Source organism: Streptomyces roseus, assembly GCF_001044425.1.
Lineage (GTDB): Bacteria > Actinomycetota > Actinomycetes > Streptomycetales > Streptomycetaceae > Streptomyces > Streptomyces roseus.
In genome coordinates, this window is the sequence record NZ_LFML01000125.1 from 1 (window position 1) to 42,629 (window position 42,629).

Below are 42,629 nucleotides of genomic sequence, written 5' to 3' on the forward strand. Positions count from 1 at the left end.
ACGGCCGGTCCAGTGACCCGGGGCCGCCGGGTGGGCAGCGGGGCGGTGCGCCGTCCGGGCACGGTCCGCTCCAGGTGGGGAGGGGTCCGGTCGGCCGGTTCCTTGCGTACGAAGGCCCGGCGCAGGGCGTGGTAGGGGGCCTGCGGGTCGAAGAAGGTCTCCCGCATCCGGGCCAGCTCGGCCTCCCGGTAGGCCGCGAGCGGCCGGACGCTCTCGTCGGCGTCGCGGCAGGCCTTTTTGCCGGCGATCCGGGACAGGATGGCGGGCGAGTCCGCCACGCGGACGGCGAGCCGGGTCGTCTCGTCCGCGAACTCCTGCGGGGCGCAGTCGATCGTACGGTCGACCAGCCCGAGTCGGCGGGCGGATTCGGCGCTGATGGGCAGGGCGTCGGCGGTGAGGCGCTGCGCGACGCCGGTTCCGGTGCGGCGGGGCAGGGTGTAGGTCCAGTACTCGGATCCGTACAGGCCCATCAGCCGGTAGTGCGGGTTGAGGACGACGCCGCCGCGGCACCAGACCTCGTCGGCGGCGAGGGCGAGCATGGCCCCGCCGGCGGCCGCGTTGCCGCCGAGGGCGGCCACGACGAACCGGTCGGTGGTGGTCAGGACGGCCTCCACCAGGTCGTCCATGGCGTTGATGTTGGCCCAGGACTCCTCGGCCGGGTCGGCGGCCGCCTCGATGACGCCGAGGTGGATGCCGTTGGAGAAGAAGTCGCGGCCGCCGCCGAGGACGAGGACGGAGACGGGCCGGGCGCAGGCCTCCCGGTAGGCGGCGAGCAGGCGCCGGCACTGCGTGGTGCTCATCGCGCCGCCGGGGAAGGAGAACGTGAGGAAGCCGGCCGCGCCCTGTTCCCGGTAGGTGATGTCGGACCAGGTGCGCGGGGCGTCCGCGCCGGTGTCGGCGCGCGGCGGCGCGGGGAGCTCGGGGAGCGGCGGCAGCCGGTCGCCGAGGGCGAGGGTGGCGGGCAGTTTGACGGGGGCCGGCTCGCCGGGCAGGCGCCGGGCCCTGAGCTCGGGGATCCACACGGCTCCGTCGACGGTGGCCCGGCAGATCGCGCCCGCGCGGGTGGCGATCAGCTCCCCGGGCCGGCCGCGCAGCCGGTCCTCGGGGTGCCCGCCGTGCAGGAACCACTGGCCGCCGAGGAACTCGTCGAGTACGCCGGGCCGGGAGTCGGCGGCGCGCAGCGCCCGGACGACGCTCTGCGTGGAGTCCTTCGCCCAGTCGATGCGGCGCAGCTCCTGGCGCAGGTACGGCCGGGCGCGGCCGGAAGCCTGGCGTTCGGGGACGTACGTGCCGCGGGCGAAGCGCTCGACGGCGGTCAGGACGGCCGACAGGGCGGCGTCGGCGATCTCGCCGCGGTACGCGTCGCTCTTGCCGACGGGCGGCAGCGGGCAGTCCGCGGTGGCCCACACGTCGCCCGCGTCCATCTCCTCGCAGGCCTGGAGGACGGTGACGCCCCAGCGGGTCGCGTCCTCGGTGACGGCCCAGTCGAGCGAGGAGGGTCCGCGGTCACCGACGGGCCCTGGGTGGACGATCAGGCAGGTGTGGGCGGAGAAGACCTCCCGGGGAATGGGCGTCCTCAGCATCGGCGCGATCACCAGGTCCGGCCGGTGGCGGTCGACGGCTTCCACGAGGGATACCGCGGGCAGGGCGAGCTCCACCGCCACGCTGTGCCCCCGGTCCCTCAGCTCCGCGTGCACGCGCTGGGTGAGGCTGTTGAACGCGCTGGCGGCGAGAAGGATGTGCACGTGATCTCCCAAAGCGTCCGGACCCCGGCGAGCTGCGGCCGCGGCGGGTACGGCCGCTGGAGATCGTCGACCACGGGCGCCCCCAAGCCGGTGAGGCCTACGGGGGCGTCACCCGGAAGTGGCCACCCGGAGCCGCCACCTGGTGGAGGGACGGCGCCCGCTCCCCGCCGATCTTCAGCGGATATTGTTCATCCGCGCCGGCGAAGAGCCGCGGCGCCCGGATGCAGACGAGATGGAGCCCCGATGGACGTGCAGCACTTCGAGCGGATCACCGCATTCATCGAGGCGCGGCTGACCCCGCTGTTCGACGAGTCCACGGGCAGCGAGCACGGTTTCGCGATGGACGACACCTCCCGGGCGCTGCGCGCCCTGCGCAACGCCGTGCTGGAGGCCTCGGCGGTCAAGGGGCTCATCGAGAAGCAGGCGGCGGCGGAGCCGGCGCTGCGCCGGGTCATCGACCAGTCGGTGGAGCACCACTGGGACGTGCTGCGCGGCATCGCCCGCCAGTGGGAGGACCACGGCGACTTCCTGCGCGAGTTCAAGCGCCACGCTTGGGAGCTCGACGAGGTCTTGGCCGCTCCGGCTGCCGCGGAGGGCTGAGCTTCGCGATGAGCCCCGCGCCGGGCCCCGCCGGGCCCGCCCCAGTCGGCACTGAGCCCGCCCCCAGCCGGCACTGAGCCGGCGCCGGGCCCGTGACACCGGTCGCTCCGGTACCGGACCACCGTCCCGGAGCGACAATGGGGGTGGACCCACTGCCGAGCCGGCAGGAGACGAATATGAACGGCTCGGTCCCCATCGGACGTGTCGTCGGAGTGCCGCTGCGCATGCACTGGAGCGTGCCGCTGCTCGTGGTGCTGTTCGCGTACGGGCTCGGCCGCCAGACCCTGCCCGTGTGGACTCCGGGGCGCTCGAACGCCGTGTACACCCTCGCCAGTGTCGCGGGAGCCCTGCTGTTGATGGGCAGCCTGCTCCTGCACGAGACGGCCCACGCCGCCACGGCCCGCCGGAGCAAGATCTCCGTGGAGGACGTCACGCTGTGGGCGCTGGGCGGACTGACCAGGATGGGCCGGCCGCAGACGGCGCGGGCGGCCTTCGCGGTGGCGGTGAGCGGGCCGCTGACCAGCCTCGTCATCGGCGGCGCCGCCGTCGGGTCGGGGATCGGGGTGGACGCCTTGCTCGGCTGGGCGGTGCCGGCGGCGGTCCTGGTCTGGCTCGGCTGGGCGAACCTGTTCCTCGGCGTGTTCAACCTGCTGCCGGCCTCGCCGCTCGACGGCGGCCGGGTGCTCCAGGCCCTGCTGTGGTGGCGCACGGGCGACCGTGACCGGGCGGACCGGGCGGCTTCGCGCAGCGGGCAGGTCATGGGCGTGCTGCTGGCGGCGCTGGGCTGGGTCTCCTTCCTGCGCGGATCCTCGGGCGGGCTGTGGCTCGTCGCCATCGGCCTCTTCATCACGCTCGTCGCGGGCGCGGAGCGTCAGCGCGCCGTACTGCAGACGGGGCTGCGGGGCGTGCGCGTCGCGGATGCCATGTCCGGCCCGGTGGCGACCGGCGCGGACTGGCTGAGCGTGCGGCGGTTCATCGAGGAGGTGGCCGGGGTCTCGCGGCACTCCGTCCTGCCGCTGCTCGACTTCGACGGCCGCCCGAGCGGGGTGGTGCACGTACGCGGGCTGGCCCGGATCCCGCGGGCGCGACGCGACGAGGTGCGCGTGCGGGAGGTGGCGACCCCGCTGGAGCGGTGCGCGGTGGCGGCCCCCGACGAGCTGCTGGGCGGCGCCCTGGACGCGCTGCGGCCCGGGACCGGATTGCCGCTCCTGGTGGTGGACGCCGACCGGCTGGTGGGGATCGTCACCGCGAAGGACGTCACCCGGCTCATGGAGCGGCAGGCCCTGGGCGGGGGCCGGGAGCCCGGATGAGGCGGCCGCGGGTGCGCGGCGGGAGAATGGGGGTGCGATGTCGTACGTAGCCGTGAGCGCCCTGAGCCATGCCGGGCTGGTGCGCGACCACAACGAGGACAGCCTCGTCGTCGGGCCGTGGACCCTGTGCGCGGGCGTGACCCGCAATCCGCAGACCTTCGTGTTCCCGCTCGGTGCGCCCCTCGTCGTGGCGGTGGCCGACGGGATCGGCGGACAGCCGGCCGGCGAGGTGGCCAGTGCGCTGGTCGTACGGCAGCTGGCCGTGCTCGGGCCCTCCCTGGACGGCGAGGGGGCCGTCCGCGAGGCGCTGGCCCTGTGCAACCGCGCGGTGCATGCGGCCGGTGACGGTGATCCGGACCTGGCCACGATGGGCACGACCGTGGCGGGTGCCGTCGTACTGGAGGACTCGCTGATCTCGTTCAACGTCGGCGACAGCCGGGTGCTCGACGCCACGGCGCAGGAGCTCCGCCAGGTCAGCGTGGACGACAATCCGCCGCTGGAGCCGGGGCAGCGGACCACCTCCGTGCTGACCCAGGCGCTGGGCGGCGCACGCCGGCACATCGGGATCAGCCCGCACGTCTCGACGCAGCCGATGGCCGCCGGAGCCCGCTATCTGGTCTGCTCGGACGGGCTGACCGACCCGGTGCCGCCCGAGGAGCTCGGCGAGCTGCTGCGGGTGCACGACGACGGCAGGGCGGCGTTCGAGCTGTGGCGGGCCGCCATCGAGGCCGGGGGCCCCGACAACATCACGCTCGCCCTGATCCGGGTCGGTGCCTGAAGGGCCGCGCGGACAGCCGTGCGGACAGCCGTGCGGCTACCGGCCGCGGCGGGGCCTGCCGCCCTTGGTGTTCTTGCCGCCCTTGGCTCCGCCGGAGCCGCCGCGCGGGTTCTTGCCGCCCGACTTCCCGGCCGCCGTCCCCCGTCCGCCGCCCGCCGCGTCGGGGCGCTTGCGCTGCTTGGGCTGCGGCGGGGTGGGGGCGCCGCGGCCGCGCGTGCTGTTGACGGTCCGGCCGCGCACGATCCCGATGAACTCCTCGACCAGGTCGGTGGGTTCGCCGTCGAGTTCGAGGAACGACAGGGCGACCCGGGACTGCGGGGCGTCCGTCACCGTCCGGTACGTAAGGTCCTTGCGGTGGTGCAGGCGGGCCAGGGACTGCGGTACGAGGAGGACGCCGATCCCGGCCGCCACCAGCTCGATCGCGTCCGCGGTGGTGGCGGGGCGCTCGAACGCGGGCTTACCGGGCAGGGTCTGCCAGTCCAGGGTGTCGTCCAGCGGGTGCAGCACGATCTCGTCGGCGAGGTCCTCGGTGGTGACCTCTTCCGCGGCCGCCACCAGGTGGTCCTTCGGCACCACGACCACGGTGGTCTCGGTGTAGAGCGGGATCGCGGCCAGGCCCGTACGGTCGATCGGCAGGCGTACGAAGGCGGCGTCGGCGTCACCGCCGCGCAGCGCGCCCGGGGCTTCGGCGGACGGCACCTGGAGGAGGGCCAGCGCCACGTCGGGCAGGCGCTCGTTCCAGATCCGCACCCACTTGCCGGGGGTCACTCCGGGGACGTACGCGAGCCGGAACGAGGGAGCTGCCGTGGGAGATGCCGAGGGAGATGCCGAGGGAGATGCTTCCGAGCCTGTCACCCGCCCAGATTACCGGGCGTGGTCAGAAGTAGCGCACACGCTCGATACCCTTGACCCCATGACGTCGCACAAGACCACCCAGACCATGAAGCCCGCCACCGCGGCGAAGAAGCTGGGTGTGTACCTCGAAGCCACCCCCGCTGAGTTCCAGGAGGGTGTCGTGACCCGCAGCGAGCTGAACGCGCTGCAGGCCGAGCCGCCCCAGTGGCTGCAGGAACTGCGACGCAACGGCCCGCACCCCCGCCCCGTGGTCGCGTCCAAGCTGGGCGTCTCCATCGCAGGCCTCGCCCGCGGCGGGGTCACCGAGGCCCTCACCACGGAGCAGATCGACGCCCTGAAGCAGGAGAACCCGGAGTGGCTCCAGAAGGAGCGCACCACCCAGGCCGAGGTGCGCAAGGAAGCGGTCCGCATCAAGGAGAAGCAGGCCGAGCAGGCCGAGCGCCGGCAGTCCGGATCCTGACCGGCGTGCGCGGCGGGGCGCCGGGTCGGCGCCCCTGACGCCTGGAGTGCCCCGAAGCGCCCTGCCCGTCCGCATTTCTGCAAAGATCACCGGAATGCGGGCGGCGTGTCGCGGGCAGAGCTGCGTCGTGATCTCGCAACTCCTCGCCCCGTTCCGGCGCTCCCGCACCCTCGTCTTCTCCGCCGACTTCGACTCGACCTCCCGGTGGGTGGCCGGCCGGACCTCCGCCTTTCCCGACGGCGGCCCGGTCAATCCGGGCGACAACAAGCTCGACCACCTGGTCGAGGACCCCGCCTACAGCCGCAGCGGGACCTTCCGCGCGACCCTGCGGCCCGACGGCTACTGGGACAGCGGCCTGCTGACCACCGAGGGCAGCGAAGAGGGCTTCATGCTGCGCGCGGAAGACGTCCTGGAGGCCCGGGTCAGACTGCCCGAGGCGCTCGGCGCGTGGCCCGCGATCTGGACCTGGCGGGACGGCGGCCAGGAGGTCGACGTCTTCGAGTACCACCCCGACAACCCGGACCTGCTGGAGCTCTCCAACCACGTCCGGGGCGGCGGCTCGCACTACTTCCACGACCCCGCCATCCGTCCCGGCGCCGTGGTGGACCTCAAGGTCAGGTTCGGTGCGAACTCGGTGGTCTGGTGGGTCAACGGCACCCGCGCCTACGCCGATCACAGCGGGGTGGGCCGGCGCTGGCGGGCGTACCTCATCGTGAACCTCTCCGTGTGCGCGGGCCGTTACCACCCGGCGCCCGACCCGTCGGTCTCGGAGATGTCCTACGAGGTCCCGGAGCTGCGGGTGTACCGGAACTAGGGGGTGTCCTTCGGACCACGGCGGGCCCGGGGCAGCCCCCGGTGACCCGGGCGTCGGTGATCACCCCCGCCGGAGACGGTCTACGTACCCTCGTACGCCTTCAGCGCGCCGTCCGTCCGGAGCGCGCGGATGGCGGCCCGGACCCCGGCGGGCGGCCAGCGCCTCCACCGAGTCGAGCGGGACGGCGGCCGTCGTGCCGTGGCCCGCCACCCCCTTCGCGTACGAGGTGTGGGCGATCTACTTGCCGCCGAGTTCCCAGGCGGCGGCGAAGTCCCGGTTCGCGAGGTCCCGGTAGTCCCCCTCCACCACCTCCCTCGGGTCCTGATCCCGCCGCCCTCACAGGCCTCGGACCGCCTCTTCGATCAGCTGCGCCAGGGACGCCGGCGCCGTGAGTCCCGCGGGTCGGAGCGGCCGAGTCCGTCGATCAGCCGGGACACCAGTTCCCGGATCTCCTCGCGCGAGCGCCGGCGTCCGTCGCCGACCTCCGTGGACCCGTTGCCGTGCACGGCCGCGCGTGCGTTCCTGCCGCTCGCCACGGCTGAGGAGACGACGATGGGCCCGTTCCCCTCGGCGTACTCGCCGATCTCGCGCAGCCGCACGGCGACGCCCGGTCGAAGTGGTCCGGACGCAGGCTCCGCATCGGGGGCCCGTACGTGGTGGACAGCTCGAACGAGACACCGTCACCCAGGCGAGGAAGGAGCGGGCGGACGCGCGCTCCAGGTAGGCGGCCGCGCACACATACGCGGTCACGTCTCGTCTGCCACCCCAGCGCGCCGCCGCGGTGCGGCGCGCGGCACCCGGACCCTTCATGGCCCCCGATTTCAAGCCATTGCGCCATCGCTCGTGGACCTCGTGCCTTGCCAACCGTGGCCCCGGGCATTGCAATGCTGATGAAATTTCGATGATGTGGTTGAGGGGATTCAAGTGGCCGGGGAAACTCCGCAACGGCTCGGGATCGAGCTGCTCGGGCCGGTACGGGCCTGGCGGGGTGCGACCGCACTGCCCTTGGGACCCGTCCGCCGCCAAGCCGTGCTGGCCGCCATGGCGCTGCGGCCGGGCGGCACGGTCAGTCACGAGGACCTCCTCGACGCGGTGTGGGGCTCGGCGCCGCCGGGCTCCGGGCACCGGGTCCTGCCGAGCTACGTCTACGCGCTGCGCAAGGCCCTCGACCCGGACGGCACCGGGTACGAGGAATCGGTGATCCGCAGCAGCCAGGGCCGGTACGGCATGGCGGCGGACGGGATCCGCGTCGACGTGGCCGAGCTGGCCGAGCGGGCCCGCCAGGCGCGCCGGGTGAAGGAATCCGGTGACCTGGCGACAGCGATGGCGCGGCTCACCGACTGCCTCGCGCTCTTTCGCGGAGAGCCCCTGGCCGGGCTGCCGGGGCCGTTCGCACAGGCCGAGCGGCGGCGCCTGTCGCAGTTGCAGAGGACGCTGCGGGCGGAGCGGCTCGAATGCCTCCTGCTGCTGGGCCGGGGCGCCGAGGCCCTGGAAGGGCTGGCCGCCCTGTCCGCCGCCGAGCCGTACGACGAGTCGCTCCTCGCGCTGCACATGCGCGCCCTGTACGCCAACCAGCGCCAGGCCGAGGCGCTGAACGCCTATCAGGGCATGCGCGAGCGGCTGCGCGAGGAGCTCGGGGTCAGCCCCGGCGAGGCACTGGGCCGCGTGTACGAGGCGGTGCTGCGCCGCGATGACGAGCTCCTCCTCGGGTCGGCGGCGGGCCGCCCCACCACCGTGACCGCCGCCCCGGCGGCCCTCCCCCGGCCGCCCGGGCCCCGTACCCCGGTCAACGAACTACCGGGTGTCACCGGCGTCCTCATCGGGCGCGAACGCGAACGGGCCCTGCTGTCCGCCGCGTTCCCACCCGATACGGTGGGGGTCGTGGCCGTCGACGGCATCGCCGGGGTCGGCAAGAGCGCCCTCGTCGTCCGCGCGGCCCGGGAATCGCGCGACCGCCATCCGGACGGCTGCCTCTTCGTCGACCTGGGCGCGCACAGCCCGGGGCGGCAGAGGCTCTCGCCCCAGCGGGTACTGCGCCGTCTCCTGCGCACGATCGGCACCGCCGACAGCGAGGTGCCGGCCGACCTGGAGGAGCTCACCGCCGCCTGGCGTGCGGCGACCGGCTCGCTGCGGCTCCTCCTCGTACTGGACGACGCGCTGGCGAGCGCACAGATCCGGCCACTGATCCCGGCGGGGCCGGGCAGCACGGTGATCGTCGCCAGCCGGCAGCGGCTGGCCGGACTCGACGCCGACCGCCGCATCACGCTGGAGCCCCTGGGGCCGGACGACGCGCAGGCCCTGCTCGGACACCTCGTCGGGCCGGAGCGCACCGCCAGGGAGCGGCCGGCGACGCGCGAGCTGGCCCGGCTGTGCGGCGGGCTGCCGCTGGCCCTGCGCATCGCCGGGACCCGGTTGCAGACCCGCCCCGTCTGGACCTTCGCCCATCTGGTGGACCGGATGGCGGACGACGACCGGCGGCTGGGCGAGCTGCGTGCCGGGGACCGCAGCGTGGAGGCGGCCTTCCGCCTGTCGTACGAGCAGCTCACCGCTGCCCAGCAGCGGGGGTTCCGGGTGCTGGGTCTGACGCCGACCAGCGAGTTCGACGCCCGGACGCCGGCGGCCATGACGGGCCGGCCGGTCCGCGAGGCCGAGCAGCTCATGGAGGGCCTGGTCGACACGAGCCTGGTGCAGCAGCCGCATCCCGGCCGCTACCGGCTGCACGATCTGGTGCGGGTGCACGCCCGGCGGCTCGCGGAGGCCTCCCCGGCCGAGGCGGGGGCGGCCCGCACGGCCGTGCTCCGCCTCTACGTGGACGCCGGCCGCAGTTCCAGCGACTGGGGCTCCGGCGGCTTCCCCACGGGGCCGGCCGCGACGGGGGCGTTCGCGGACTGGTCCGAGGCGAGTGGCTGGCTGAACGCCGCCGACGCGGAACTGGCCGACGTCGTCGGCCATGCCGCGGGTCTCGGCGAAGCGGACCTGGCCTGCTGGATCGCCGAGGCGCTGACCGACCACTTCGTGCGCCGGGGCCGCTACCACGAGGGCCGCACGGCCCTGGAGACCGCCCTCCCCCAGGCGGAGCGCGCCGACGACCGGCGGATGGTGCCCGCGCTGCGGAACTGCATGGGTGCCCTCGGCATCTACCAGGGCGAACCGGCGGCGGCGCGTGCGACGTTCGCCGAGGCGCTGGTCCTCAGCCGACGGCTCGGGGACCGTCGCGAGGAGGCCCGCGCCCTGGCCGGGATCGGGACCGCCGAACTGAACGCGGGCCGGCCCGACCTGGCCCTCGCCCCCGTCACCGCGGCGGTGGGGCTCGCCCGGGGGCTGGAGGACGAGTGGCTGGTGGCGATGGCGCTCTGCGTGCTGGGCACGGCCTACCGTGCGCTGGGGCGGACCGGGGAGGCGCTGCGCTGTCTGGACGAGGCCGCCGTCCGCGCCGAGGCGAACGGGCGGCCCACGATGATCAGCAGGACCCTGAGCTGCGCCGCCGAGGTGCACCTCGGGCTCGGCCGGTTCGCCGAGGCCAAGGAGTTGCTGAGGCGGGCGGCGCACCTGGTCGAGCGGGCGGGCGACATCCCGCTGACCGCGATCACGCTGAGCATGCTGGGCACGGCGGAGCTCGGCGAGGGGAATCCGGAGGCGGCCCTGGCGCTCCACCAGGAGGCGCTGGCCCGGCTCCAGTCGCTGTCCCCGGTGAACGAACCCCAGCAGACCCGGATGGAGATGGAGATCCGCGGCAGGCTGGGCCGCGCCTACTCGGCGGTGGGCCGGATCCGGGAGGCGGGCCGGCAGTTCCGGACGGTCCTCGCCTTCCCGTGCGCGGGCGCCTACCCCGCGCAGCGCGCCTTCGCGCTCGCCGGCCTGAAGGAGTGCGAGACCTCGTAGGTACCCGCTGGGCTCAGCCGTGGCCGACCGCTGCGTCCAGGCGCTGTTCCAGACGGCGGAAGGCGCGTTCGCCCACCGCGCGCCAGAGCATCCGGGGCGGCAGCGGGAGGTGGCCCATGATCATGATCTGCTCCCCCGGGTCAGCGTCCTTGAGGATCATCCCTAAGACGGTGAACAGCCGGCTCTTGGGCACGGCGGCGCTCGCCGCGTCGCCGATCTCGTCCCATTCCGCCTGCGACATCACCCCCGCGACGAGGGGCAGGGCCTCGCGCTCCTCGTCGTCGAAGTGCTCCCCGGCCGCCTTGGAGACCTGGTCGAACGCCTCGGCCAGCTCCTCGCGGTGGGTCCTCCCCCCGTCCGCCGCCCATGCTCCGAGCAGGTCCCGCGCCCGTGCGAGCCCCGCCGACAGTTCGGCGTGCCGGCCCCGCATCCGCTGCCACAGCCCGCCCTGGGCGGGCAGGCGCCGTGCCAGCTTGGGCCACAGCAGCCGGTCCTCGCCCTCGTGGTGGTCGTGCAGGGTGTCCAGCAGCAGTTCCAGGCGGTCCGCGACCAGCCGGACCTGGGCGCGACTCCCGTGGCGCACCCCGCGCACCCGGCCGGCCGCCTCGCCGAACTCGCGGCGGAACATCCGGTGGACCACCACCATGTCGTGCGTGGTGAGCGGCTTTCCCTGGTTCTCCATCGAAGTCGACATCGACCGTGCCCCCCGTCCTGGTGGGTGTACCGGCCTCCAGCGTGGCGGGCGTCCGGCCGGGTCCACCAGGGGCGCACGACGGCGCTTCAGCGCCCCCCGGGGAGTCCGGTCGCCGTCAGGGTGCGCACGCGCTGGTCGCGCAGCCCGTAGCGGGCGGCGACCACCTCCGGCGTGCCCGCGGCGACGCGCCGGGCGATGTCGGGTCGGGCCGCGAGCCGGTCGCGGGTGCGCCGGGCGTGCGCGTCGACGGTGACGTCGATCCGGGCGCCCCGCTGGGCGTGGTCGGTGGCCGGGCGGATCTCGTCGGCCGGGTACCGGCTGTGCGTCGTGCGGGTGCTCCTGCGCGTACGTACGCCGGCGCCGGTTCCCGGCGGTCAGCCGGCGCGGGGCAGGAAGTCGGGCGCCAGGTGGTGTCAGCCGGCGGGGCCCTTGCCGTCCAGGGTGGTGCGGCCGAACTGCTCGTCCAGGACGGACAGCCGGCGCCAGTACTCGTCCTCGTCGATCTCGCCGGTGGCGAACCGGCGGCCCAGGATCGCGATCGGCGAGTTCGGTCCGTACGAGCCCCGGACCGCCCACGGGCCCCGCGGGCCGCGGCCGCCGCGCCACACCGTGCGGCGCAGGAGCGTGACGACGCCGAAGACGACGGCCGCCCAGACCAGCGGGACGAAGAGGATCCACGGGCCGGGCCCGTCGTACGCCAGGGTGTTCATCTCGGTCAGCTCCTCGGAAGGGGTGCGGTTTCCTTGTCGCTTCCGAGACTCGCCCCGGCAGGGTGGCCCCGTCGTCGTACGGCCGGCGGCACCGTGCGTACGGCCGTGGGAGTAGTCCCCGGGTACGGCTTCAGCCGAGCCAGCCCGGTCTGACGAGCCCCGACTCGTAGGCGAGCACCACCAGCTGGGCCCGGTCCCGGGCCGCGAGCTTGATCATGGCCCGGCTGACGTGCGTCTTCGCGGTCAGCGGGCTGACCACCAGCCTGCGGGCGATCTCCTCGTTGGACAGCCCGAGGCCGACCAGGGCCATCACCTCGCGCTCCCGCTCGGTCAGCCGCTCCAGGCCGGCCGCCGCCTCGGGGGCCTTGGAGCGGGCCGCGAACTCCGCGATCAGCCGGCGCGTCACCCCGGGGGACAGCAGGGCGTCGCCCGCGACCACCGCCCGTACCGCGCGCAGCAGTTCCTCCGGCTCGGTGTCCTTGACCAGGAACCCGGAGGCGCCGCAGCGCAGGGCCTCGAAGACGTACTCGTCGAGCTCGAACGTGGTCAGCATGACCACCTTCACCCCGGCCAGGGCGGGGTCCGCGGTGAGGGTGCGGGTGGCGGCCAGGCCGTCGAGCTCCGGCATCCGGATGTCCATCAGGGTCACGTCCGGGCGCAGTTCGCGGGCCAGGCGCACGGCCTCGGCCCCGTCGGCGGCCTCGCCGGCCACCTCGATGTCCGGCTGTGCGTCGAGCAGCGCGCGAAAGCCCGCCCGTACCAGGGCCTGGTCGTCGGCGAGCAGTACGCGGATCACGAGTCCTCCTCGGTTTCGAGCGGGATCCGGGCCAGCACCCGGAAGCCGCCGTCCGGCCGGGGGCAGGCCTCGATGGTGCCGCCCTGCGCGGCGGCCCGTTCGCGCATCCCGATCAGGCCGGTGCCGCTGCCTCCGGCGTCGCCGCCCGTGGCGGGTCCGTCGTCGTCCACCAGCAGTTCCAGCGCGCCGGGCGGGCGGCTGACGCGGATCCGGGCGGTCCGCGAGCCCGAGTGGCGCACCACGTTGGTGAGCGCCTCCTGGAGGATCCGGAACGCGGCGAGGTCCGTGGCCGGTGACAGCCCGTGGGCCTGCGCCCCGCCCGTGACGGAGACGGTCAGCCCGGCCGAGGCCGCCTGGTCGACCAGTTCGGAGAGCCGGGCGAGGCCGGGGGCGGGGGCGCGCGGGGCCTCACCGGGGGCGCGCAGGGTGTTCAGGACCTGCCGGACCTCGCCCAGCGCCTCCTTGCTGGCCGCCTTGATCGTGGTGAGCGCCGTACGGGCCTGTTCGGGGTCCGTGTCGAGCAGGGCCAGGCCGACGCCCGCCTGCACGTTGATGACGGAGATGCTGTGGGCCAGTACGTCGTGCAGCTCGCGGGCGATCCGCAGCCGCTCCTCGTCCACCCGGCGCCGCTCGGCGGCCTCGCGCTCGGCCCGGTCCCGGGCCCACTGCTCCCGGCGTACGCGGACCACCTCGCAGGCGGCGAGCACGGCGATCGCCCAGGCGGTGATCCCGCCTTCCGTCCCCCACGGCGCGGGCCCGTCGCCGGGCGGCGGCAGCCACCGGTACAGCCAGTGCGCGATGAGCAGGTGGCCGGCCCACAGGGCGCCCACCGCGCCCCAGGCTGCATGGCGGTGGCCCGCGACCACGGCCGCGAGGCAGGCCAGGGCGACGCTGACGAAGACGGGGCCGTAGGGATATCCGCCCGCGAGGTATCCGAGCGTGACCGCGCAGACCCCGTAGAGGACGGGTACCGGGTACCGGTGGCGCAGGAGCAGCAGGGCGGGGGCGGTGAGCAGCAGGATCCGGCCGAGCGGGTCGACCGCCTCGCGGCCGGGCTGGGCGTGCTGCGCCCAGCCGGTGGCCGCCTGCGTGAAGACGGCGACGAGGAGCGTGGAGCGCCACGGCAGCCGCCCGCCGTCGCCGCTGCGCTCCGCCCAGTACTGCCACCGCCGCTGCGCCATGCGGCCACGCTAGACGGCCGGGCCCGCCGCCGTCGTCCGCCGGGCGGGCCGATCGGGCGTACTCCCCGGGGAGTACGCGCCGCCATCCGCTACGGCCTCGCGCGCAGGGCGTCGACGGCGATGCGGGCGGCGGTGCCGATCACGGCGTCGGCCGCGGGGAGGGTGGCCGCCGGGTTGGCGGCGCGGGTGAAGACGGCGACGGCGTAGCGGCCGCCGTCGGGGTACTCGATGACCCCGACCTCGTTGCGCACGGTCGGCAGGCTGCCGGTCTTGCCGGCCACGTGCACGTCGTCGAAGGGGAATCCGGCGGCCATCCGGTGCGGCCACACCTGGAGTCCGAGCAGGCGGCGGATCGCGACGCCGTGTTCGGGTGTGCAGGCCTCGTCGCGCCAGACGGCGGTGAGCAGCCGGGTCATGTCGCGGGGCGTGCTGCGGTTGCTGCGGGCCGGGTCCAGGGCGCGGAGCCGGGCGAGGACCCGCGGATCGGCGAGGGCGGAGGCGCCCGCCGGTCCCGCGTCCTTCCGGATGGTGGCGAAAAGGGAGCGGAAGGAGGGGTGGACGGCGCGGGTGCGGGTCAGGCCGAGCCGCGCCGTGGCCCCGTTGACGGCGTCGAGGCCCAGGCGTGCGAGGAGCAGGTCGGCGGCTGCATTGTCGCTGACGGCCGTCATCAGGTAGGCGGCGTCGCGCAGGGACATCCGTACGGGATCGAGCATGGCGGCGAGACCGGTGGGCCCGGCGGACCGGTCGGCCGGGGGGCACTCGACCTGTTCGGTGAGGTCCAGCAGGCCGGCGGCGGCCTGCTGGTGGAGGGCGACGAGCAGGCAGAGCTTGTGCACGCTGGCGGTGACGACCGGGTGGTCCGCGCCGGCGTCGATCTCCGTACCGGAATCGATGTCCACGGCGTGCAGCCGGCCGCTGACGCCTGCTTCGGTGAAGGCCGCGGCGATGCGGCGGCGGGTGTCGTTCACAGCCAGTACTCCGCCGCCGGGCGCAGGTGGAGCGGCCGTGCGGGTGCGTCGGCGGTCATCGCCGCAGTGTTCCACAGGGCGCGGGAGGCCGCTTCGGCGAAGGCGCCGACGGCGGCGTCGCCGCGGCCCCGCGGCCAGGCGACGCTGTGGCGCCAGGCCAGCGGAGCGCCGGCGAGGGGCCTCCAGACGATGTCCGCGTGCGGGCCGGCGGCGTCGTCCGGCGCGGTGTCGCGCGGGGCGAAGGCCACGGCGTTCGCGGAGAGGACCAGGCCGCGCACGAAGCCGGTGCCGCTGCCCTGGCGGACGGTGGCGGGGGTGTAGCCGCCGCGGGCGCAGGTGTTCAGGACGTCGTCGTGCAGCGCGGGGGCCTCGGCGCGCGGGAAGAGGACCAGGCCGTAGCCGGTGAGGGCGGCGAGCGGTACCTCGTCGAGCGCGGCGGCCGGCGCCCCGCCGGGGAGCAGGACGCCGAGCTCCCGGAGCAGGACCGGCCCGAGTTCCAGCCCGGCGATGTCACAGGGGTGCCGGACGAGCCCGACGTCGAGTTCGCGGGAGGTGAACCGGGCCAGCTGCTCGGTGGTGGACAGTTCGTGGAGCTCCAGTTCCACGCCGGGGCGGTGCTGCCGGAAGGCGGCCAGGATCGCGGCGATCGCCTCGGCGGCGAGGTCGGGCGGCAGCGCGGCGCGCAGGAGTCCGCTCTCGCCCTCGCGGATGCGGCGGGCGGTGGCCGTGAGGGCGTCCGCGCGGGCGAGCAGCAGGCGGGCGTCCTCCAGCAGCATCGTGCCGGCCGCGGTGATGGTCACCTGACGGCTGGTCCGTTCGAAGAGGCGCACGCCGAGCTCGCGTTCCAGGCGCTGGATGCGCTGGGACAGGGGTGGCTGGGCCATGCCGAGCAGCTCGGCGGCGCGGCCGAAGTGTCTTTCTTCTGCAACAGCCAGGAAGCACCGCAGATGCCGGATCAGGTCCACGATCAGCAACGATATCGGAGATTGATCGGTCTGAGATTCATACCGATCTTGGACGGTGGGCGGGTGGCGGTGGTCTGCTGCGGGCATGTCCTCGAATCCTTTCTCCCCGTCCTCCCGCCGTGCGGCGGCCCGGCGCACGGCCGTCCGTCGCGCCCCGTTTGCCGCCGCCCTGACCCTCGGCCTCGCGCTGACCGCCTCCGGGCTCACCGGCTGCTCGACCCACTCGCATCCGCCCGCCGCGGCCGGGGCGAGCGCGACGCCGGGCGGCCCGGCCCGCGCTTCCGCGCCCTCCGTCCCCGGCGTCGACAGCCGGGAGCGGCTGAGCGTGGACGGCGGCACCCGGGAATACCTGATGCACCGCCCGGCCGCGGAGGGCGGCGGGCCCAGGCCGCTCCTGATCGCCTTCCACGGGCGCGGGGCCGACGCCGCCCAACTGCGCGAGCAGAGCGGCCTGGACCAGGCCGCCGGGGCGCGCGGCATGCTCCTCGTCTACCCGGAGGCCCTGGGCAAGGCCTGGGGCGCGGGCAGCGCGCCCTCCCCGCAGCGGCCCGATCCGGACGCCGACGTCCGCTTCACCGAGGCGCTGGTCGGCGAGCTCGTGCGCACCGGCCGGGCCGATCCGCACCGGGTCTACGTGGCCGGGTTCTCCAACGGCGGTTCCATGGCGCTGCGGATGGCGGCGCAGCGCCCGGAGCTGGTCGCGGGCGCGGTATCGGTCTCCGGTGAACTCCCCACCGGAACCGCCGCGGTGAAGCCCACCGGCCCGGTTCCCGTCCTCACCGTCTACGGGGCCGAGGACCCCGTACGGCCGCCCGCCGGTCTGCCGACTCCCGGGCCCGCCGCTCCCGGGGAGGAGCCCCTCACGCCCACGATGTCCGCCCGGGCGGGCATGGAGGCCTTCGCGGCCGCGGCCGGGGCCGGGGCTCCCGTCGAGGAGGGCAAGCCCGGCTACGACTCGTTCACCTGGCCGCCCGGCCCGGCGGGGGCGACGGTGCGGCTGCTCCTCATGCACGGGGCCGGCCACACCTGGCCCGGGTCGACGATGGCGCCGCCCGAGGGCTTCGGATCCGTCAGCACCGCACTGGACGCGAGCAGTACCCTGCTCGACTTCCTCACCGCGCAGAAGCGCTGACCGCGGCCGTCGCCGCGCGCCCTCGCCCATGGCGGCGCGCACCACACCTTCGTCCCCGAGTGTGGTGTGCGCGGCCATGGGCGCGGCCGTCCGCCCTCCCTAGGGTTCAGCCATGACGAGCCAACTTCCTTTCCTGCGGGAGCGCGTCGCGCTGGTGACCGGCGGCGGCAGCGGCATCGGGCGGGCCTGCGCGATCGCCCTGGCCGAGGCGGGCGCCGACGTGCACGTCGTCGACATCGCCGAGGAGCCGGCCGTGTCCGTCGCCGCCCGCGTCGGCGGACGGGCGCACGTCGTCGACCTCGCGGACCCGGCCTCGATCGAGCGGCTGCCGGCGGCCGTGGACATCCTCGTCAACAGCGCGGGGCTGCAACACGTCGCCCCCATCCCCGAGTTCCCGGCCGAGCGCTTCACGCTGATCCAGCAGGTGATGGTCACCGCCCCGTTCCTGCTGCTGCGGCACGTGCTCCCGCACATGTACGCCGGCGGCTGGGGGCGCGTGGTCAACATCTCCAGCGCCCACGGACTGCGGGCCAGCGCGTACAAGTCCGCGTACGTGGCCGCCAAACACGGGCTGGAGGGGCTGAGCAAGGTCGCCGCGGTCGAGGGGGCGCCGTACGGGGTGACCAGCAACTGCATCTGCCCCGGCTACGTCCGCACGCCCCTGGTCGAGGCGCAGATCGAACAGCAGGCGGCGGCGCACGGCATCGACCCCGCCGACGTGCTCTCGCGGGTGCTGCTCACCCGGTCCGCGGTGAAGCGGCTGATCGAGCCCGAGGAGGTCGCGGCGGCGGCGGTGTGGCTCTGCGGGCCCAATACCGGCTACCTCACGGGAACCTCACTTCCCCTCGATGGTGGCTGGACGGCCACCTGAATTTAACTACCGACCAGTAGACAGGGGGCTCGCTCGTACGGATTCTGGCTCCGTACATGTCAAATTCAGCCCTAGGAGCGCCCCCACATGCGCAGCACCCGCGCCCGCCTGCTCGGCACCGCCACCGCCACGGCCGCGGCCACCGTCGTCCTGACGCTGGCCCCCGTCGCCTCCGCCGAGGCCGCGCCCGCTCCCGTGCCGGCCCCGGCGGCCGCCCCGGCAGCGGCCACCGCCTCCGCGCCCGGCGGCAACGCGCTGCTGCGCGGCGTCGACTACGGCACGTGGAAGCGCGACGTGGCCGCCGTCATGGCCACGGCACGCCCGTACGTCGAGCAGCGCATCGCCCAGTCCCCGGCCGGCGAGAAGCCCGCGATCGTCCTCGACATCGACAACTCCTCTCTGGAGACGGACTTCCACTGGTTCTGGACGTTCCCGACCCCGGCGATCTCCGAGGTCCGCGACCTGACCCGGTACGCCGACGCGCACGGCGTCGCCGTCTTCTTCGTCACCGCCCGCCCCGGGATCATCCAGTCCCTCACCGAGCACAACCTGAAGGCGGTCGGCTACCCCGTCACGGGGCTGTACGTCCGGGACCTGCCCGACCTCTTCGACGAGGTCAGCGCGTACAAGACGGGCAAGCGCGCCGAGATCGAGGGCCGCGGCTACACGATCATCGCCAACATCGGCAACAACAACAGCGACCTGGTCGGCGGCCACGCCGAGCGCACCTTCAAGCTGCCGGACTACGACGGCAAGCTCTCCTAGGCAGTGCCCGCGCAGTGGCGCCGGCCGCCCGCGGCCTGGCGAGCGGACGGCGCCGGTGGGGTCCGCGGCCGCTCCCGCGGCAGGACTCCGCCCGCTCTCAGGCGGGGCGGACCCCGTCGCACGTGATCCGCAGGTGGCGCGGGCCGCGCAGGACCGCGTTCTGCCGGTAGGGCGGCGGGTCCTCGATCAGGCGCGGGTTCTCCAGGCGGCGCGCCAGCTCGGTCAGCGCGAGCTGCGCCTCCAGCCGGGCCAGCGGGGCGCCGAAGCAGCTGTGGATGCCGCTGCCGAGCCCCAGGTGCTGGATGTCCTTGCGGTACGGGTCGAAGCGGTCCGGGTTCTCGAAGCGGTTCGGGTCCCGGTTGCCGGAGGCGAGGACCAGCCACATCGAGGAGCCCTTGGGGATCGTGACGCCGCGGACCTCGATGTCCACGAGCGGGGTCCGCTGCGGCAGCAGCTGCACCGGCGGCTCGAACCGCAGCAGTTCCTCCACCATCGGCACGGCGAGCCCCGGCGTCTCGCGCAGCTGCCGCAGGACGTCCGGGTTGCGCAGCAGGGTGAGCATCCCGTTGGTGATGAGGTTGACGGTGGTCTCGTGGCCCGCGATGAGCAGCAGGGCGGCGGTGCTGAGCAGTTCCATCGTGCTCATCGTCTCGTCCTGGCCGTGTCCGACGGCCAGTTGGGAGAGCATGTCCTCGCCGGGGTTCTTGCGCCGCTCCTCGATCAGCCCGGCCAGGTACATGCCGAGTTCCATCCGGGCGTCGTGGGTGGTCTTGTCCCGTTCCTTCGGGTCGGCGCCCGGGTCGGGGTCCAGGCTCGCGGCCAGGGTGTCGGCCCAGACGTGGAAGCGGGGCTCGTCCTCGCGGGGCACACCGAGCAGCCGGCAGATCATGGTGACCGGGAACGGGTACGCGAACTGGTCGACCAGGTCGATGTTCCCGGGGTCGCCGAGGTTGTCGATCAGGTTGCCGACGATGCCGTGCAGGTCCTCGCGCATGTCGTCGATGCGGTGCGGGGAGTGCGGCGGCCCGAAGGGCCGGTTGGTCATCCGGCGCAGCCGGTCGTGCTCCGGCGGGTCCAGCTTGAGGAAGCTCGGCGGCAGGGCCGCCGCCCCCTCGTCCTCGCCCTCCGCCAGCGGATCCCCGGCCGAGGCGGCCAGGTTGCGGGCCTCGGAGCTGAGCCGCGGGTCGTGCAGCAGGCTCTGGATGTCGTAGTACGTGCTGATGACGTACGGGCCCTCCCCGTCGTGGAAGACCGGGGTCTTGCGCAGCTCCTCGTACAGCGGGTACGGGTTGGCGCGGTTCGCGTAGTCGAGGATGTCGCTCAGGATGCCTTGCTTCATGCCGGGTCCTCCGGGGGCGGGCGGGTCAGTGCCCGGCGGGGTGGAAGGTCATCCGCCGGTCGGCCGGCGAATATCCGCTGAGGGTGACGGTCGGGCCGTGCGTCGGCAGGGACGGGTCGGGGAAGTCCGCGGGGAGCGGCTTCTGTCCCTCCGGGCGCCGGTCGACCGTGGGGAACGGGGGCGGGAAGGGCGCGGTGGCCTCGATCTGCTGCTGGTAGAACTGCAGCCAGCGCGAGTTGTCGAAGGTGACGGCCCCGATGACCCGGCCCTGGTAGCCGTAGACGCCGGTGAAGCGGCGTTCGGCGCGCGAGCCCTGGGTGATCATGATCTCGGTGCCCATCGAGGGCACCCCGACCGATTTGATGCTCACCCCGAACTGCGAGGACCAGAAAGCCGGCACCCAGATGTGCGGGCGGCGCTCGGTGCTCTCGCTGAGCATGTTGTGGGCCGCGGTCTCCGCCTGCGAGACGGCGTTGCCCCAGTGCTCCAGGGACAGGAACTGGTAGCCGAACAGCGGGTGCGGGGAGCGGGCGACGTCGCCCGCCACGAAGATGTCGTCGGTGACGATGCCGCGGATGTCGAAGGCCCGGCAGCCCGCGTCACAGGCGATGCCGCGGGGGCCGGCGCCCAGTCCGGAGCCGCTCAGCCACTCGGTGTTGCGCTGGGCGCCGAGCGAGACGACCACGACGTCGCACTCCAGGGAGGTGCTGTCGGAGAAGTGCGCCGCGCGGACGCGTCCCGTGGCGTCGCCCTCCAGGGCGGTGACCATGACGCCGGTGCGCAGGTCCACGCCGTTCTCCCGGTGGAGTTCGGCGGCGACCGCCCCGATGACCCCGCCGAGCGCGCCGACCAGGGGCGCGTCGGCGCGCTCGGCGACGGTGACCTCCACTCCGCGCTCGCGGCAGGCGGAGGCGATCTCGGACCCGGTGAACCCGGCGCCGATGACCAGGACCCGGCGCGGACCCGCGTTCAGCCGCCGGGCCAGGGCCGCGCCGTCTTCGCGGGTGCGGAGCACGAACACGCCGTCGAGCTCGCCCTCGGCCTGGTTCGGCCAGGGCCGGGCCCGGACGCCGGTGGCGATGAGCAGCCGGTCGTACGGGACCTCGTCCCCGTCGGCGAGTCTGACCCGCCGGGCCGCCATGTCGAGGCCCGAGGCCGCCACGCCCAGTCGCCACTCGGCGTCGATGTCGCGGCGGCGGGGCAGCGCGGTACGCTCGGCGCTGCCCATGCCCAGCAGCGCCTGCTTGGACAGGGGCGGGCGGTCGTACGGCTCGTGGGGCTCGTCGCCGATCATGGTCAGCGAGCCCTTGAAGCCCTTCTCGCGCAGGGTCTCGGCCCCGCGGAGCCCGGCGAGCGAGGCGCCCACGACGACGATCCGGCCGTCCGCCTTCAGACGGTCCGTGGCGGTGTCAGGCATCGGATGCCTCCCCGGCGGCCGGCGCGGCACCACCCGGGGCGCCGGGCGCGGTGGCGGCCATGTCCAGCTCGTCCACGAGGATCGCCTGTACGGGGCAGGCGGCGACCGCCTGGGCCACGCGCGCGCGGTGGGCGTCCTGCGCCTGCGGATCGTAGAGCAGGCCTTCGTCTCCGTGCATCGCGAAGACTTCGGGTGCGAGGAAGGCGCATTGCGCGTACCCCTGGCACCGGTTGAGATCGACGACAAGCCTCAGCAAGGTCCAGTCCTTTCGTTGGCCCGTCCGGCTTCCCGGCCAGCGTGCGGCCGGGCGAGCGGGGCTGCGCGTCCGGCGGGGCCATTGGTGTGACGGGTGGGGCGGGCGGCCCGCACGTCACCCGGGGCGGCGGGCGGTGCGCAGGATGTACAGGCTGATGAGCAGCGCCCAGGCCGGGAAGACGAGTTCGCAGTACGGCACGCTGGAGCCCACCACGAGCAGCAGCAGACCGGCGACGGTGCCGATCGCGACCAGGGGTCTGGGCAGGACCCGGAGCTTGCGGCCGAGCGAGGACGTCGCGAGGACGAAGACGGCGGCCATCCGCATCCCGTACGTGGTGAGCAGCGTGTACGCGAAATGGCGGCCGAAGCCGGTGGGGTCCTCGGCGTCGAGCACGGTCCCGGCGGCTGCGACGGCGCCGAAGAGGCAGGCGACGAAGACCACTCCGCTGCCCAGGAACACGGTCGCGATGAACCGGTCCTCGGCGTCCCCGGTGTGCTCGCGGAGCGCGCCCATGAACCACAGGAAGGCGATGCCCGCGAAGGGGACGAGCTCGGTCGCGGTCTGCAGCGCCCCCCGCTTGCCCGGGGCGATCTCCTCCTCGCCACCGCCCCCTTCGGGCAGGGCGATCCGGGCGAGCACGATCGCCGTCGCGAGCAGGACGGCGAAGACGACCCCCGCCAGTCCCGCGGCTTTGGGGGTGCTCAGGGCTTGTTGCCGGGTCCGCCCCGGTGCCTGTGTCATTCCTCCAGCAAGCCGCCCGCCGGGCGCGGGTGCCAGCGGGGCAGCGCGGTCGGGTGATGCCCGGGGCGGGTCGGAGCGGACCCGTCCCGGGCTCGGGGCACCGGTCAGGTGGCCGTGATGAGGACGCCGCCGGGCTCTCCCGCGCCCCCCTCGCGCCGCGGCGCCGCGGGGGCGGCGCCCGGACCGGTGCCGGCGACGATCAGGGCCAGCAGGACCGCCGCGGCCTCGCTCCGCAGGATCCGGGCGGCCTGCCCGAGGCGGTGCGGGTCCGGGTCCGGGATGGACAGGGCCAGGCATTCGGCGTTGGGGCCCGAGGTGATCGGTACGGCCGCGCAGACCGTGCCCACCGCGTACTCCTGGAGGTCCAGCAGGGGCGCGCCCGGCCGCCGGGTGTCGAGCTGCCGGAAGAGGTCCTCCTGCCGGGTGATGGTGTGGGCGGTGAACCGCGCCGCCCGGTGCCGGGACAGGTGGTCCTTGCGGCCTTCGGGCCCGAGCTGCGCCAGCAGGGCCTTGCCCACGGCCGAGGCGTGGGCGGCGGCCCGGAAGTCGACCCACTCGTCCACGAGCGGTGTCGCGGGACCGTCGGCGTACTGCGTGATGCAGACCTCGCCGTCGGTGTAGCGGGCGACGTAGACGGCGGCGCCGACCGCGTCCCGGACCCAGGCGAGGGTCTCCCGCAGGTGCCCGCGCCCGTCGCCGCCGGACGCCGCTTCGGTCAGTAAGAGCGCCCGGCCCGCGATGTACGCGCCCGGGCCGGCCGCGGCCGCCAGGTTGGCCCGTACGAGCTGCTCCATCACCCGGGCCAGCGCCAGCTGGGGAAGCCGCGTCTCGCGGGCGATCTGAGCGAGGCTCACCCCGCCCGAGTACCGGCCCACGACCTCCAGGACGCGCAGCGCCCGGTGGACGGCCTCCATCGCGACCGGGGCCGGCCGCCCCTCGGACGGGCCGCGGCCGGCCCCGGTCGGCTGCGGGTGCCTGAGGGCGTCGAGCGCCCAGGCGTCCGTCCCGTCCGTCAGGTGCGGGACGTCCAGCCGCGCGTGCCGGGCGATGGCCACCGCCACGTGCGGGCCGAGGAGGTACACCTCCCCCTGGTCCTGGTCCTGGTCCTCGCTCCAGCTCAGGGCCGTGACGGCCCGCCGGAGCCGGGCGGGCAGCCGGTACGGGGGCCGCCCGCCGTGCGCTCCCACCGCGGTGAGGGCGGTCAGGTCCTGGGTGCTGATCGGCGGCGAGGTCCAGATGACCGAGGCGCCGAGGGCCTCCTCCAGGTTCTCCGGGACCTCCGGCAGCCGCGGCAGGCCCTCCTCCGGGGGGAGCACGTCGGCGAGCGCTCTCCAGTGCCGGGCGGTGTCCACCTCGGCGCGGGCGAGGTGGTGGAGGTGCAGGAGGCGCGCGGCGGTCGCCGAACCGGCCCCGGCCGCGTACTGGAACCAGAACTGCGCCCCCTCCACCCGGTCGGACAGGTGCAGGAGGGCGCCGAACAGCAGGGCCGGCTGCGCCCCGTGCGGCCAGTTCGCGGCGTCCAGGGCCAGCTCGGCGAAGGACCGGCTCTCCACCAGCGACCAGGCCAGGTCGTCCAGCGCCCGGGCGGCCCGTACGTGGCAGGCCGCGTCGAGTACGAGGTCGTCGGCCGGGGTGGGTACGGGCGCGGGCAGCGGCGCACGGCCGGCGGGCGAGGCCGGGGCCGGAAAGCAGCGGCCGCCGGCGCCGCTCGCCGAACGGGCCCGGTCGGCCGCGACGCGGCGGGCGATGCGCCGCCGGGCGGCGTCCTCGTCGTAGCCCGCGTACTCCTCGACCAGCACCTCGGCCCCCTCCAGAGCCGCCGCCGGCGTGCGCCCCGGCGCGGCGTCGTGGTCGGCCGTCATGTCGCTCACTGGCCCTTCTCCTCTCCAGGCGCCCAGTCCGCCCCGAGTTTCTGGGACAGGATCCGGCTCGCGCCCCGAATGTGCGAACGGACCGCCGCGGGGGAGATCCCCAGCATCCGGCCGACGGCGGCGTTGTCGTACCCCAGCAGGTAGGCCAGCAACACCACGTCGTAGTGGCGCTCGGGCAGGCACGCGATCGCCGCGTACAGGCCCAGCTTGGCCTCCAGCAGTTCCGTGCGGTGCCGGGAGCCGCGGCGCAGGGCCGCGAACCAGGCGGTCTCCACCATGGCGGCGGGCCGGCCGAGGAGCGCGAGGCGGCGCGCGAGGTGTTCGCGCAGCACCGCCCAGGCGAAGCCGTGCAGGCTCGCTTCCTTGAGCGCCTGGCTCCACACCTTCAGCAGGAAGGTGAACACATCGTCGACGACGTCCTCGGCGTCCTGCCGGGAACCCAGTTGCAGGTGGGCGTAGCGCAGATAGGCGCGGTGGTGCTGGGAGTGGAACGCGCAGAACTCCACCGGCAGGACGCCGGCCAGCTCGCTGGAGACCGCCCGGTCCCCGGACGGGTCGAACTCGCCCTCGCTCATGCGCTCCTCCAGGGATGCCGGTCGTCGCCGGTACGAGCGGTCGCCGCCCGGGTCCTCGCACCCGGCAGGCGTGGGTGTCTCCTGACGGCGTCGAAGGCGTCGAGAGCGACGAGTATCGGCACGGGAGTGAAGGTCTGGACAGGTTTCACGTCGGCGGAAAGCCTTCCGGTGAAGTGAGCGGAACGGGCATGCCTGCCCCCACATCCAGCGGCCGGTCGGACCGGCCGCTCCCCCGACACCACCCCATCGGAAAATCCGCCCGAATGTGCACGGCCGGCGACGGAAATCTTTCGGGAAATGGCGCATCTGATCCGCTGCGCGCCCCCTTGGCCGCCGTGTACGCCCCTCAAGATCCGAAAGGGACGGTCGGGACGGGTCTACTCCACGACCAGGTCGGCCCGGTCGCGGTCGGCCGCGATCAGGCGGGCGTTCGCCTCGTCCGAGCGCGCCACCCACTCCTCGGCGCGGGCGGGCGCCTTCCCGTGCCGTACATGGCGCTCGACCAGCCGCCGTACGCGCAGCGCGTCGTCGGGCGCGAGGAACCAGACCTCGTCGAGGAGCGCCCGCAAGGCAGCCCACTCCCCCGTATCGTGCAGCAGGTAGTTGCCCTCGGTGATCACCAGGCGTACGACCGGACCGACGGGGATGCTCCCGGCGACGGGTTCCTCCAGCGACCGGTCGAAGGCGGGGGCGTAGACCGTGCCGGGCGCGGGCGCGCGCAGCCGTGCCAGCAGCGCCGCGTACCCGGCGGCGTCGAAGGTGTCGGGGGCGCCCTTGCGGTCGGCCCGCCCCAGGCGCTCCAGTTCGGCCTGGGCGAGGTGGAACCCGTCCATCGGCACGACCGCGGCCCGCTCCGGCCCGAGCGCCTGCGCGAGGCGGGCGGCGAGGGTGGACTTGCCGGCTCCGGGCGGGCCGGTGATGCCGAGGATCCGGCGCCCGCCCGAGGCGGCGAGCGCCCGGGCTCGCGCCTCCAGTTCGGTGAACTCCATGCCCTCATCGTGCCGGAGGCGCCCCCGCTCAGGGAGGGGGCGGAGGGTGGGGGTAGGTGCCCACGCGGGCGATGAGCAGGGCGATGTCGTCGTCCGCGGACGCCGGGACCAGGTGCGTGATCAGGGAGTCGCACAAGTGGTCCAGCGAGCGCGGGGGTTCGGCGAGCAGCCGGGTGAGTTCGGCGAGGCGCACGTCGATGTCGCTGCCGCGCGCCTCGACGAGGCCGTCGGTGTACATCACGAGGAGGCTGCCCGGGGGCAGGTCCAGGTCGGTGGTCGAGTACACGGTCCCGCCGACGCCCAGCGGGGTGCCGGGCGGCAGGTCGAGGAGGCGGACCGTGCCGTCGGGGGTGACGGTCGCGGGCGGCGGGTGCCCGGCCCGGGTGATGCGGCAGTGGCCGCTCGCGGGGTCGATGACGGCGTACAGGAACGTGGCGATCATCGGATCGGCCAGGTCGTCCAGCGTCGCCTCCAGCTGGTGCATCAGCGCCTCGGGGGCGAGGTCGAGCCGGGCGAGGGCGCGCACGCTGGCGGAGAGCCGCCCCATGACCGCGGCGGCCGCGATGCCGTGGCCCATGACGTCGCCGATCAGCAGGGCGGCCTTGCCGCCCGGGAGCCGGAGGACGTCGTACCAGTCGCCGCCGATCTCGTTGACGTCGCCGGCCGGCAGGTAGCGGTGGGCCACCTCGATGCCGGGCGGCGGGGTGATGTGCTGGGGCAGCATGCTGCGCTGGAGGATGACGGCGGTCTCGTGCTCGCGGTGGTACAGGCGCGCGTTGTCGATGCTGATGGCGGCGCGGGCGGCGAGCTCTCCGGCGAGCGTGATGTCGTCGGGTCCGAACGGTCCCACGGGGCTGGTGCGGTAGAAGGTCGCGACGCCGAGGACGAGGTCCCGGGCGATCAGCGGCGCCATCATGAACGAGTGGACTCCAACGGGCAGGAGCTGGGCCGGTTTGGCCGTGTGCCGGGCGGCGGCGGCGACGGCCTGCTCGTCCAGGTGCGCGATCAGGAAGGGCCTGCGGGCGGCCAGCGCCTGGGTGTAGGGGGCGGCCGTCGGGAAGGTGAGGGTCCTGCCGAGCGGGGCGAGGATGCCGATCACGGCGGAGCCGGTCAGCGGGGCCTTGCCCAGGCGTCGCAGGGCCACGCCCCCGGCGAGGCCCGGGCCGGGCTCGTCACCGCGCGCGAGGGTGTCCAGTACGTCCACGGTGGCGGCGTCGGCGAGCTGCGGTACGGCGAGCTCCGCCAGTTCCTGCGCGGTGCGCTCCAGCTCCAGACTGGCGCCGATGCGGGCGCTGGCCTCGCTGAGCAGCGCCAGCCGGCGGCGGCCGGCCTCGGCCTCGGAGTGGTCGCGCTGCTGCTCGGTGATGTCCAGCAGGGAGGCGATCACACCGATCGGGCGGCCACCGGGATCCTCGACCCGGACGTACGAACACGACCAGACCCGCTCCCGCGAGGGATCGGCGGGGGTACGGCCCGTTCGGCGGCGGTCCAGCACCGGCTCGCCGGTGGCGAGGACCTGCCGCATGGCGTCCTCCATGTCCTCCGCGTTGACCTCCGGCAGGAGCTGCGCGAGACGCCGTCCGATGTGGGCGGACTCCGGCAGGCCGTTCATCGCCTCCAGGGCCGGGTTGACCTGGAGGAAGCGCAGCTGCGTGTCGAGGATGGCGATGCCCACGGGCGAGCGGGCGAACAGTCCGTCCCAGACCGCCGAGGAGCCCCGGATCCGGCGCGCCGCGTGGGCGTCGGCGGCGAAGACGAGGACCGCGGAGGCCCCGTGGCGCCGGTCGGGCACCGGACAGGCCCAGATCTCCAGCTCCAGCGGGTGCCCGTCCTGGTGCCAGGCCGTCACGGTGCCCATCACCCCGCGCCCGGTGACGGCCGTCTCCCACAGGGCGCGGCCCAGGCTGCGGTCGGCCCCGGGGTGGAGGAGGTCGGCGATGTGGTGGCCGACGATCTGCGGCGGTGCGTAGCCGAGCAGCTCCTGCGCGGCGCGGTTCCAGCGGACGATCGTGCCGTCGGCGCCGGTGGCCAGCTGCGCCACGGGCAGGGAGCCGAGCCAGCCCCCGGCGTCCTGGGCGGCGCCGCTGATCAGGTCCTCGATGGGCGTCTGCTCGGTCATGGCGCACCTTCCACACCCCCATGATCGCCCTGCCCGCCCGGGGCCGCTTCCCGGCGCCGTCAGGGGCGGGCCCGTGGCCCCGGGGGGGGTGGCCCGCGAACCCGCGCGGCCGGGCCGGTGCCGTCAGGGCAGGGCGAGGACCGCCACCGCGTTGTGGCCGCCGAATCCGAAGGAATTGCTGACGGCGACCTGTGCGGACTGGGTCCTGGCCGTACCGCTGACGACGTCGATACCGGCGCCGGGGTCGGTCTCGGCCAGCCCGGCCGTGGGCGGAACGATGCCCTCGGCGAGCGCCAGTACGGTCAGGGCGGCCTCGACGGCGCCCGAGGCCCCGAGGGTGTGCCCCAGGGCGCCCTTGGCCGAGGTGACGGGCGGCCGGTGGGGGAAGACGCGGCGCAGTACGGCGGCCTCGACGGCGTCGTTCTGCCGGGTCGACGTCCCGTGCGCGTTGACGTGCCCCACGTCCTCGGCGGCGACAGCCGCGTCCGCGAGGGCGGCGCGGACGGCCCGCTCGGCGCCGCGGCCCTCGGGGTCCGGTGCCACCAGGTGGTGCGCGTCCGTCGTGGCCGCGTGGCCGATCAGGCGGGCGAGGGGCCGGGCGGAGCGGGCGGCGGCGTGCTGGGGGCGCTCCAGGACCAGCGCGCCGGCGCCCTCGGCGATGACGAAGCCGTCGCGGGCGGTGTCGAAGGGCCGCGATCCGGTGTCCGACAGGGCGCCCAGCTGGGAGAAGCCGGTCACCATCAGCCGGGTGACGGCGGCGTCGGCCCCGCAGACCAGGGCGATGTCGCACCGGCCCGTCGCCAGCAGGTCCCGGGCGACGCCGAGGGCCGTGGTCCCCGAGGCGCAGGCCGTGGACGTGGCCAGGGCGGGGCCGGTCACCCCGAAGCGCAGCGCGATGTTGGCGCACGTCATGTTGATCAGATAGCCGGGGAGGAAGTACGGGGAGACGAACTCCGGTCCCAGCTCACCGAGCCGGGCCAGCGCCTTGTCCTGGGTCAGGACGCCGCCCACGCCGCCGCCGGTGACGACGGCGACGCGGCCGCCGTCCCACTCCCGCGGATCGAGCCCGGCCTGGTCGAGCGCCTGCGCTACGGCCGCGAGGCCGAACCGGTCGACCGGGTCGAGATGGGCCGAGCCGCGCCGGCGCAGGACGGGGTGGTCGAGCTCCGGTACGCGGCAGCTGAGGGAGACCGGCAGACCGTGGAGCAGGGGGTCGGGTGCCGCGGTGGCCCGGCCGGCGCGGACTGCCGACCAGGTGGTGTCCCGGTCGCACCCGGCCGGGGTGACCAGGCCGAGCCCGGTCACGACGGCCTCGGAGCGTCCGCTCAACGGTCCGTCAGCCGCGCCTCGACGGATGCGGCGAACCCGGCGAGGGTGGCGCCGCGGAGCTCCTTTTCCTCGACCTTGATCCCGAGCGTCTCGTGAACGGCGATGGCCATCTCGACGATCATGAGCGAATCGATCAGCAGGTCGCTCATGAGCGCGGTTCCCCTCACCTCTTCGGAGGGGACTTCGAACTTCTCGACGAGGAGTTCACTGATCGCGTCAAGGACGGATTCCGGTGCGGAAGTGGTCACGGTGTCTCTCATGTCTGATGGCAGTCGGCGACGGAGGCGGTTCCTTACCGTGCTCAAATAGGTACCACGGCAGGGGATTTACTCAAAACGCTTCCCCACCGGGCTTGTTGATGATTCGAAATGCGAGAGTGGGGATCATTCATGTCGGAAAGCATGACCGATGTGATCGAGGTGGCGGGAGCCGAGCTCAGGAACGCGCGGCGGATGCTCGGCGACGCGGGCGAAGAAGCCTGGGACCGCCTCCTGGACTGGCTCGTCGACGACTACTTCCGGCTCGAGACGGTCGGCATGGAGAACATCCCGGCCGACGGCCCGGCCGTCGTCGTCGCCAACCACTCGGGCGCCTGGGGGCTCGACGCATTCGTCCTCCAGAAGGTTTTCGCACGCGGCCTCGCGCGCCCCCTGCACGTTCCCGCGATGCCACTGGTCTTCCGATTCCCGGTCCTCGGCTCGTACGCCCGCAAGAAGGGCGCCATTCCCCTGGAACCGACCCTCGGAATGGAACACCTGACCGCCGGAGAACTCGTCGGGGTGTTTCCCGAAGGGCTTTCCGGTCTGGAAAAACCCTTTCGCAAGCGGTATCAGCTCAGGCCCTTCAGCCCCGGATTCGCGCTCACGGCCGTGCGGGCCGGCGCGCCCGTGGTCCCGGTCTCCGTGATCGGCGCCGAGGAGGCGTACCCCCGGATCGGCGAGGTCCCGGCCCTGGCGCGCCTCTTCGGCCTCCCCTGCTTCCCGATCACCACGGTCTTCCCGCTGCCCGCCAAGTGGCTCGTCACCATCGGCGAGCCGATCCCCGCGCCGCCCCGGCCCGAGTCCTACGCCGCCCGAGCGGCCGCGGCCCGCCTGCTGTGCGCCGAGTCGCAGGCCGCCGTACAGGCCCTTGTGGACCGGGAACGGCGCAGGCGCGACACGCCGTTCTGGTAGCCCGCACGCCCCCGTGACCGGGCTCGGTCACGGGGGCCGGGGGGGGCTGGGTGCCGGTGGCCGGGGTGCTCATGCCGGGGCGGGCTCGCGCCGGGGCGGATCACCCGCCCTCGGCCACCGCCCACACCTCGGGCCAGACCAGGGTGGTCGACCCCCAGGCCAGCCCCGCCCCGTACGCGGTGAGCGCCACCCGCAGGCCCGGCGCGAGCGTCCCGGCGGCGGCCGCCTGGGCCAGCAGTACGGGTACCGAGGCAGCGCCCGTGTTCCCGTACTGTTCGATGTGCGACAGCATCTGCCCCGGCGCCAGGGCCAGTTCGGCCGTGAGCCCGTCCAGGATGCGCTGGTTGGCCTGGTGGGCGGCCACCAGGTCGAGGTCGCCGAGCCGCCACCCGGCCCGCTCCACGGCCCGTGTCACGGATTCGCACATCCCGACGACGGCCTGCTTGCGTACGACGGGGCCGTCCATCCGGAAGTACGGGGAGAACTCCGACTCCGGCGCGGCCAGTTGCCGCTTGCGGGCCCGCGCGCCGCCCCCGGGGATCTCGAGCAGATCGGCCTGCGTGCCGTCGCTGCCCAGGTCGAACGGCCCCAGGGCGCCGGGGGCGCCGGCCTCGCCGGCGCGCAGCACCACCGCTCCCGCCCCGTCGCCGAAGATGGCCGCCATCAGCCAGTCCCGGGGGGCCAGGAACGCGCTGAACACGTCCGAGGCGATCAGCAGGACACGGTCGAAGGCCCCGCCGGTGATCATCGAGGCTGCCACGCCCAGGCCGTACAGGAACCCGCTGCAGCCCGATGTCATGTCGAACGCGGGCACCGTGCCCAGGCCGAGCCGGGCCGCCACCTCCGGGGCCCCGGACGGGACGAGCCGGTCCGGGGAGATGGTGGTCAGGACGACCGCGTCGACCGCGCTGACCCCGGCCGCGGTCAGCGCGTGCCGTCCGGCCCGTACCGCCAGGTCGACGGTGGCCTCCCCCTCCGCGACCCGCCGGTTCGCCACACCGATGCGGGCGCGGATCCACTCGTCGCCGATGGGCCGCTGTCCGCACAGCTCGGCGTTGCCGAGGACGCGCGGGGGGACGTACGCGCCGAGCCCGGCGAGTACGGCGGCGCGGCCGGGTCCCGGCGGCACGGGTGGCGCGGGTGGCACGGGTGGCACGGGTGGCTCAGTGTGCATGGATCCGTCCGTCCGTCTCAGTCCGTCAGCCGCTTCGCCGCCTGCCGGACCCCGTCGGCGGCCGTGGCGCACCGCTCGGCGTGACCCAGCAGGACCATGCGGTACCGCTCGCCCTCCTCGTCCGCGTTCCAGCCGCTGTTCCCGGCACATGCGGCGAGGCTGCGCGCATGCCGCTCCAGCCGGTCGGCGCTGGCGTGCGCGAGGGCTCCGTACGCCGCCGGGGCGTAGCCGAACGCCGAGACGGGCACCGCCGTCGGCAGGGTGACGGTCACCCGTCCGTCGTCCGGGCGGCCGGCGAGGTCCTCCAGCGCCACCACCAGCGTCCGCGGATCGAGGGTGTCCGGCAGCCGGTCCGCGGTGAACCGCGGGAAGATCAGCAGCGGGCGGACCGCCCCGGTGACGGCGCGCACGATGTGCTCGGCGACGAGCGCGGCGAACCGCGTCGCGGCGCATCCGGTCGGCGCCCCGCACAGCGGCGGCATGCCGATGGTCCCCTCCGCGGCCGACGTGCCGGGCGGCGCCGGCTCCGGGAGGACCTCGCCGTCCAGCGCGCGCAGCCAGCCGGGTACGCGCAGGATCTCGGTCCCGGCCTCGACCGCCAGGTCCTGCCAGACGAAGCCGGACCGTACGGGGTACACCGCCGCGGCCACCGGCGGCCAGCGGCGCAGCGCCTCGGCCACGGCCGCCTCCGGGGAGGCGGCGGCGCCCGCGGCGACCAGGGCCAGCGCCTGCGGCACGGTCTCGGCGGCGGCCCGGGAGACCAGCGCGAGCGCGTGGGTGACGGCCGGTGCGGCGGCTTCCGGATCGGCCGCCGCGAGCCCGGTCCCCCGGGCCAGGAGCCGGCCCGCCAGGGAGGCGGGGTCGGGATCGGCGAGGTGCGGCGCCAGCCGGCGCCGCAGGGCCTCGGCCCGGTCCTCGTACGAGCGGCTGCCGGCGGCCGCCGTCGCCGCCGCGAGCACCTCGCTGAGCAGCGTGTCCTCGACGGCGTCGGCGCCCGCCACCACGCGCCGGCCCAGCCGCAGCATGCCGCGCTGCCAGTCGGCCCACTCCAGCGTGCCGTCACCGCGCCGGGCCGCGAGCACCCGGTCGACCTCCTCGGCCAGCAGGGCGCCGAGCTCCGCTGCCGGTACGGCCGCGTCGCGGGGCAGCGGTACGTGGGGCGACAGACCGTGGCGCTGCCCGCCGGCCGTCAGACCCACGGCCGGTGCGAGCGCCGACGCCTCGTCGGCCGCGGCGAGCAGGTCCGCGGCGTCGGCGGCGGCCAGGGGCAGAAGGAACGGCCCGAAGGGGGTGCGCAGTTGTACGGGACGTCCGGATCGGGTGCGCCGCAGGAAGGCCAGCAGTGCGCGGGTGACCCCGTCCCGGGTCAGCAGGTCCAGCCCGAGGGCGCGGGCCGGGGCGTCCACCCAGGGCAGGCGCTGGGCGACCATCGCCGCGCTGAACACGGCGTTCTCCAGGGGCCAGGCGGTGGCGGGACGTCGCGGCGCGGTGGCCGTGTCCGAGCACGGGTCCGTGGCCATGTCCGTGGCCATGTCCGTGTCCGTGGCCATGTCCGTGTCCGTGGCCATGTCCGTGTCCGGGCTGTCGGCGGGGGTCATCGGTCGGGTCTCCCTCGTGGTCACTTGTCGCGCAGCATGTAGGGCTGGTTGCCGACGACTTCGCCGTCGTAGTCGCTGATCAGCTTGTTGACCTGGTCCCGGAAATGGGTGAACTCCCCGCGCAGCGCGTCGGAGTACGCCTGCGGGGCGTGCGAGAGCGGGTAGTCGTACGACTCGTCCAGCCAGGCCAGTTCGACCCAGCTCTCGGGGATGTCGTGGGGCGACGCGGGTCCGCGTCCGTCCAGGCCGGGGATCACGTCGTGCTTGTTGACGAGGCTGATGACCCGGGTGGTGTGGTCGGCGGGCCGCTTGCTGTCGATCGGGGAGCCGATCGCGATCACGTGGCTGACCCGGTAGGTGGCGCAGACCTCGACGTCGGAGGCGAGGTTCATCGCGGTCATGCCGCCCAGGCTGTGCCCGACGATCATGATTTCCGCGCCGGTGGGCACGCCGGCCCGCCGGAGCAGCTTCTTGGCGGCGCGGGTGTACGTCGTGTCGGTGCGCAGCAGTCCGTCGAAGGCGCCGACGAGGTCCTGCGGGGTGCTGTTGCTGAGCCGCCCGAAGCTGGTGCCGGGCAGGAGCAGGACGTACCGCAGGGTTCCGTCGGCGCAGGAGACGCGGCGCAGCAGCACCAGGCCGTGGTTGCCGAGGGCCCCGATGTCGTTGACGTAGCTCACGATGTCGTTGCGGGAGCCGGCGAGCACGGTGGCGAGGATCGGGTCCGGCTCGGTGCGCTCGGCCCGGCCCGGCCCGGGGTTGAGGAACCCCAGGACGGAGCTGGGCAGTCCGAGGAAGGGATCGGTGGTGGGCACGCCGCCGGCGAGCGTCACCCAGGAGAAGTCGTCGTTGACCGGGTTCTCGTCGAGCAGGCCGAGCAGGGCCAGCAGCTCCATGATCACGGGGCTGACCGTGGTCAGGGCGCGGGTCACCCCGAGCAGCTCGATCAGCGCGAGCATCGCCCGTGCTGCCTCCAGCCGGTTCCCGGCCACCATGGCGTCGGTGAGGCGGCGGGCTGCGGGTGCGTCGAGGTTGGGGTGGGCGACCGCCGCCGCCTTGATCCGCAGCGCGAAGGCGTCGACGGCCATGGCCACCTTGGCGGGACGCCGGTACGTCATGTTCCCGGCCATCCGCAGGAGTTCGCCGGCCACTCCGCCGTTCGCACCGAATCCGAGGCCACCGGAGCCGGTCAGCGCCCGGGCGCAGGAGACGGCGGTGGTCAGGGCCCAGCCGGGGCGCTTCAGGGCCTCCAGCCCGAACCGCCAGCTGAACAGCGCGCCGGTCAGCTCCGCGCCCGACTGCCTGGCCGTGAGGGCCGCGTCGGCGAGCAGGACCGAAGCCGTCACGAGCAGTTCGGCGTCGATCCGCTCGGGCGCCGGCCGGGGTGCGGCGGCCGGAGCCGGTACGTGAGCGGCGGCCGGGGCCGCACTCGGGGTGGCGGGGTCCGGACTCCTGCACCCCGGGAGACGCCGAGCCGTTTCGTCGACCACCTGAGGCGCCACGTGCGTACCTCTCATCCCTGTGAACGGCTTCGCAGCCGGCCTGCCCGCTGTGTGCGGGGGAATCGTGGCACCGAAAGTGATCCTTTCCGCGCGGCCGGACCCCGGTCGGGCGTCTCGCGCCCGTACGGAACCGGGGTTCGGCCCCCTTTCCGGGCCCGTGGCCAGGGGCCCGGGCGGACCGGGTGGGCCTCCGGTTCACCCGCCGGGGTGGGACGGCGCCGGGAGGATGATCACGGCCCCGCGCGGTTGACGCTCCCCGGTCCGGCCGTGGGCTTGGCATGCACGCGGCGTAAAGTCGGCTGTCGACGCCGGAACGCTACCGAGAGCAGGGCACATGACAGGCAGGGCACCGACTTCCACCCTCGCCGGCTGGAGCCGGGCCCCGTTCTCCGCCGAGGGGCTCACGTACGAGTGCTTCGAGAAGGGCGAGGGGCCGGCGGTGGTGCTGCTGCCCGAACTGCCCGGGATCACGCCCGAGGTGCTCGGGCTCGCCGAACACCTGGTGGACGAGGGGTTCACCGTCGTGATGCCCTCGCTGTTCGGTACGCCGGGCAAGCCCCTGTCCGTCGCCCGGACGGCGGCCGTCCTGGCCCGCGTCTGCGTCTCCGCGGAGTTCCGGGCCTTCGCCACGAACGCCCGCCGGCCCGTCGCCGACTACCTCAGGGCGCTCGCCCGCGAGCTCGCGGCCCGTACGCCCGGCACCGGGGTCGGTGTCATCGGCCTCTGTTTCACGGGCGGGTTCGCGCTGGCCGCCGCGGTGGACGACGCCGTACTGGCTCCCGTGATGAGCCAGCCGTCGGCCCCCATCGGGCCCGGCGCCGCCCGGCGCGCGGACGCCGGTGTCAGCGAGGACGAGTTGCGGCGCGTCGTCGAGCGCACGCGGAAAGACGGCCTGTGCGTGATGGGGCTTCGCTTCAGCGAGGACTGGATGGCGCCGCAGGAACGCTTCGACACCCTCAGCTCCCGGCTCGGGGAGGCCTTCAAGGTCATCCGGCTCAGCTCGGCCCCGGGCAACGGCGACGGTTTCGGCCGGCGGGCCCACGCGGTGCTGACCCTGGAGGTCCGCGAAACCCCGGCGGACCACCCGGCCTTGCGGGCGCGCGCGGAGGTCACGGCGTTCCTGCACGAGCGGCTGGACGGCTGAGCGGACACCCGGGCGTCCGGAAATCCGGGCGTCCGGCCGGCCACAACCCCGAGGGTGACCGCGCCGCCGGCCGCGGACCGGTCATGAAGATCCCGGGCACGGAGCGGCTGCCGGGAGAGCCGACAGGTTGAAATCGATCACCCGTCAGCCCACCGCCGACCTGGAGGTGGGCAAGACGACCCCGTGACCCGCGGACCAGCCCCGGCCGGTCGTCCCCGGCCGTAGCCCCCGCACAGCGCGCCGCCCCGGCCCACCGGCCGGGGGCGGCCTCGTCAGGTCAGCCGGGCGTCGGCGCTGCCCGGATCGTCGGTTGCGCGGGCGATGCCGTCGAGCTCCCTGGCGATCCACGCCCGCTCGGCCGCCTCGCAGGAGGACGAGGACGCGCCGGCGGGGGCGGGCTCCGGGAGGGGGCTGGTGTTGTCCACGACCGCCCAGCCCTTGCCTCCGTCGGGGCCGGCGAGTTCGACCAGCCGGTGGTCGAGGTGGCCGGTGATCATCACGGCCATCAGGGACAGGTACTCGCATGGGAGGTCGGGGGCGAGATCGGCGTCCCCCGGGACTTCGAGAACGGCCTCGCGGCCGTCGGCGAGCAGGGCGCAGGTGGTCTGGACGGCCCGGATGAGCACCTCGAACCGCTCGCCGGTCAGGCGCGCCCGCAGGACTTCCAGGTAGGAGCCCAGGACGTCGGCCTCCTGGCCGTCGCCCGCGTCCGCCGCTCGGTGCTCGATCATGTCCCCGCCCTTCCCGGACGGCTGCGTCCTCCCGAAGTGTAGGGAGTGCCGCACGCCCGCACGGCGCTCTTCGGCCACCGGTGGACGTCACCCCCGCCCCGTCGTCAACAGGTGTCACGGTGAACCGAGTTCGCGGACGGGCGCCCCAACGGCCCGATGAGTGGCCGGAAGACGTCCATGGAGAACGGCATATCCGGAGGATCCCCTTCCGGATATCCGCGACTATGCCTCCCGCATATCCCTGCGGGATATTCGCCGCGTAATAGCAGGGAGAATGCAGTATCTCCGCACTTTCTACATTGACAGTGCGCGGCGCTCTGGGGGTTAATTACTTCACGGGTGGCCTGATGTAGTCGTGTGCGGACGGGTTCTGGTCGGTTACCGACCGGTTCTTTCCGAAGGTTGCGAGGTGTGCAGTCGTGACGACGCCGCAGCAGCGGGGCGCCCGGGAATCGCATGTGTCATGACGATCGTACATTGAGCGGGTATTGGCGAATCCGACTCTTCCGTGGGGGGATCAATGGCCCGGCTCGACCCATTCCCTGTTCCCGATTTCCACCTTCCGTTCGGGAACTCCAAGCATCCGCTGGCCGCACGGGCCAACGCCGAAGCCACGTCATGGGCGTTGGGCCACGAGCTCGTCACCGACGCCGCCGAGCAGTTCACCGCGATCGGGTGCGGGCACCTCGCGGGCCGCGTGAGCGGCGAGGTGCCGTACGAGACCATCGTGCTGCTCGCCGAGTGGATGGCCTGGTCGTTCGTCTTGGACGACCAGCACGACCACCTCATCAGGACGGGTGAACTTGCCGCCTGGCGGCCCGTCACCGATGCCATCACCGAGTACCTGAACACGGGCAAGACGTCATGGTCGCCTTCGCGCCGCAATCCGCTCGTGAACGGGTTCATCGACCTGTGCGACCGGATCCTGGCCGGCATGTCCCCCGGGACGGCGGCCCGCTATCGCACACATGTCCCCCAGATGCTGCACTCGTTGGACCAGGAAGCGGGCAATCGCGGCGCGACCAGGCGCCCTTCGGTCCAGGAGTACGTCCTCATGCGCCGGCACAGTTCCCAACTGCTGCCGATGATGGACATGGTGGAGGCCGGACTGGGAATCGACCTGCCGCAGCACATCCACGACCTGCCCGCTTTCCAGGCGGTCGCGGAGAGCGCCGTGGACATCATCTCGTGGGGCAACGACGTGTTCTCGCTGCCGAAGGAGCACGCCTGCGGGGACAACAACAACCTCGTGTCGCTGATCTCCTCCTGGGAAGGACGTTCGCTCCCGGAGGCCGTCCGGGCGGTCGAGGAGAAGATCCAGGCGCGCATAGAGGACTACGTGGCGGCGGAGCGGCGGCTGTTTCAAGTCATCGACGCCCAGGGGGAGATGGACCCGTCCCTGCGGGCGGACGTCACGCGCTGCGTGCGCAGTTACGAAGACTGGATGATCGGCGCCGATCTGTGGCAGCGTTACGAGTGCACACGGTACAGCGACGAACGGTTCGCGGCCGGGCTGGAGTCCGCGTACACCCGCCCGGACCTCGTCTCGGTGGCATGACGGCATGACAGGGAGTCGACCCATGGCCCGTACGGAACTACTCGGCCCTGCGGTCGACGCACCGGCGGCCCCGGGGCGGATACCGCTCCTGGGGCACGCCGTCCCCCTGTGGCGCAGTCCGATCGCCTTCCTCGAATCGCTGCGCGAGTACGGCGACATCGTGCGGCTCGACATCGGCACCTGGCCCGTCCACGTCCTGACGAGCCCGGAGCACGTCCACACCGTACTGGTCCAGCAGGCGCAGAAGTTCGGCCGCGGTCGGATCTTCGACCGGCTGCGGCCGATGTTCGGCAACGGCATCGTGACCACGGACGGCGAGTTCCACCGCAAGCAGCGCCGGATGATCCAGCCGGCGTTCCACCGCAACCACATCGCCGAGTACGCCGAGGTGATGAGCCGGGCGGCGCAGGAGATGACGGCATCGTGGACGCCGGGCCGGGAGATCTCGATGGTCACCGAGGCCCGGCGCTACGCGCTGTCCTCGGTGGCCGAGATGATCTTCTCGGGGGACCTGAGCCGTCCCGCCATCGCCGAGGTGCACCGCTCCCTGCCGATCGTCTTGGAGGGCATGCTGCTGCGGGCGGTCATGCCCAAGTCCCTGGACCGGTTGCCCATCCCGCTGAACAGGCGCTTCGACGCGGCGGCCGCCCGCCTGCGCGCCATCATCGACCAGGTGATCGCGCAGTACGCCGCCGAGGAGGCCGGGGCGCAGGAGCGCCAGGACCTGCTGTCCCTGCTGCTGTCGAGCGTCGACCCCGAGACGGGGACGACCATGCCTGAGGAGCAGGTGCGGGACGAGGTCATCGCCATCCTGTTCGCCGGTACGGAGACCTCGGCCACGACCCTGTCCTGGGTCTTCCATGAGGTCGGCCGTCACCCGGAGGTGGAGAAGCGACTCCACGAGGAGGTCGACGCGGTGGTGGGCACGCGCCCCGTCCGCCCCACCGACATCGCCCAACTGCCATATACCAACCGCGTGTTCCAGGAGGCGCTGCGCCTCCACTCGCCGCTGCTCTTCACGCGGCGAGCCCTGGTGCCGCTCACACTGGGCGGCGTGTCGATCCCGGCCGGCGCCGAACTGGCCTACAGCCCCTACGCCTTGCACCGCGACCCCGCCCTGTTCCGCGATCCCACGGTCTTCGACCCGGACCGGTGGGAGGAGGCGGGGGACGAGAGCCGGCGCGCGCACCGGTACGTCCCGTTCAGCGCGGGCCAGCACAAGTGCATCGGGGACACGTTCGCCGTGGCGGAGATCCTGACCGCCGTGGCGGCGGTGAGCTCGCGGTGGCGGCTGGTGCCCGCTCCGGGAGTGACCGTACGGGAACTTCCCGCGGGGATGCCCCAACCCAGCGAGCTTCCGATGATCCCCGTTCCACGCCATTGACGGAATCTGAGCGAACTCGTTCATTTCAAGCCGAGTTCAGTCCTCACGCGCCGTCATGACCTGCGTAAAGTCAGGCGAGGATACAGCGTTGTCCCCTTACGGGTGACGTGATCCCGCAATAATGTGCTTAAGCAGCAACTTCTCACCCCCAGGGTCGTACACTCGGCCGCACGCGCTGGAGGGGGCAAGAATGTCACATGTCACGGAACCGCAAGGGTGGGCGACCCAGCCGCTGCTCGAACGGGAATCCGAGATTCGCGCGATCCACCGCGCGGTGGACGAGCTGTGCGGCACCTCGGACAACGGTCCCACCGCACGCCGCGGAGGTGTGCTGACCTTCGCGGGTTCGGGCGGCATCGGCAAGACCACCCTGCTGGCCGAGGCCCGTCGCCACGCGGCCGAGCGGTCGTGCACCGTACTGTTCGCCCGCGGTGGCGAGCAGGAGAAACAGGTGCCGTTCCACGTGATGCGGCAGCTCATCCAGCCGGCCTTCGCCGCGATGACCGAGGACGAACGGCGTGACGTCCTCGGCACCTGGTACAGCATCGTCGCCCCGGCGCTCGGACTGACCGCCGCCCCGGAGGGCCCGACGGCGCCCGACCCCCAGGGCGTGCGCGACGGACTGGACTGGGTCGTCACCCACCTCACGGTGCGCAGCGCGCCCGTCGTCCTGATCCTCGACGACGCCCACTGGGCGGACGCCGAATCCCTGGCCTGGCTGACCGCGTTCGCGGCGAGGGCCGAAGAGCTCGCCATGCTGATCATGGTGGCCTGCCGCCCCGACGAGATCCCCGCCGGCGCGGGCGCCCTGCGCGCCCTGATGATGGGCCGCCAGGGGACCCGCCCGCACGAGCTCGCACCCCTCACCACGACCGCGGTGGCCCGCATAGTGCGCGACGCCCTCGGGGAGAGCGCGGACGACGTGTTCTGCCGCGAGTGCTGGGCGATCACCGGAGGAAACCCCTTCGAGGTCGTCGAACTGGCCATGAAGGGCCGCGACCGCGAGCTGAAGCCGCACCAGGAGAGCATCCCGGAGCTGCGCGATCTTGCTTCCACCGTCAAGGGCAGCGGTCTGATCGACCGCCTCGAACAGCTCGGGCCCTCCATCGTCCGGCTCGCCTGGGCCGCGGCGGTGCTCGGTACCGCCGTCCCGACCGGCATCGTCGGCAGCGTGGCGGCCCTCGGTGACGCACAGGTCGCCGACGCCATCAACAAACTGCGGTCCGCGCGCATCCTGACCGTCCTCACCGGCCTGCGCAGCAAGGAGGTCGTCGAGTTCTTCCATCCGCTCGTCGCCACCGCCGTGTACCGGTCGATCCCGCCCGGTGTGCGCGTCGCGATGCACGGCATGGCCGCGCAGGCCCTGGTCGACGACGGCCAGGGAGCCGCGGCGGCGGCCCGCCACCTCCTGGAGATGCACCCCGACGGCGATCCCTGGGTCGTCCAGCAGCTGCGCCAGGCGGCGCGCGAGAGCTTCTCCGCGGGTGCTCCCGACGCCGCACGCCGCTATCTGGCCCGCGCGCTGCGCGAGCCCCCGGACGCGGAGAACCGGGCCGAAGTGCTGTTCGAGCTCGGCTCCGCGAACCTCCTGCACGATCCCGCGACCACCATCAACCAGCTCAGGGCCGCACTGGAGGAGCCCAAGGCCGAGCAGGGCCTGCGGGAGGCGATCACCTACCGGCTGGCCCAGGCCCTCGCCCGCACGGGTCAGCTGGCCGCGGCCGCCGGACTGCTCCAGGAGGAGGCCAAGCAGGCCACCAGCTCCCGTACCCGGCTGCGCATGCAGGCCGAGCAGTTCAAGTGGAACTCGGTCCGGGTCGACGAGGAGAACTCGCCCGCACGCTCCCGGCTGCTGGCCCAGTTCGCCAAGCGGCTCACCGGCCGCGGTCTGGCGGAGCGACACATCCTGGGCCTGCGCGCCTGGGACGCCGCCATGCGCGGCGAACCCGCCGCCACGGCGCTGGAGTACGCGGAGCAGGCACTGGACGGCGGGATGAGCTGGACCGACCAGGACTTCGGGTTCGAGGTACCGTCGGTCATCGCGGTCACGCTCATGTACTGCGACCAGCCCGGCCGCGCCGAGGACCTGTTCAACGCCGGCATCGTCGAGTTCGAGGCGAAGGGCTGGCGCGGCTCGCACCTGTCGTTCGTCTACACCCTGCTCGGGTACGTCCGCTTCCGGCGCGGACGGCTCGCCGAGGCGGAGGACTTCGTCCGCAACGGCCTGCAGATCGCCGACCGTGTCGGGCAGGGCATCCCGGCGCAGTGGTACGCGATCGGCACGCTCATCGAGACCCTGCTCGCCCGCGGGAACACCGGCGAGGCCCAGCAGGTCGCCGACGACTACAAGCTCGGCGAAGGCTTCCCGGCCGCGGTCGTCTATCCCGACCCGCAGGCGGTGTGGGGCAAGCTGCTGCTGGCCCAGGGCAGGATCGACGAGGCGATGCGGAACCTGACCGCGGCGGGCAGGCGGCTGGATCTGCGCGGCACCCGCAACCCGTCGTGGAGTCCGTGGCAGCTGGACCTGGCGCTGGCGCAGGTGACCCGCGCGCCGGAGCAGGCGCGGTCCACGGCGGCCGAAGCGGTCGCCCGGGCGCGGGCGTTCGGCACGTCGAGCGCGATCGGCCATGCCCTGCGCGTATCGGCGGCGGCCACGGACCCGGCGCACGCGGCCGTCCTGCTGCAGGAGGCGGTGGGCCACCTCGAACAGTCCCCGGCCGCCTACGAACTCGCCCACGCCCTCGTCGACCACGGTACGGCCCTGCACGTCCTCGGTGATCCGCACCGGGCGGCGCAGCAGCTCTACCGGGGCATGGAGACCGCGTCGGCCTGCGGAGCCGACGGGCTCGCGCGGCGAGCCCGCTCCCAGCTGGTGTCGGCCGGTCTGCGTCCGCGCCGGCTGCACACGTTCGAGCAGGACACGCTGACCGTGGCCGAGAGCGTGGCGGCCGAGCACGCCGCGCTCGGCCTCGACAACACGGCGATCGCGGCCAAGACGCACAGCGACCCGCAGGCGGTCTCCGAGCTCCTGTCGGCGGTCTTCACCAAGCTCGGCACCGACCGCCTGGGCCTGCGCAGGGCCCTGGGGCTCTGAGGAGGCCCCGGTCGTCAAAGGACGAGGGGCGGGGCCGGGCGGATGATGCCGCCCGGCCCCGCCTCCGTGTGCGGCGGGGGCGCGGGGGCAGCCGGCTGCCGCGGGGGCGCGCC

At 74.0% G+C, this 42,629-nt stretch carries 37 protein-coding genes; 14 read left to right on the forward strand and 23 right to left on the reverse strand.

Annotation, left to right across the window (positions count from 1 at the left end; all coding sequences use genetic code 11):
* Window positions 1-1,745: enoyl-CoA hydratase-related protein (locus tag ACS04_RS27645; protein ID WP_048479521.1), on the reverse strand; the 1,745-nt coding region annotated here is incomplete at its 3' end.
* Between the two features lie 243 nt (window positions 1,746-1,988).
* Between ACS04_RS27645 and ACS04_RS27650 the strand changes: the two genes are divergently transcribed.
* From ACS04_RS27650 to ACS04_RS27660, 3 genes are all read left to right on the forward strand, one after another.
* Window positions 1,989-2,345 (forward strand): hypothetical protein, encoded by a 357-nt coding sequence (locus ACS04_RS27650; RefSeq protein ID WP_048479522.1) that lies wholly within the window; start codon window positions 1,989-1,991, stop codon window positions 2,343-2,345.
* Window positions 2,346-2,521: 176 nt separating this feature from the next.
* The gene (locus tag ACS04_RS27655) at window positions 2,522-3,655 is read left to right on the forward strand and encodes a site-2 protease family protein (RefSeq protein WP_048479523.1); all 1,134 of its coding nucleotides are present in this window, start codon (window positions 2,522-2,524) and stop codon (window positions 3,653-3,655) included.
* Window positions 3,656-3,692: 37 nt separating this feature from the next.
* Window positions 3,693-4,433 carry a PP2C family protein-serine/threonine phosphatase gene (locus tag ACS04_RS27660; protein WP_048479524.1) on the forward strand — a complete coding sequence of 247 codons (741 nt, stop codon included), beginning with the start codon at window positions 3,693-3,695 and terminating at the stop codon, window positions 4,431-4,433.
* A gap of 36 nt (window positions 4,434-4,469) precedes the next feature.
* Here ACS04_RS27660 and ACS04_RS27665 read toward each other — a convergent pair whose 3' ends face one another.
* Window positions 4,470-5,288 carry a LysR family substrate-binding domain-containing protein gene (locus tag ACS04_RS27665; RefSeq protein WP_078865406.1) on the reverse strand — a complete coding sequence of 273 codons (819 nt, stop codon included), beginning with the start codon at window positions 5,286-5,288 and terminating at the stop codon, window positions 4,470-4,472.
* Window positions 5,289-5,346: 58 nt separating this feature from the next.
* On the opposite strand from ACS04_RS27665, the gene ACS04_RS27670 reads away from it, so the two are divergent.
* On the forward strand, window positions 5,347-5,748 hold the full coding sequence (locus tag ACS04_RS27670) for a DUF5997 family protein (RefSeq protein ID WP_048479526.1): 402 nt from the start codon (window positions 5,347-5,349) through the stop codon (window positions 5,746-5,748).
* A gap of 127 nt (window positions 5,749-5,875) precedes the next feature.
* A complete protein-coding gene (locus ACS04_RS27675; protein ID WP_048479527.1) occupies window positions 5,876-6,562 on the forward strand; it encodes a glycoside hydrolase family 16 protein in 687 nt (228 codons plus the stop codon).
* A 362-nt stretch (window positions 6,563-6,924) separates the two neighbouring features.
* Here ACS04_RS27675 and ACS04_RS27680 read toward each other — a convergent pair whose 3' ends face one another.
* Window positions 6,925-7,161: a hypothetical protein gene (locus ACS04_RS27680; protein WP_053080967.1), complete on the reverse strand. Its 237-nt coding sequence runs from the start codon at window positions 7,159-7,161 to the stop codon at window positions 6,925-6,927.
* A 325-nt stretch (window positions 7,162-7,486) separates the two neighbouring features.
* On the opposite strand from ACS04_RS27680, the gene ACS04_RS27685 reads away from it, so the two are divergent.
* Entirely contained in the window at window positions 7,487-10,444 is a 2,958-nt protein-coding gene (locus tag ACS04_RS27685) for an AfsR/SARP family transcriptional regulator (RefSeq protein WP_245236565.1), read from the forward strand.
* A gap of 13 nt (window positions 10,445-10,457) precedes the next feature.
* Here the strand turns inward: ACS04_RS27685 and ACS04_RS27690 are convergent, their stop codons facing one another.
* The 6 genes from ACS04_RS27690 to ACS04_RS27715 form a co-directional block, all read right to left on the reverse strand.
* Window positions 10,458-11,138, reverse strand: coding sequence for a hemerythrin domain-containing protein (locus tag ACS04_RS27690; RefSeq protein WP_048479529.1), 681 nt, complete (start codon window positions 11,136-11,138; stop codon window positions 10,458-10,460).
* Between the two features lie 413 nt (window positions 11,139-11,551).
* Window positions 11,552-11,848 (reverse strand): SHOCT domain-containing protein, encoded by a 297-nt coding sequence (locus ACS04_RS27695; RefSeq protein WP_048479530.1) that lies wholly within the window; start codon window positions 11,846-11,848, stop codon window positions 11,552-11,554.
* A 130-nt stretch (window positions 11,849-11,978) separates the two neighbouring features.
* Window positions 11,979-12,644, reverse strand: coding sequence for a response regulator (locus tag ACS04_RS27700; RefSeq protein ID WP_048479531.1), 666 nt, complete (start codon window positions 12,642-12,644; stop codon window positions 11,979-11,981).
* Window positions 12,641-13,825: a sensor histidine kinase gene (locus ACS04_RS27705; protein ID WP_048479532.1), complete on the reverse strand. Its 1,185-nt coding sequence runs from the start codon at window positions 13,823-13,825 to the stop codon at window positions 12,641-12,643. The genes ACS04_RS27700 and ACS04_RS27705 overlap by 4 nt, the downstream gene beginning before the upstream one ends.
* Window positions 13,826-13,914: 89 nt before the next feature.
* Window positions 13,915-14,793, reverse strand: coding sequence for a serine hydrolase (locus tag ACS04_RS27710; protein ID WP_048479533.1), 879 nt, complete (start codon window positions 14,791-14,793; stop codon window positions 13,915-13,917).
* Complete coding sequence (locus ACS04_RS27715) at window positions 14,790-15,758, reverse strand: LysR substrate-binding domain-containing protein (protein ID WP_245236566.1); 969 nt, start codon at window positions 15,756-15,758, stop codon at window positions 14,790-14,792. The genes ACS04_RS27710 and ACS04_RS27715 overlap by 4 nt, the downstream gene beginning before the upstream one ends.
* An 85-nt stretch (window positions 15,759-15,843) precedes the next feature.
* Between ACS04_RS27715 and ACS04_RS27720 the strand changes: the two genes are divergently transcribed.
* From ACS04_RS27720 to ACS04_RS27730, 3 genes are all read left to right on the forward strand, one after another.
* The gene (locus ACS04_RS27720) at window positions 15,844-16,890 is read left to right on the forward strand and encodes a CE1 family esterase (RefSeq protein WP_048479534.1); all 1,047 of its coding nucleotides are present in this window, start codon (window positions 15,844-15,846) and stop codon (window positions 16,888-16,890) included.
* Window positions 16,891-17,002: 112 nt separating this feature from the next.
* On the forward strand, window positions 17,003-17,761 hold the full coding sequence (locus tag ACS04_RS27725) for a 3-hydroxybutyrate dehydrogenase (protein WP_048479535.1): 759 nt from the start codon (window positions 17,003-17,005) through the stop codon (window positions 17,759-17,761).
* An 87-nt stretch (window positions 17,762-17,848) separates the two neighbouring features.
* On the forward strand, window positions 17,849-18,526 hold the full coding sequence (locus tag ACS04_RS27730; RefSeq protein ID WP_048479536.1) for an HAD family acid phosphatase: 678 nt from the start codon (window positions 17,849-17,851) through the stop codon (window positions 18,524-18,526).
* Window positions 18,527-18,623: 97 nt separating this feature from the next.
* On the opposite strand, the gene ACS04_RS27735 is transcribed toward ACS04_RS27730, so the two are convergent.
* The 10 genes from ACS04_RS27735 to ACS04_RS27780 form a co-directional block, all read right to left on the reverse strand.
* Window positions 18,624-19,865: a cytochrome P450 gene (locus tag ACS04_RS27735; protein WP_048479537.1), complete on the reverse strand. Its 1,242-nt coding sequence runs from the start codon at window positions 19,863-19,865 to the stop codon at window positions 18,624-18,626.
* A 25-nt stretch (window positions 19,866-19,890) separates the two neighbouring features.
* Window positions 19,891-21,282 (reverse strand): NAD(P)/FAD-dependent oxidoreductase, encoded by a 1,392-nt coding sequence (locus ACS04_RS27740; protein ID WP_048479538.1) that lies wholly within the window; start codon window positions 21,280-21,282, stop codon window positions 19,891-19,893.
* Entirely contained in the window at window positions 21,275-21,535 is a 261-nt protein-coding gene (locus tag ACS04_RS27745) for a ferredoxin (protein WP_048479558.1), read from the reverse strand. The genes ACS04_RS27740 and ACS04_RS27745 overlap by 8 nt, the downstream gene beginning before the upstream one ends.
* Window positions 21,536-21,652: 117 nt before the next feature.
* Window positions 21,653-22,279: a hypothetical protein gene (locus ACS04_RS27750; protein ID WP_048479539.1), complete on the reverse strand. Its 627-nt coding sequence runs from the start codon at window positions 22,277-22,279 to the stop codon at window positions 21,653-21,655.
* Between the two features lie 104 nt (window positions 22,280-22,383).
* Window positions 22,384-23,193, reverse strand: coding sequence for an IclR family transcriptional regulator (locus ACS04_RS37720; RefSeq protein ID WP_107438719.1), 810 nt, complete (start codon window positions 23,191-23,193; stop codon window positions 22,384-22,386).
* Window positions 23,194-24,146: 953 nt separating this feature from the next.
* Window positions 24,147-24,725 (reverse strand): RNA polymerase sigma factor, encoded by a 579-nt coding sequence (locus ACS04_RS27760; protein ID WP_245236567.1) that lies wholly within the window; start codon window positions 24,723-24,725, stop codon window positions 24,147-24,149.
* A gap of 377 nt (window positions 24,726-25,102) precedes the next feature.
* Entirely contained in the window at window positions 25,103-25,714 is a 612-nt protein-coding gene (locus ACS04_RS27765) for a nucleoside/nucleotide kinase family protein (protein WP_048479540.1), read from the reverse strand.
* A 28-nt stretch (window positions 25,715-25,742) separates the two neighbouring features.
* A complete protein-coding gene (locus ACS04_RS27770; protein WP_048479541.1) occupies window positions 25,743-27,833 on the reverse strand; it encodes a SpoIIE family protein phosphatase in 2,091 nt (696 codons plus the stop codon).
* 123 nt (window positions 27,834-27,956) lie between these two features.
* Complete coding sequence (locus ACS04_RS27775) at window positions 27,957-29,162, reverse strand: beta-ketoacyl-[acyl-carrier-protein] synthase family protein (RefSeq protein ID WP_209441795.1); 1,206 nt, start codon at window positions 29,160-29,162, stop codon at window positions 27,957-27,959.
* A complete protein-coding gene (locus tag ACS04_RS27780) occupies window positions 29,159-29,410 on the reverse strand; it encodes an acyl carrier protein (RefSeq protein WP_048479542.1) in 252 nt (83 codons plus the stop codon). Before ACS04_RS27780 ends, ACS04_RS27775 begins: the two co-directional genes overlap by 4 nt.
* Window positions 29,411-29,551: 141 nt before the next feature.
* On the opposite strand from ACS04_RS27780, the gene ACS04_RS27785 reads away from it, so the two are divergent.
* A complete protein-coding gene (locus ACS04_RS27785) occupies window positions 29,552-30,334 on the forward strand; it encodes a lysophospholipid acyltransferase family protein (RefSeq protein ID WP_158977554.1) in 783 nt (260 codons plus the stop codon).
* Window positions 30,335-30,434: 100 nt separating this feature from the next.
* On the opposite strand, the gene ACS04_RS27790 is transcribed toward ACS04_RS27785, so the two are convergent.
* The 3 genes from ACS04_RS27790 to ACS04_RS27800 form a co-directional block, all read right to left on the reverse strand.
* On the reverse strand, window positions 30,435-31,463 hold the full coding sequence (locus ACS04_RS27790) for a beta-ketoacyl-ACP synthase 3 (RefSeq protein ID WP_048479543.1): 1,029 nt from the start codon (window positions 31,461-31,463) through the stop codon (window positions 30,435-30,437).
* 62 nt (window positions 31,464-31,525) lie between these two features.
* Window positions 31,526-33,106: a cytochrome P450 family protein gene (locus ACS04_RS27795; protein ID WP_048479544.1), complete on the reverse strand. Its 1,581-nt coding sequence runs from the start codon at window positions 33,104-33,106 to the stop codon at window positions 31,526-31,528.
* Window positions 33,107-33,126: 20 nt separating this feature from the next.
* Window positions 33,127-34,605 (reverse strand): lipase family protein, encoded by a 1,479-nt coding sequence (locus ACS04_RS27800; RefSeq protein ID WP_158977557.1) that lies wholly within the window; start codon window positions 34,603-34,605, stop codon window positions 33,127-33,129.
* A 334-nt stretch (window positions 34,606-34,939) separates the two neighbouring features.
* Between ACS04_RS27800 and ACS04_RS27805 the strand changes: the two genes are divergently transcribed.
* Complete coding sequence (locus tag ACS04_RS27805) at window positions 34,940-35,749, forward strand: dienelactone hydrolase family protein (RefSeq protein WP_048479545.1); 810 nt, start codon at window positions 34,940-34,942, stop codon at window positions 35,747-35,749.
* A 272-nt stretch (window positions 35,750-36,021) separates the two neighbouring features.
* Here the strand turns inward: ACS04_RS27805 and ACS04_RS27810 are convergent, their stop codons facing one another.
* Window positions 36,022-36,480, reverse strand: a complete 459-nt coding sequence (locus ACS04_RS27810) for a hypothetical protein (RefSeq protein WP_048479546.1) — start codon at window positions 36,478-36,480, stop codon at window positions 36,022-36,024.
* Window positions 36,481-37,105: 625 nt separating this feature from the next.
* On the opposite strand from ACS04_RS27810, the gene ACS04_RS27815 reads away from it, so the two are divergent.
* The 3 genes from ACS04_RS27815 to ACS04_RS27825 all read left to right on the forward strand — a co-directional run bounded on the left by ACS04_RS27815 (window position 37,106) and on the right by ACS04_RS27825 (window position 42,516).
* Window positions 37,106-38,038 (forward strand): terpene synthase family protein, encoded by a 933-nt coding sequence (locus ACS04_RS27815; protein WP_245236568.1) that lies wholly within the window; start codon window positions 37,106-37,108, stop codon window positions 38,036-38,038.
* A gap of 22 nt (window positions 38,039-38,060) precedes the next feature.
* The gene (locus ACS04_RS27820; RefSeq protein ID WP_048479548.1) at window positions 38,061-39,422 is read left to right on the forward strand and encodes a cytochrome P450; all 1,362 of its coding nucleotides are present in this window, start codon (window positions 38,061-38,063) and stop codon (window positions 39,420-39,422) included.
* Between the two features lie 190 nt (window positions 39,423-39,612).
* Window positions 39,613-42,516, forward strand: coding sequence for an ATP-binding protein (locus ACS04_RS27825; protein WP_048479549.1), 2,904 nt, complete (start codon window positions 39,613-39,615; stop codon window positions 42,514-42,516).
* Window positions 42,517-42,629 lie beyond the last annotated feature (113 nt).

Bases quoted from the DNA above. Each gene is read 5' to 3' on its own strand.
- ACS04_RS27650 (WP_048479522.1), top strand. From the start codon at position 1,989: ATGGACGTGCAGCACTTCGAGCGGATCACCGCATTCATCGAGGCGCGG.
- ACS04_RS27655 (WP_048479523.1), top strand. From the start codon at position 2,522: ATGAACGGCTCGGTCCCCATCGGACGTGTCGTCGGAGTGCCGCTGCGC.
- ACS04_RS27660 (WP_048479524.1), top strand. From the start codon at position 3,693: ATGTCGTACGTAGCCGTGAGCGCCCTGAGCCATGCCGGGCTGGTGCGC.
- ACS04_RS27670 (WP_048479526.1), top strand. From the start codon at position 5,347: ATGACGTCGCACAAGACCACCCAGACCATGAAGCCCGCCACCGCGGCG.
- ACS04_RS27690 (WP_048479529.1), bottom strand. From the start codon at position 11,138: ATGTCGACTTCGATGGAGAACCAGGGAAAGCCGCTCACCACGCACGAC.
- ACS04_RS27695 (WP_048479530.1), bottom strand. From the start codon at position 11,848: ATGAACACCCTGGCGTACGACGGGCCCGGCCCGTGGATCCTCTTCGTC.
- ACS04_RS27705 (WP_048479532.1), bottom strand. From the start codon at position 13,825: ATGGCGCAGCGGCGGTGGCAGTACTGGGCGGAGCGCAGCGGCGACGGC.
- ACS04_RS27720 (WP_048479534.1), top strand. From the start codon at position 15,844: ATGTCCTCGAATCCTTTCTCCCCGTCCTCCCGCCGTGCGGCGGCCCGG.
- ACS04_RS27725 (WP_048479535.1), top strand. From the start codon at position 17,003: ATGACGAGCCAACTTCCTTTCCTGCGGGAGCGCGTCGCGCTGGTGACC.
- ACS04_RS27730 (WP_048479536.1), top strand. From the start codon at position 17,849: ATGCGCAGCACCCGCGCCCGCCTGCTCGGCACCGCCACCGCCACGGCC.
- ACS04_RS27735 (WP_048479537.1), bottom strand. From the start codon at position 19,865: ATGAAGCAAGGCATCCTGAGCGACATCCTCGACTACGCGAACCGCGCC.
- ACS04_RS27740 (WP_048479538.1), bottom strand. From the start codon at position 21,282: ATGCCTGACACCGCCACGGACCGTCTGAAGGCGGACGGCCGGATCGTC.
- ACS04_RS27750 (WP_048479539.1), bottom strand. From the start codon at position 22,279: ATGACACAGGCACCGGGGCGGACCCGGCAACAAGCCCTGAGCACCCCC.
- ACS04_RS37720 (WP_107438719.1), bottom strand. From the start codon at position 23,193: ATGGAGGCCGTCCACCGGGCGCTGCGCGTCCTGGAGGTCGTGGGCCGG.
- ACS04_RS27760 (WP_245236567.1), bottom strand. From the start codon at position 24,725: ATGAGCGAGGGCGAGTTCGACCCGTCCGGGGACCGGGCGGTCTCCAGC.
- ACS04_RS27765 (WP_048479540.1), bottom strand. From the start codon at position 25,714: ATGGAGTTCACCGAACTGGAGGCGCGAGCCCGGGCGCTCGCCGCCTCG.
- ACS04_RS27770 (WP_048479541.1), bottom strand. From the start codon at position 27,833: ATGACCGAGCAGACGCCCATCGAGGACCTGATCAGCGGCGCCGCCCAG.
- ACS04_RS27785 (WP_158977554.1), top strand. From the start codon at position 29,552: ATGTCGGAAAGCATGACCGATGTGATCGAGGTGGCGGGAGCCGAGCTC.
- ACS04_RS27795 (WP_048479544.1), bottom strand. From the start codon at position 33,106: ATGACCCCCGCCGACAGCCCGGACACGGACATGGCCACGGACACGGAC.
- ACS04_RS27805 (WP_048479545.1), top strand. From the start codon at position 34,940: ATGACAGGCAGGGCACCGACTTCCACCCTCGCCGGCTGGAGCCGGGCC.
- ACS04_RS27810 (WP_048479546.1), bottom strand. From the start codon at position 36,480: ATGATCGAGCACCGAGCGGCGGACGCGGGCGACGGCCAGGAGGCCGAC.
- ACS04_RS27820 (WP_048479548.1), top strand. From the start codon at position 38,061: ATGGCCCGTACGGAACTACTCGGCCCTGCGGTCGACGCACCGGCGGCC.
- ACS04_RS27825 (WP_048479549.1), top strand. From the start codon at position 39,613: ATGTCACATGTCACGGAACCGCAAGGGTGGGCGACCCAGCCGCTGCTC.